Genomic DNA, 57,671 nt, shown 5'->3' on the forward strand with positions numbered 1-57,671 from the left:
GCGGGCGGCTCGCAGCCGTTCCGCGTACAGCCGTTTGCCTTGCCGCTCCAGGATTTCCACCATCCGGGCTTCCTGCCCGAACCCCTTCACCACCCGAACCCCGGTGATGGTCTCCTCCACGTGCTGCGCCAGATCCGCGCCGCGCTGCTGCGCCGACCAGGTCGCGGCGTACAAGCGCGGCCGCACCCGGTACACCACGAACGCCAGCGCCGGCACCACCAGCAATGCCGCCAGAGCCAACGGCGGCGACAGCCACAGCATGATCAACGCCGCCAGCACGAACTGCAGCGCGGCCGTCAAAGCCCACGGCCCCATGGCCAGCAGCCCCTGCACCAGCGTCAGATCACTGATCGACCGCGACACCACCTGCCCGGTCCGCAGTTCGTCCTGCCCGCGCCCGTCCAGCCGCTGCAAGGCCCCCAGCAGATCCACCCGGATCTCGTGCTGCACATCCAGCGCCAGCTGCCCCGCCAGCCACCGCCGCCCGAGCGCCGCCAGGAACCGCGCCCCGGCCAAGGCCACCATCAACCCGGCCATGGCCGCGATGATCTCGGTATCCCCGACCACCGCCCCATCGAGCGCGCGCTTGGCCAGCAGCGGCCCGACCGCCTCGACCGCCGCACCCACCAGCACGGCCAGGGCCACGCCCGCCACCAGTCGCGGATGCTTCCGGGCGCGCTCCCACAACCGCCGCAACCAGCCCCGGGTCCGGCCGTCGTTCATCGCCGCCGCCCCGATCGCCGCACCGTTTTCCGAATCCGCACCTCGCACCGCGAGCACCTCACTCACTATCGACTCCCCCCGCCGTCCGGCAGTCGCACCCCTCGACCCGCACCGCCTCGTCTTGTCCGCCCATTCGCATCATCCAGTACGACAACGACAACCCCACCCCTCCTTTGTTCCCGCACCCCACCTTCGCGCGACCCCAACGGCATGTCGCACAGTCCCGCCCTCCTCTCCAGACGGACATTCCGACCCGCCCCAGTTCGGCGCACCTGCAATTCGGCGTTCCAGTGCGTCCGCGCGAACTGCGCTTCCACTCATCGTTCCGGCGCGCTTCGGCACAGATCTCACGTCGCGGGGCGCGATCCCGGCCGAAAGAATGCTGGGAGACCGGAGATTCCAGGACATGACAGCGGGCAGTGACGGCGGGACGGGCTGCCGCGGGTCGAGACGGCTGGGCGACACTATGGGGAGCGACGGCTCGGGCGGCGGTCGCTGGGACTGCGGGTTGTGCGGGGCGGGTACCCGTGGTCGGGTGGAGATTGTTCACGACTAGTCGAAATGAGGCCGCGCACATGCCTGTCCAGCGTCTCAACCATGCCGTGCTGTTCGTCTCCGATGTGGAGCGTTCAGCGGAGTTCTACAGCACGGTGCTGGGGTTCCGGCGCTTGCCGGGTGGGTTCCCGGGGGCGGTGTTCCTACAGGCCGAGGGGTCGGCGAACGATCACGACCTGGGGTTGTTCCAGTCGCCGGACCCGCTGATCGCGCATCGGACGGGGCGGATCGGGCTGTATCACCTGGCCTGGGAAGTGGATACGCTGCGCGAATTGCAGCGGATCAAGGATGCGCTGCAGGCGGCGGGGGCGCTGGGCGGTGCGTCCGATCATGCGTCCACCAAGGCGCTGTACGCCTCGGATCCGGACGGCATCGAATTCGAGGTCTGCTGGCTGGTGCCGGACGCGGCCGTCGAAGCGGAGATGGCGGCCATGACCGCGCCGACCCGCCCCCTGGACATCGATGCCGAGATCGCCGCCTACGGCGCGGACACCCCCGGCGGACCGCGCACCGATCACGCCGTCTGGCAGCGGCTGTTCGCGGCGCGCCGCGGCGAATAGTTCGGATTCAGAGATCGCGCTGCTGCACGTACCACCACGCGGCCGCGCCGGCCCCGGCGGTCCACAGCAGCAGCACCACGATCGCCGCGGGCGTCGGCGCGATGAACGCGCTGTCGGCGTAACTGCCGTCGCTCATCGTCCCGACCGTCGCCGCCACCGGCAGGATGGTCGCGAATCCGGGAAACCCGATGCCGCGCGCGGTGATCCACACCAGCGGCTCCAGCACCAGCACCCCGATGATCACCGCTATCGCCTGCACCGGCGAACGCAACAGGAATCCCAGCGACGCCCCGATCACCGCCCAGCACACCGCCGCCAGCGTCACCCCGCCCAGCACGGCGAGCAGCTCGACGGTGAACTCCGCTTTGCCGCGCCCGAACACCAGCAGCGCGGCGGCCCCGACCACCTCCATCGCCAAGACGACGACCAGCGAAAACCAGGCCGCCACCGCGAGTTTGGACCCCAGCAGCAGATTCCGGTCCGGCGTGAACACCGCGCTCACCGGCAGCGACCCGAACCGGTACTCGTCCCCGGCCGCCAGCGCCCCGAAGATCGCCGAGGCGAGCACGGCCAGCGCCAGCGCCCCCGCCACCGCGGTTGCGGGCGCCCCCACCGCGCCCAGCACCGGATGCTTGTCGGTGGCGACGGCGGGCGTGAACCGAATTCCCAGCGCCGCGAACGCCACCACCCCGAGCAGCGCCACCCCGCCACCCAGCAGCCGATTGGTCCGCAGCGAAACCACCTTCCGCACTTCGGAATTGGCGACCCGCAGCACCGGCTCCGGCACGGCGACGAGATTCATCTCGCATCCTTTCGTCTGAACATGCGCGGGCCGGTGGTCAACGCGGCATCCCGTGGGCGGGCGCCATGGTGGGGTAGACCGGGGCAGGGTGCGCCGGGGTGGCGGGACGGGTGAGGGCGGCCAGCACCTGATCCGGGTGGATGTGTTCGGAGGCGATCTCGGTGAGCTGCACGCGCGCCGAAGCCGCGGCCGATTCCAGTTGCGCCAGTGTGGTTTCAGCGACGGCGAGGCGGCCGTCGGTGCGCATGACGGCATCGGTGTGACCGCGTGCGGCCAGGGCCGTGGCGAGGGCGATCTGGCTGGAGGACTTCACCAGGATGCGATCGGGATGGCTGCGGCGCAGGCGCGCCGGGCTGCCCTGGTAGACGATCTTGCCGTGGTCCATGACGATCAGCTCGTCGGCGACCGGAATGGCCGCGCTGAGGGTGCGCGAGGTCAGCAGGACCGTGCCGCCGCGCCGGGCGTGGCCGTGCAGATACTCATTGAGCCAGGCGGTTTCGGCGGCGTCCAGCCCGGCCGCCGGATCGTCGAGGAGCAGCAGTGGCGGATTGCCGAGCAGGGCGGCCGCCAGCGCCAAACGGGTTTGCGCGCCGGGGGATTGGGTGGCGATGCGCTCACCGGCCGCCTGATCCAGGCGCACCAGCGTCAGCAATTCGTCGACGCGGGCGTCGGAAACCCCTGCGGCAGCGGCGTATACGCGAAGCTGACCGCGCACCGTGCGCGCCGGGTGCAGGCCGCGCGGGGACAGCACGGCCCCGATCGCCTGCCGCCCCGCCCGCACGCCGGACCCGGGCCCGCCCACACTGGCCGACCCGGAAGTCGGTTTCAGCTGGCCGAGCAGCATGCGCAGCACCGTGGTCTTGCCCGCGCCCATCGGCCCCACCAGGGCGGCGACCGTGCCCGCGGGCACCACGAAACTCACATTCGCCACCGCGGTGACGGTTTCGAAACTCTTGCTCAGTCCCGCGGCGGCGAAGGCGAGCGGCCGGGCCTGGCTCACTGCTGGGTGGCCTGGGGCTTGGGCGCTTCCACGGCGGTCAGCGGGTCGGCGTCGATGACGAGGGGCTGCGGCCAGAACTTGGGCGGCGCGCCGAAAGCCTGGCGGGCGTTGTCGATCGTCCGATGGCCCAGCGCGCGGTTGCCGAAACCGCCGATGGCGGCGCCGATCCCGGCGGGCAGCACCTTGCCGAACATGAGCGCGCTGCGCTTGGCGATGAACTGCATGAGGAACTTCTTCATGAGGTTGTCGTTCATGGAGTTGATGCCCGGAATCTTGCCGGCCAGCAGCGTGCCCCAGTTCTTGGCCGAGGCGCCGACGCTCTTCTGCACGATCTCCATGCCGCTCTCGCCCATGACCACCGCCAGCACCAGGGCCCGGCGGCGCTCCTTGTCCTCGGGCGCGACCCCGTGCACGGCCGCCACGGCGAGGGTGAACACGGCGGACGCTTCCAGGAAGAACGCGGTCTCGGCGCTCATGGCGGCCACCGACGCGATGGTTCCCACGCCCGGCACCGCGGCGGTGGCGCCGACCGCGGTCCCGCTGCCGGTGACGGCGGTGAGATAGAGCTTCTCGATGCGCGCGATGATCTGCGCGGGCGACTCGCCCGGATGCGAGTCCCGCAGCTTCTTCACGTATTTCGCGACCGCGGGCGCCTGCATCTGCGACCCGTTCTCGAGCAGCGAAACGACAGTCTTCTCGAGCCCGGTCTTGAACATCGACAACACCCCATTCTCCGTGCGGTCCTCCGACCGAAACTCTATGGCACCGGCACAACGATTCGCGACGGATGCCGGTTCCTGCGCACCCCGAGCCCTCCGCGTGTCCTGTCCGCCGCGCGCAGAGCCGGTGCTCCCTCCCTGAGTAACCGCCGGGCGCACGGGTAACCATGGCTGCCGGCGTGTGGTCCGGCGGCGCGGAGATCGGAATCGGCATACCGTGGACGGGTGGCGGGTGTGTCCGAAGGCGCGAGCGGGTCACCGGATCCGCGGCTGCGGGAGTATGTCCTCGGGTACGAGGGCTATCTGCTGCGCGGGTTCGAACCGGGCACGCACGTGGGCATGCCGGGCACCGCGCTGACGGTGATCGTGACCATCGACGAGCCGGTGGACGTGCCGGTGTCCTCGCATCCGGAGCAGGCGGGCGCCAAGTGGGACATGCTGGCCAGCGGGCTGACCGTCCGTCCGGCCGTGATCGCGCACCACGGTTTCCAGCACGGCATTCAGCTGGCGCTGACCCCGAAGGGTTGCCGCGCGCTGTTCGGCATCCCGGCCGCGGCCCTGGGTTCCTGGATCGTGGATCTGCGCGAGGTGCTCGGCGCGCGGGCGGGCGAGCTGTGGGAGCGCCTGGCCACCGCCCCCGATTGGCCGGAACGCTTCGCCGTCTTCGACGAGATCCTGCTGCGGCAGGTGCGCCCGGTGCCGTGGGACCCGGAACTGGCCCGCGCCTGGGAACTGCTGACCGCACCGGACCCGGCGGTGCGGGTGGCCGCCGTCGCCGACGAGATCGGCTGGAGCCGAAGACATCTCGGCAATCGATTCGCCGCCGAGTTCGGCATCACCCCCAAGGACGCCGCCCGGATCACCCGCTTCGAGCGCTCGCACGGCCTGCTGCGCCTGCCGCAGGCCCCGAGCCTCGCCGAGGTCGCCATCGCGACCGGGTATTACGACCAGGCCCATATGGCCCGGGAATGGCGCGAACTGGCCGGTATGCCGCCCTCGGTCTGGCGGGAACGCGAGGAGTTCCCATTCGTCCAAGACCAACCGGCCCCCGCCCCGGCACCGTAGATCCCATGACAGAGACAACTTCGGTACGGACCGCGGCCATCGTCTGGCCGACTTTCGTCTATCGCGACGCCGTCGCCGCGATCGCCTTCCTGGAGCAGGCTTTCGGCTTCGTCACCACCGCCCGGCACGGCGACGACGCCGGCCATGTCCACCACGCCGAACTGGCCTGGCCGGGCGGCGGCGGCATCATGCTCGGCACCGCCAACCCTGAGGGCGCGCTGGCCTGCGCGGTCCCCGGGGCGGGCTCGGCCTACATCGTCACCGACGAGGTGGACGCCCTCTACGAACGCGCGCTGGCCGCCGGCGCGACCGTCACCCGCGAACTGCGCGACGAAACCGATTACGAGTCACGCGGTTTCACCTGCCGCGACCCCGAGGGCGTCTACTGGAGTTTCGGCACTTATCGCGGCGAGGGGCGCTGATCAGGGCTGATGCCCCGCCGGTACCCGTTCGGCGGGTACCGGCGGCGGGGGCGGCGTGCCCTTGCCGAACGGGTTGCCGCCCAGCGCTTCCCGTCCGTGCGGGGTGAGCCAGTTGCCCAGATCGGGGCCCTTCGGCACGATCCGCGTCGGGTTTATGTCGGTGTGCACGATGTAGTAGTGCTCTTTGATCTGCTGGAAGTCGATGGTGTCGCCGAACCCGGGGGTCTGGTACAGGTCGCGCACGTAATCCCACAGCACCGGCATCTCGGTCAGCTTCTGCCGATTGGTCTTGAAATGCCCGTGATACACCGGATCGAACCGCACCAGCGTGGTGAACAGTCGCACATCGGCCTCGGTGATGGTGTCGCCCACCAGGTAGCGCTGACCCGCCAGCCGTTCGCTCAACCAGTCCAGCGCCGTGAACAGCCGGTCGTAAGCGGCGTCGTAGGCCGCCTGATCACCGGCGAACCCGCACCGGTACACGCCATTGTTGACCTCGGTGTACACCCGCCGGTTCACCGAATCGATCTCGGCCCGTAGATCTTCCGGGTACAGCTGGGGCGCGCCCTCGCGATGGAACTCGCTCCACTCGGTGGAGAAGTCCAGCGTCATCTGCGCGTAGTCATTGGTGACGACCTGACCGGTCGGCACGTCGACAATGGCGGGCACGGTGATCCCGCGCGGGTAGTCCGGATACCGCTTGAAGTACGCGTCGGCCAGGAAATGAATCCCCAGCACCGGATCCACCTCGCCCGGATCCAGATCGAAAGTCCAGCTGCGCTTGTCGTGCGTCGGCCCGCACAAGCCCAGCGACAGCACCGATTCCAGCCCCAGCAGCCGCCGCACGATGAGCGTCCGGTTGGCCCACGGGCAGGCGCGCGCCGCGACCAGGCGGTAGCGTCCGGGTTCGACCGGATACCCGTCGCGCCCGTCCGCGGTGATCCGCGTGGTGATGTAGTTCGTGTCCCGCTTGAACTCGCCCGGCTCGACGTAGGTGCCCGGCTCCGACTTTGACGTGGTCACTCGCCCAGTCTTGCAGACGGCCGCCGCGGGGTCCGGTGGTGCGCGCGGTCCGCGAGGCCACCCTTCCCCTAATTTGGGACACCGCCTACATTATGTCTCATGACTGATTCGAAGCCCACTCGCCTGGAACGCATCGTCACCGCCGGTGGTGCGGAGGCCGCCGTGCTGACCGTCGACCATCAGCCGCTGAACCTCTACGACAAGGCGCTGCTGGAGTCGATCGCCTCCGATCTCGCCGAGCTGGCCGCGAATCCGCCCCGCGCGCTGCTCTACCGCACCGAGGGCAAGCTGGTCTCCGGCGGCGTCGACGTGCACGTCTTCGACGGTCTCACCCCGGACGAGGGCGCACAGCTGTGGCAGGACCTGTTCGCGCGCATCATCCACCCCATCGAGGCGCTGCCCTGCCCGGTCATCTTCGCCGCGCATGCGCTGACCCTGACCGCCGCCTTCGAGGTCGCCCTGGCCTGCGACATCATCCTGGCCGCGCCCAAGGCCAAGTTCGGTCTGGTGGAGACCGTGGTCGGCCTGACCCCGTCCATGGGCGGCCCGCAGCGCCTGGCCGAGCGCGCGGGTTCCGGGCGCGCCCGCGAATTCGTCATGACCGCCGATCTCTACGACGCCGCCACCATGGCCGAATGGGGTGTGGTGAACGCGGTGCACGAGGATGTCGACGCCGCGGCCCGCGCGCTGCTGGACAAGCTCGCCAACGGCCCGACCAAGGCGCACGCCGCGACCAAGGAGATCATCGGCGCCTGGCGTTCCGGCGGTGTGGCGCACGCGGATTCGGTGACCCCGGAGGTATCCGGGCAACTGTTCGGCACCGAAGACTTGAAGGGGGCCGTGCGCAGCTTCCTGGACGTCGGTCCCGGAAAGGCCACGTACACAGGAAAATAGCGGCTCTCCACCCGCAATTGCGCTTCCGCCCCGCGGCGGCGCAACCACCGGGCAGCCGGGGAGCGACCCCTGCGGGGCATGCGGAAACACGCCGCCGCGCGAACCTTTCGCGACACGCTGAGCATCGGGTTTCCCGGCGAACGGTGCGGGGAAGTCCGGTTTCACCGGGCGGAGGTGTGTTTCCGGGGTGTGAAAGCGTGACATCGGTTTGCCGACAATCCGCCCACGAGTGTGATGTGCATCATATAGTCACAGATGCCTGGCAGGGCTCGAGGCACTCGGAGGGACGAGGATGTCGCAGTTACTGGTGGAGTATCCGCACACGCGAAATGCCTGGTGCGACAACCCGCTTGCGCGCGGCGCGGACGGTGTCCTGCGCTACGGCAATCTGACCCCCGCGCTCACCGAGCTATTGGATATCCAGGTGCACACCTTCGCAGCGCGCGAAGCCGTGGTGGAGATCGGCGGACCCCGGCTCACCTACCGCGAACTCTGGTACTCGGCCTCGCGCATCGCGGGCGGTCTGCAGGAGCACGGCATCGGCTACGGCGATCGGGTGGCCGTGCGCATGCCGGTCGGCGCGCGATGGGTGCAGGCGTTCCTGGGCGCGCTGCTCTCGGGCGCGGTGCCGGTGCTGGTGCCCGACGGGTTGCCGGACTCGGTGGCGCGGCAGGTGATTCGCGATTCCTGCGCCGACTTCGTGCTGGACGGCGGCGGGCGCGCGGAGGGGTACACGGCGGCGCTGCCCGACGGCGCGGCGTTCATCGACGACGGCGCGTCGCTGGGTGAGCTGGCGCTGCTCTGCTACACCAGCCCCGGCATGGAACCGGGTCCGCGCGGGGTGGAACTGACCAACGAGAACCTGCTCTCGGCCATTCGCTCGGTGGTGGGCGCGCTCGATCTGCCCACCGAGGGACTGCGCAACCTGGTGCTGGCCCCGCTGGCGCACGCGAGCGGTTGCGTGGACCAGCTGCTGCCGACCTTCGCGGTGGGCGGCACCGTGGTGCTCAGCCCGGATCCGGCGGCCGTGCCGGAAACCCTTGTGGCCGAACGCATCGACATGGTGTCGGCGACGCCGCGCATCTTCGCCGGCCTGCTGCCGGGCCTGGCCGGGCTGCGGCTGGAAGGGGTGCGGCAGGTGTGCAGCGCGGGCCATCGCGCCGAACTCGCCGCCGCCGACCCGGCCGTGTCCGAGTCGGTGTCCACCACGCTGCGCGAGGTCTTCCCCGAGGCCCGTCAGTGGTCGGTCTGGGGCGCGACCGAGACCAGCGGGATCGGCCTGGCCCGTGACGACGGGGCGTGTCCGCGGGACGGGCTCGGATTCGCTTTCGGCGGTACCGAATTGGCGCTGTGGGGCCCGCGGGCCGCGACCGGGCAGGGTGAATTGCTCTGTCGTGGCCCGAATGTGGCCCCGCGCTACTGGAACGACCCGCAGACCACCGAGTCGCGTTTCACCGGCTCCTGGTTCCACACCGGCAATCAGGTGAGCATCGATGCGGACGGCTTGGTTCGGCGCGCCGCAGCGGAGTGAGGTGTCAGCCGACCAGCCGGGCCCGCAGCGCGTCCCGCAGTTCCGGCGTGATGCCGACCTCGCTCAGGTAGCCGCCCACGTCGCCGTACATGTCCAGCATCGACTTGGTGGCCGTCTCCAGGTACTCCGGCTTCACGCCGAGCAGATCGTCGGACAGCTCCTCGTCCAGCGCGGAGGTCATGAACGAGCGCAGGGTCGGCACCGCGTCATTGCTGAGCAGGTAGTCGGCGTAGACGTCCTCCTCGGTGACGTCGACCGCGCGCAGCAGGGTGGCGATGGACCAGCCGGTGCGATCCTTGCCCGCCGCGCAGTGCACCAGCGCGGTGCCGGTCAGCACCGAATCGGCCAGCTTCTTGATGGCCAGGTGCGCTTCGGGCATGGCCGGGAACTCGCGGTACACCTCGAGCATGTGCATGGACGCGGTGACGCTGCGCCGGGCCTCGTGCGGCGGGGTCTCGCCCATCCGCGAATCGAACGGCGTGACGTGCAGGTTCACGCCCTCGGGCAGGGCGTCGTGGCCGATGAAGTCGATCTCCTTGTACCCGCGCAGGTCGTGCACGTCGGTGACGCCGAGGCCGAGCAGGGTGGCCTGACCGGGTGCGTCGAGCCGGCTGAGCTGGGCGGAACGCAGGAGCACTCCCTCCCGGACCGTGTTCCCGCCGGTGGTGCGGGCTCCGCCCACATCGCGGAAGTTGAAGGTGCCGGAGATGAGGAATTGGTCGGGGCGCGCAGAAGTCACCGGCTCAGGCTAACCGTGAGCGTGTGGTCCAGGGTGAACCAAGCCCGGTAGATGGGGTGAATTGTGCGGTTCGCGAGGATCGAATTGGGCTCGGCGCGGGGCGAATCCTGTGGGTTCCGGCACAGTCGCTATCTATGTGCTTACCCACATCCGTAAAATACCGCTTGGTCCCAATGTTGGGTTTACCGGGCGATTCGAGAATTCGGGCGATTCCCATTCGATCGCGAGCCTGTTCCGATTAGGTAACGAAACAATCCTCAGGTACGAAAACGGCTATCAAAGCTGGTCGCGATGCCAGAAAACGACGTAGCATCGATACTCGTGAACGGGTACGCCGGGTCCTGCCCCAGGGGATCAGTGCCGATCTGCAACCCGTTGAGCGAGCCGCGCAGCAGAGGTGCGCGAGTTCTTTCAAAGGGAGTCGTCGTTGAACGCTAGTGGAGAAATGATCCAGGTCGGACTTCGTCCGGCCATGATCGAGGCAATCGAGAAGACCGCCGCGTCTCTCGACTTCACCGGTAACCGTGCCTTGCGAATACTGCTGCATGCCGGACTGAGCACGCTGTGGCCGATCCTGAAGTCCACCCCGGACAAGCAGATCCGCGCCTACGAGCACACCCTGGCCATGCTGCGGCGGCGCTGGGAGAACCAGGATCAGTCGGTCTGCGTACCCGATCCGGTGGCCACCGCGGCCTTCAAGGAACTCGACGCCGAGGTGTCCTCGCTGCTCGGGTTGTGCGCCCAGCGGTCCGGGACCCAGTGGCTGGAGCCGGCCGACGCGCTGGCCGCCTACCTGGTGGCGGTGATCCAGGGCATGGTGCTGCGCTGGCTGGCCGACTGCGACGACGAGACCTCGCTGGTCGTGCTGGACGATCTGGTGTCCTACCTATCCACCAAGGCGATCGACGCCTGACTTCCGCTGCCGTACCCGAGCCGACCCGGGCCTTCGGGTTCGCTCACAACTAATGCTGGACGAGTGACCAAGTTCGTGATCGAATGAACTGGTGACCGAATCGTCGCCGATCGCCGGACTGCACGCGGCCACCGCCGAGCTCGACCCGCCGCTCGCGGCCGTCGACCTGACCGCCCTGCGCGCCAATGCCACCGATCTGGTGCGCCGTGCGCGCGGAGTGCCGGTGCGGGTGGCCAGTAAATCCGTGCGCTGCCGCGCGGTGCTCGAAGAAGTGCTGGGCCCCAAGCTCACCGCGGACGGCGGGTTCGCGGGCATCATGGGTTACTCACTCGCCGAAGCGATCTGGCTGGCGGGGGAGGGGGCTCGCGACATTCTGCTGGGCTATCCCACCGCCGACCGGGCGTCGCTGGCGCGGCTCGCCGCCGATCCGGTGCTGCGGGACGCCATCACCCTCATGATCGACGATGTCGATCAGCTGGAACTCATCCGCGCCGCGCTCGGCACCGACAAGGTGTCGCCCCGGGTGTGCATCGACGTGGACGCGTCGCTGCGCATCGGGCCGCTGCACCTGGGGGTGCGGCGCTCGCCGATCCGGACGCCGGAGCAGGCCGCGCGGCTGGCCGCCGAGGCGCGGCGGCGCGGGTTCGACGTGGTCGGCGTGATGACCTACGAGGCGCAGATCGCCGGGCTGCCGGACACCAATCTCGCTGTGCGCCTGGTGAAGAAGGCGTCCGGGGCGGAGATTCTGCGGCGGCGGCGCGCGGTGCTGGACGCGGTGCGCAGTGAGGCCGGGGAGCTGGAGATCGTCAATTCCGGCGGGACCGGATCCATCGAGTTCAGTATCTCGGATCCGGACGTCACCGAGGTGACCGCCGGGTCCGGGCTCTACCTGCCCACCCTGTTCGACGGGTATCGCACCGTAACCCCGCGTCCGGCAATGTATTTCGCCATGCCGGTATTGCGCCGCCCCGCGCCCGGCATCGCCACCGTCTTCTCCGGCGGTTACATCGCCTCCGGTCCGGCCGGGGCGTCTCGGGTGCCGAAGCCGGTGTGGCCCAAGGGTTTGCGGCTCATCGGCACCGAAGGCGCGGGCGAGGTGCAGACCCCGCTCACCCATGCCGACGGCCTGCATATCGGCGACCGCGTGTGGTTCCGGCATGCCAAAGCCGGTGAGCTGTGCGAGCGTTTCACCCAGGTCCACCTGGTCGACGGCGACGGGTCTCGCACCACGGTGCCCACCTATCGCGGCGAAGGGCAGTGCTTCGGCTAGACGCCCGTCATCCCGGCACGCTTTCAGCCGGGATCCACACGGTTCGGTCAGACCCGGTCGAGCTGCAATACCGCGGCGAGATCCGACAGTTCGGTGGCCGTCGTCGGCAGATACTCGGTGAGCAGCGGCGAGCGCACGATGATCGCCGCCCACATGGCGCGTGAGATGGCGCTGGTCAGCCAATGCCGGGACAGCAGCTTCCCGACCCCGTGCGGGGCGTCCTTGGGCGCGGAGGTGGTCATGGAGACCAGCACCACCGCGGCCTCCCGCCCCTGGAAATGATCGGCCGTGCCCACCAGCACATCCTCGATCCGGGCCCGTGACAACAGGGTTCGGATTCGCGCCACCTGCGCGTGATACGGCGCGACCACCAGAATGTCGTGCGGATGCAGCCGCCGCGTCACCGCGCCGGTATGCCAGGACAGCCCCAGCAGCGTGCGCACCTGCCGCACGATTTCCCGTGCCTCCTCGGCGGATTCGGTGCTGTTGCCGTGATGCTCGACCGGCACCGTCCGCACGCCCGGGGTGATGCCTTCGAGTTCCCTTGCCAGGGTGACGGTTTCGTTCGACCGCAGCCGGTTGTCGTAGCGCAGCCGCGACACCGGTCCGCTCATGCGCGGATGCATGCGCCAGGTGCGGTCCAGGAAGTAGCCGTACGCGGCGGGCAGGGTGCGATGCGCGCCGACGACCCGGCCCAGCACGGATTCGGCGATCGGCTCGGCGTGCGCGCCCAGGCTCGCCGCCGGTGCGGGATCGCCCACCAGCAGCAGGTTCCGGGCGCTGATCCCCACCGCGACCGCATCGGCCAGCGGGAACTTGCCGGCGTCCGCGATCACCAGCAGATCGAGGTTGTCGCGCGGGATATGGCTGGCGTCGGTGAAATCGCCCGGCAGGCCGCCGACCACGCAGCCGTTCACGGCATTGTCGAGGAACCGCTCGTACCGATCGGCTTCGATGGGCAGCCATTCCGGCGCGACCGCCTGCGCGTCGGCCTTGGCGACCAGCTCGGGCAGCACGCCCACCTGCACCACGGCATCGAGGACGTGCTCGACCACCTGGTGTGAGCGGGCCACCACGCCGACCCGCCATTTGTAGCGGGTGACGAGGCGTTCCACCACGCGCGCGGTGGTGTCGGTCTTGCCGGTGCCGGGCGGACCCTGCACGGCCACATAGGAATTCGCGAGATCGAGCACGGCGGCGGTGACGGCGGCGGCGTGATCGCCGAACACCTCCGGGAGCGCGGCGCCGGTGCGCAGGCGGGGCGGGCGCCGGCTCAGCAGGTCGAAGACGGCGGTCTCCGGGACGTTCGGCAAGGTAATCAGCAGCTGGTGCGCGGTGTCCTCGAGCGCGGCCTCCAGCTGTTCGTCGCGGCCGGGCGGGCACGGGGCGATGGCGGTGGGTAGTTCGTCGTACGGTTCGCAGCCGTCCGGCAGCAGCTCCACCACGCGCACCACGTCTTCGAAGTTGGTGTCGAGGGAGCAGCCGAGGACGGTGGCGTTGGCGGTGGCGCGCCGGCCCGGTTCGGCGGTCATGCCCGGTGCGGGACGGTCGTAGAGGGTGAGCACCGGGGTTCCGGGCGGTGGCGCGTTGCCGGTGCCCAGCCGGCCGGTCAGCGTCAGATATCTGCGCATGAGCCGGGTTCCGGTGCTGTGCCATTTGGTGTCGACGGTGCCCCAGTCGGCGATGAGCACGCCCGGGGTGTCCGCCCATTCCTCGATGGGATGGTCCAGCCGGTCCTCGTGCGCCCAGCGCAGCGGCTGCCGCTCGCGCCGGTGATAGCCCAGTGCCGCCGCCGTGAACGCGGCCGCCACCTGCGCGGCATCGTGATCGCGGGCGGAGTCGGCGAATTCGCGCAGCGCGGCTTCGAGTTCGTCCGGGCCGGTCTGGGCGTAGTCGTACAGCCAGCGCCGCGCCGGGGTCACCTCGTGCTCGCGCGCCAGCTGCAGCAGCCAATCGCGCAGGCGCAGTACGGCTTCCGGTTCGTCGCCGCCGGCTTCCCGGTTCGGGGGCAGTGCCATCAAGGCGTAGGAGCGCTCACCGACGATCAGGGCCGAGCGCACGATCGGATACAGATCCACCAGTGCGGGCAGCAGTTCGGCGACCGTGTCCTCGCCGTCCGGATCCTGTTCGCCCTGTGTGCTCAGCACCGGGCGCAGTCCGCCGCGGTAGTGGTGGATCCGCATGTGCGGGAATTCCCGCTGCCAGCCCGCCAGGAAATCCAGCAATGGGATGCCGGTCCCGTCTCGCAGGTAAACCCCTTGCGCCCCTGCGGGTTCCGCCGATTCCCGGCCCGGCCCGCCCGGCAGTGCGAAGGTGAAGCGCAGGTGCATGGCGTCGTCGGGGTCGTGATCCTCCGCCGTGTCCGCGCCCGGCGCCGCCGCGTTGGTCAGCAGCGTGATCACATCGGGTGTGGCCGAACTGGCGAACAGATCCCCCGCGTTCGGCCGGGGCAGCGCCGCCAGGGCCGCCGCGTCGATCAACGTATGCGCCGGTTGCCCGGTCTCCTCGCGCAGGATCTGCAATTCGGCCTGCCGCCGCAACGGCGTGAACGCCGGACCCGGAATCCCGGTGACCGTGGCATCGGCCGCCGCCAGCCGCTCCACCGTGGTGATCCCCGCGTCCCGCAACTGCGCCCGCGTCGCCGGCCGCATCCCCGCGACCAGCAGCAGATCCCGCCGCGCCTCCAGCTCCGCGGTACAGGCGTCACAGCGCCCGCAGGCCAGGAACCGCCGATCCCCCCACTGCACCGGCAGCAGTTCCCCGAGCTTCGCCTCCACGATCGATTCCAGCCGCTGCCGCCGCGCCCGGTAGACCACCGAGATATCCGCCAGCGAGTGCACCACCGCCACCCCGTCCACCCAGATCCGCGCATGCGAAGCGGCCCGTAACCCGTTCCGCTGCAACGCATCCACACATCCGGCCGCCGCCAGCAGCGCCGCGATCTCCCCCCGCCGCCGCGTCACGCCCCCCGCCACATAGTCGTACGCCTCCGGCGCACTGTCCCGCAGCAGAAAGTCGCTGTGCGCCGCGAACGCCCCATCGAGCACCACGGCCCCCGCCACCGCCTCCACCCCCGCCGCCAGCGCGCCCAACGTCGCCGCATGCGCATCCCGCAGCGCCGCAAGCATTTTCGAAGCATCCCCGACGGCACGCACCCCCACCCGCACCACACCGTTCCCATGCCGATCCCGCAACTCCGCCAAAAGCTGTTCCGCCGCAGATAGTTCCGCCCCGCCCACCCGCTCCCGCGCGCCGGCCCCACCACCGGACCGCCGGACCGCCACCCCCACCGCCTGCTCACCGAGTAGAGACCGCGTCGCGGCACCCGAATCGCCGAGCGGCGACGGTGACATGGCGGCTGTGTCCCCGAGTGGCGATGGCGCCGCGGCCGCCGGGCCGCCGAGCGGTGCCGGTGTCACGGCAGCCGGGTCGCTGAGCGGTGACAGCGCGATGGCGTTCGACTCCGGGTGCGCGTCAGCGCCGCTCGAGCTTCGCTCGACCGGTGGCACCAGGCCCAGTTCGGCGTCGAGCGCGCGCAACAGCGCGAACTCACAACGCGCCGCCGACACCAGGTCTCCGGTGCTGCACACGACACGATCACCGAACAGAATCAATCGCGCCCCTCCTGTGTCTACTGCGCCGACACCCCGCCCCGGCCGCCGCGTCACTGCGTACCGAGTCGCGAACAGCGTAATGACTGCCACCCCCACCCCGCGCCCCCAGGTAGCCCCAACCCCACGCCCCGCCGCCCCCCCGCACAGCCGCACGTCAACACCACTTTTCCGGGCGATGTTGCGGGACAACGCGACTCACGCCCCACCTCCCGCACCCCCACCCGCTCCCCGCCCCCGCGAACCAGCAAACCCAGCCACCCAATTCGGCGTGTCGCCCTCCTCACCGCCCCGCCGACCTTGCCGAACCCGAGGCCTCTGCACCCACCGCCCTTGTCACCAAGAACACCTCCGTGCGCCCGCCGTCGGCGCCGACGCAGTCCTGGTCCGGCGTCGGGGCAGCGGGGCGTCAGGTGAGGTGGTTTTGTCACAATCGCGGGATGCCTTATTTCGAGAGTGGCCGTGGGCGGCTGCATTACCGCCGGTGGCCGGTCGCGGGGGCGGGGGCGGTGGTGGCGTTGTTGCCGGGGAGCGGGCAGCACAGTGGGCATTACCACCGGTTCGCGAAGGGGCTGGGGGAGGCGGGGGTGGAGTTGTGGGCTTTGGATACGGCTGGGCAGGGGTTGAGTGAGGGGGAGGGGGAGCGGCCGGGGACTTTGCGTGAATTGTGTGGTGATGCAGCGGGGTTCGTGGCTGAGGTGAGGGAGGGCGCACGGGGGCCGGTGGTTTTGATGGGGCATTCGCTGGGAGCGGCTACGGCGTTGGGGGCGTTGGATTCGGGGCTGGTCGGGGTGCCCGCGGGGCTGGTGGTTTGCGGGACGCCGCAGACGATCTTGCGGGGGGAGCCGCCGAAGTCGGCGCGCGGGGCGGGGGCGGGTGCGGGGTGGACGGGGGCGGCGCCGCGGCTGCCGGAGGGGTTGCCGGTGCTGGCGGTGCACGGGGTGGATGATCGGCGGACGCCGATCGATCCGGTGCGGGAGTGGGCGCGGACGGTCGGGGCGGAGTTCCGGGAGTATGCGGATGCGGGGCACGATCTGTTGCACGAGCCGGTGCAGGGGGAGGTCACGGCGGATATCGCGGGGTGGATCGGGCGGATGATCTCGAACCGTTAGGGGTGGCAAGGGGTTACGGTGGGGCGTGCCACTTTACGAGTTCGAAGGCAAGCGGCCGACCGTGGATCCGACGGCGTTCATCGCGCCCACCGCGACCCTGATCGGTGATGTGCGGGTGGAGGCGGGGGCCTCGGTCTGGTACGGGGCGGTGCTGCGCGCCGACCTTGCGCCGATCATCCTTCGCGAGCGGGCGAATGTGCAGGACAACGCGGTTATTCATGTGCCGCAGGATGTGACCGTGGAGATCGGGGCGGGGTCGACGATCGCGCATTCGGTGGTGTTCCACGGCGCCACCCTGGGCGCCGAGTCGATCGTCGGGAACGGGTCCACGGTCCTGGACATGGCGAAGATCGGCAGCGGCACCATGATCGCCGCGCACTCCCTGGTCCCGCCGGGCGCGGAGATTCCGGACGGGGTGCTGGCCGCGGGGTCGCCCGCGCAGGTGAAGAAGCCGCTCGCGGGTACGCCCGCGGAGATGTGGGTGAAAATCAACCCGAACTTCTACGCCGAGCTGGCACAGCGACATCTGAAGGGCATCACCGAGATTCGCTGACCGCGCGTCAGGCCGGATGCAGCAGCGCCACCACTTCGGCATCGCCGAGCTGATGGAAATCCCGATACGCCGCGCCCACTCCGCCGAGGAAGCGCGGCACCAGCGGGCATACCACCGTGTCGGCGAGCGCCCGAATCCGTTGCAGCGCTTCGGCGGACGACACCGGCACCCCCACGATCACCTGCCGCGGCTCGTGCAGCCGCGCGATCTCGCAGGCGACCGCCACGGTGGCCCCGGTCGCCATCCCGTCGTCCACGATCAGCACATTCCGGTCTTTCAAGGGAATCGGCGGTTCGGCCCGCAGGATCCGCCGCCGCCGCTCCAGCTCGGCCCGCTCCTGCTGCTCGACGGCCGCGATCTGCTCCTCGGTGACCCTGGTCTGCCGCACCACGTCATCGTTGAGCACCCGCACCCCGTCCTCGCCGATCGCCCCCATCGCGAGTTCCGGCTGCCACGGCACCCCGAGCTTGCGCACCAGCAGCACATCGACCTCCCCGCCGATGACCTCCCGCACCGCGACCGCCACCGGTACCCCGCCCCGGGGCAGCCCGAGCACCAGCGGGTCCGCCGCCCGCAGGTCCAGGAGTACCGCACCCAGCGCGCGCCCGGCAGCCCCCCGATCCGGATAGATCATCACCCCCGATTTTAGTTCCGCCCGGGACTCCCGGGCGGAACTCGGCGGCGGCCGCTACTCCCCGCGAATGCTGAAACGCCGCAGCGACAGGCTGGGATTGGTGGTGCGGACCTCGCCGAGGTGGGCGAGATCCAGGTGCGCGGTGGCGATGCCCGGGGCTTCGCCCAGTTCGGCCAGCACGGTCCCGGTGGGGGAGATGATCAGGGAAGCGCCCGACCCGAGCGGCGACGCCTGGTTGGCCGCCGCGACGTAAATCGTGTTCTCGATGGCCCGCGCCCGCAGCAGCGTCGTCCACTGATCGACCTTGCCGGGCCCGGGAATCCACTGCGCCGGCAGCAGCAGCACATGCGCGCCCGCCGCCGCGACCCGGCGAATGCCTTCCGGGAAGCGCAGATCGAAACAGGTCTGCATGCCGAACACCACGCCGTCCACGGTGAACAGCTGCGGCGCGTCCAGCGGCCCGGGCAGCAGGAATTCGGACTCCCGCGCCCCGAAAGCGTCGTAGAGATGCACTTTTCGATAGATCGCGGCGAATTCGGCATCGGGCGAGGCGGCGACCAGCGTGTTGTAGATGCGCCCCGCGGGCGCGTCCCCGCCGGGCGCCTCGGCGACGCCCGCCACCACGTGCACCCCGAATTCGGCTGCGATGCCGCGCAATCCGCTGACGAACGGCCCGGTGAGCGGTTCGGCGATCTCCACCACCCGCGGGTCCAGGCGTTTGGTGGCGAACATGGCGTACTCGGGGGCCACCACCACCTTCGCTCCGAGTTCGCTCGCCGCCTTCACCTCCTGGCGCAATGCGGTGAGATTGGCCACGGTGTCGTCGCCGGGCGCGAATTGCAGGACGGCGATGTCGATCGCGCCGGCGGGGGTTTCGGCGGTGGGTCCGGCGGGCGTCGCGGCGGGCTCGGGGACCAGCGTCGCCATCGCTCCCGAGCTGCCCGCTTCGGTGGCCGCGACGGCGCCTGTCACGTAGTTTCGGACGGGAACGGGTTCGCTGTGCACCTCCCCAGAAGCAGACCGAACGGCCGGTGTGGACGGGGGCGCGGGCGGGTTGTCCGGATGCACGACATCCAGCGTATTGGCCCGATGGTCGGGCCGACTACTAGCAGGCAGTAAACTCCTGGTCAATGAGTACCTCACCGGCCGACAGCGAACCCAGCCACGACGAGAGGGACGCGACCGGCCCGTCCTTCGCCGATCTCGGGATCGATGACCGCATCCTGCGGGCCATCGCCGATGTCGGCTACGAATCGCCGTCGCCTATCCAGGCCGCGACGATTCCGCCGCTGCTCGAGGGCGCGGACGTGGTGGGCCTCGCGCAGACCGGCACCGGTAAGACCGCCGCGTTCGCGATTCCGATCCTGCAGCACCTGGACACCTCCGGGAAGGCGCCCAAGGCGCTGGTGCTGGCCCCCACCCGCGAGCTCGCCATCCAGGTCGCGGAGGCGTTCGGCCGGTACGCCGTGCACATGCCCGGCCTGCACGTGCTGCCCATCTACGGCGGCCAGAACTACGCGGTCCAGCTCAATGGTCTGCGGCGTGGCGCCCAGGTGGTGGTCGGCACCCCGGGCCGCGTCATCGATCACCTCGAGCGCGGCACCCTCGACCTCACCCAGCTCCAGTTCCTGGTGCTCGACGAGGCCGACGAGATGCTCAAGATGGGCTTCCAGGACGACGTCGAACGCATTCTGCGCGACACCCCGGACGAGAAGCAGGTGGCGCTGTTCTCGGCGACCATGCCGCCCGCGATCCGCAAGATCTCCAAGCAGTACCTGAAGGATCCGGTCGAGATCACGGTCAAGACCAAGACCACCACCAACACCAACATCACGCAGCGCTGGGTGCCGGTGTCGTATCAGCGCAAGCTGGACGCGCTGACCCGTATCCTCGAGGTCGAGCCCTTCGAGGCGATGATCATCTTCGTGCGCACCAAGCAGGCCACCGAGGAGCTGGCCGAAAAGCTGCGCGCGCGTGGGTATTCCGCGGCCGCCATCAACGGCGATATCGCGCAGGCGCAGCGTGAGCGCACCATCGGGCAGCTGAAGTCGGGCGTGCTCGACATCCTGGTCGCCACCGACGTCGCGGCGCGCGGTCTGGACGTGGAGCGCATCTCGCACGTCGTGAACTACGACATCCCGCACGACACCGAGTCCTACGTGCACCGCATCGGCCGCACCGGCCGCGCGGGCCGCAATGGCGACGCGCTGTTGTTCGTGGCCCCGCGCGAGCGCCGCCTGCTCGATGCCATCGAGCGCGCGACCCGTCAGCCGCTGACCGAGATGCAGCTGCCGTCGGTCGAGGACGTGAACGCGCAGCGCGTGCAGAAGTTCGGCGACACCATCACCGAGAACCTGGCCAATGACAATCTGGCCCTGTTCCGCAAGCTGATCGAGGACTACGAGCAGGAGCACAACATCCCGCTCGTGGATATCGCGGCCGCGCTCGCGGTCGGGTCCTACGACGGCGCGAACTTCTTCATGGAGCCCGATCCGGAGCCTGCCCCGCGCGAGCGTCGCGAGCGCACCCCGCGTGCGTTCGACGAGCGTGGCCCGCGTGAGCGCCGCGAGCCGGGTCCGTCGCGGCATCGCCAGTCCGGCGCGGAGCTGGTCACCTACCGCATCTCGGTGGGCAAGCGGCACAAGGTGGCGCCCGGCGCCATCGTCGGCGCGATCGCCAACGAGGGCGGCCTGCGCCGCAGCGACTTCGGCCACATCAGCATCCGGCCCGATCACTCGCTGGTCGAGCTGCCCGCCGATCTGTCGTCGGAGACGCTGAACGCGTTGAGCCGCACCCGGATCAGCGGTCAGCTGATCCAGCTGCAGCTGGACCAGGGCCCGCCGGGAATGCGCTCCATGAGCCGCGCCCCGCGCCGCGAGGGCAAGCGCCCGGAGCCGCGCCGCAAGCCGCGCTTCTAGCAACGAGAAGGGGTGTGGGGACCGAGTCCCCACACCCCTTTTTCGTGTCCCGGGATCGGTCAGTTGGCCGATCCGGTGCTTGTGCCGCCCGATCCGGTGGAGGTGCCGCCCGAGCCGGAATCGGCCGAGCCGGAAGAGGTTTGACCCTGCGCCGGATCCTTCGGCAGTTCGGCCACGGTGAACAGGCCGACGGTGGGCAGCACCAGGCAGCGGGCGGCCGGGTAGTCGATGGACCCCCACAGCGAGGCCACGATGGTGCCCGCCCCGGAATCGACCGTCTTGGTCAGCGCCGGCAGGTTGTATTCGGTCATATCGTCGAGCGCGTTGATCCCACTGCGCCCGTTGGCCACATTGAGCCACATCACGCTCAGGCCGGAGGCCAGCGGCATACCCGAATGCACCGGGGCCGCCTGGAAGCGGAGCGTCCCGGGCGGGGTGTTCAACCCGTTGTCGGGACCGTCGGTGCCGGAGATGGCGGACGCCGCGGTCATGGTGAACGGGAGATTGCTGCCGCAGCCGATGGTCGGCGCCTGGTAACTGAACGGCGCGAACGAAACCGGAACCGCCCCCGCGACATTGGTGAGCTTGACCGCGGACAGCAGCTTGGCGGTCTTGGCGGTGGCTTCGAGCGCCGTCTTGGCGTCGGCATTGTCGCCCGCCGCGGTGGTGAGATCGGCGATGGCCCGCTCGACGGGGGTGGGCTGCGGTTCGGCGGCGGCGGTGTGCGCGCCGAGGACGATCGCGCTGGCGGCCAGGGCGACGGTGGTCGCGGCGCGCTGGGTCAAGGTCCTACGGTTCACTCGTACTGCTCCTGCGAACTCGGATACCGGTTTTCGGGCAACCTACCAGGAGGCTTGGCCGCTCGAGCGGTCGAGCCGTCCGGTCGGTGTGATCCGAGCGACATTCCGGCCATTACCGGGGGGTAAGTTTGTTGGCGTAACCACGGCGACACTGGGAGAGGCAATGAGGCTTTCGCTTTCACCAGAAGAGGTGAAATTCCGGGATGAGCTGCGTGAGTTCTACCGGACCAAGATTCCGGCGGAGATCCGCGACCGCGTGAAGTACGGCTTGGAACTGTCCAAGGACGACATCGTCACCACCCACCGAATCCTCAACGAACACGGCCTGGCGGTCCCGAAGTGGCCGGTGGCGTGGGGCGGCAAGGACTGGACCCCCATGCAGCGGCACCTCTGGGAGGACGAGATGCAGCTCGCCTCGGTCCCGGAACCGCTCACCTTCAATGCCCAGATGATCGGTCCCGTCATCGCGCAGTTCGGTTCCGAGGAGCTCAAGCAGCGCTTCCTCCCGCCGACCGCCAATCTCGACATCTGGTGGTGCCAGGGCTTTTCCGAGCCCGACGCCGGCTCCGACCTGGCCTCGCTGCGCACCACCGCGGTGCGCGACGGCGACTCCTACATCGTCAACGGCCAGAAGATCTGGACCACGCTGGCGCAGTACGCCGACTGGATCTTCTGCCTGGTGCGCACCGATCCGAACGCCAAGAAGCAGGCCGGCATCTCGATGCTGCTCTTCGACGTGAAGACCCCGGGCGTGACCATCCGGCCGATCAAGCTGATCGACGGGCATCACGAGGTCAACGAGGTCTTCTTCGAGAACGTGCGGGTCCCCGCCGATCAGCTGGTCGGCGAGGAGAACATGGGCTGGACCTACGCCAAGTTCCTGCTCGGCAACGAACGCACCGGCATCACCGGCGTCGGCCGCACCAAGGTCAAACTGGGTGTGGCGAAGGAGTATGCGGCGCAGACCAAGTCGGGTTCCGGCACGCTGCTCGAGGATCCGGTGTTCGCGGCCCGCGTCGCGGAACTGGAGAACGAACTGCTGGCGCTGGAGCTCACCCTCATGCGCGTGGTCTCCAATTCCAGTGACGGCAAACCGAATCCGGCGTCCTCGGTGCTGAAGCTGCGCGGCTCGGAACTGCAGCAGGCGGCCACCGAACTGCTGCTGGATATCGCGGGCCCGGACGCCCTGCCCGTCCAGGCCGCCGGCACCGCCTCGCCCGATTGGGCGCAGCGCACCGGCCCGGCGTACCTGAATTACCGCAAGACCACCATCTACGGAGGCTCCAGCGAGGTGCAGCGCACCATCATCGCCTCCACCATCCTCGGATTGTGAGCCGCCGCCATGGATTTCGAACTCACCGATGAACAGGTCATGCTCCGCGACACCGTCCGCGATCTGCTGGCGCGGGCCTACGACCCGGAGACCCGGCTGAAGGTCACCGACACCGAACTGGGCTGGAGCCGCGAGGTCTGGAACCAGCTCGCCGAACTCGGCGTGCTGGGACTGGCTTTCAGCGAGGAGGACGGCGGCGTCGGCGCGGGACCGGTCGAGGTCATGGTCGTGCTGGAGGAGATCGGGCGGCGCAATGCGCCCGAACCGGTGCTGGACGCCGTGCTGGTGCCGGGCGGCTTGATCGCCCAGGCGGGCACCGACGCGCAGAAGCAGCGGGTGCTGCCGGAGCTGGTGGCGGGCACGAAACTGCTGGCCTTCGCGCATTCCGAGCCCGGAACCCGCTGGCCCGCAGCCGAACTCGGCACCAAGGCGGTGGCGCAGGGCGACGGTTACGTGCTCACCGGCGTCAAGAACCCGGTCCCGCACGGTGACTGCGCCGACGAACTGGTGGTCAGCGCCACCCTCCCCGACGGCGGGCTGGGCCTGTTCCTGGTCGCCGCCGATGCCGCCGGCGTGACCCGCACGCCGTACCGCACCTTCGACGAGCGCCGCGGCGCGCAACTCGAATTCGACGGCGCGGCAGGCGAACTGCTCGGCGGACTGGCCGATGCCACGGCGGCGCTGGACGCGGTCACCGCGCAGGCCCAGGCGAGCCTGTGCGCCGAATCGCTGGGCGCGATGGAGGAGTCGCTGCGGCTCACCACCGAATACCTGAAGACCCGCAAGCAGTTCGGGGTCACGCTGTCGAAGTTCCAGACCCTCACCCAGCGGGCGGCGAACATGTACGTGTCGCTGGAACTGGCGCGCAGCATGAGCTACTACGCGACCGCCGCGCTGGCGGACGGGATCACCGATCCGGTGGTGGGTTCGCGAGCCCGGCTGCAGGTCGGCCGCGCGGCCCGGCACATCGGGCAGGAGGCCATTCAGATGCACGGCGGCATCGGTATCACCACCGAGTACCCGGTGAGCCATTACGTCGCGCGCCTCACCGCCATCGCCCGCACCCTGGGCAGCGATCTCGAGCACCTGCGCGTGCTCAGCGACAAGATCGGCGATTACGGCCTGGTCGAGTTCTGATCTGCTCTCGTGGCTGCCGCCGTGCCCGTTCCGGATTCGGAACGGGCACGGCCGTTTCCGCTCACGAGACCACGTCCGGGCCGCTCACGCCGCCAGTCGCCAGCGGTGCAGCTCGTCACCGTGGCGGGTGAGCCAGGTGCCGTCGCCGAGCGCGATCACCGATTCGCCCGCCGGCACCGGGTAGTGGACCTGCCCGAGCGGCCGCAGTTCGGCGCTGTCCAGCACCCAGTGCACATGGGTGCGCCGAGCCGGGCCGGAGGCGTGCGGCTCCGACGGTCGCAGCACGGTGAGCACCCGGTCGGCGTCCAGCACCGTGTCCTCGGGAAAGTCGTCCGCGCAGGCGTTCTCGTTCAATTCCGTGGTGTCCAGCCGCGCGATCGGCTCACCCGTGGCGATGTCGTAGAGCGCCAGTTCTTCGAAATCGTCTTCCGCATCGTCGGGGAAGTCAGGCCAGCGCCTCGTGACCAACCGGTCGGTGCCCGGTAAGAACCCCACCGGCACCAGCGATCGCGCCCCGCCGACGAACCGGAACCCGCCCTCGCGCGCCAGCCCCCACCAGGTCATCCACCCACCCCAGGGCACCCACATCGAAATGGCGAGCCGCGCCCGCTCCGGATGCCACCGCTGCACCTCCCGCTGCGAAGTCCCCTGCGCCGCAGCCCGTTCGACCACCGCACCGGTGGCGACATCCAGCACCGCGATGTCATCGGCCAGCCAAGCCCGGCCCCCGGCGTAATCCTTGGCCAGATTGGGCACGAACACACTCACCAGCGCCCCGTCCGCACTCACCGCCGGATTCCCCAGCGCCCCACCGGATCCATGCCACGCATCATGCGCCAACCGCCACCGCGCACTCCCGCCCCGCGTCATCGCCCGCACCGAATCCCCGTCGGCGACAACGAATCCGCCATCCCGCAACGGCGCCCCCCGCTCGCCTTCGCCCAGCCCCAACTCCGACATCGGCTCCGCGGCATCGCCTTCGAAGAATTCCTCCCGATCGAATACCCGCAGCAGTCCCGGCGTCCGGACCGCGATCCGCGCATCCGGCAGCGACTCCACCACGCCGTCCGTCACGGCAGCACCGAGCGCCACGACGTCGAGCGGCGGAACCTGCGTGTACTTCACCCGGCCGATGCTCACACGCCCACCCCCGCTCCCACAATCCGGCGATCGCATTCGGGGGCGGCGGCCGGTCCGCTGCCTACCGTCGTGCGTTTACTCGTCGTCCTCGGCGGTGGCGGCGGGGCGGGCGGCGGAGGAAGTGCTCGCGGCCGGTTCCGTGGGCGGGGCCTCGGTGGTGGTCGGGCGCACCGGATCCGTTGTGGGCGGGGCGGGTTCGGTGGTGGTGGGGCGCGGCCGGGTGGTGCGGGAAGTGGTGGGCCGAGAGGGGGTGGTGCGGGTGGTGGTGTCGCCGCTGGGGTCCGCGTCGGGGGAGTCCGTTTCGGAGACCGTGGTGCGCGGGCGGCGCGGGGGCTGGTCGGCGGCGACGCGCCAGGAGGGGGACGGCGGGATGATCACGGCGGGGGTGGTGGTGCCGGACGAGACGGTCTCCGCCACTTGGAGATTGGCGTTCATGGGCGGCGGCGCCACATAGATGTCCTGGCCGCCGAGGCCGCACGCGCCGATGAGAATGAGGCCCGCGGAGACCGCGCCCACGCCGATGGCGGCATAGGCCACGGGCTTGGGCAGGGGGCGCGACGGTAGGGCGTCGCGCGCGTCCGCGCCGGCGTTGCTGCCGTCCATTGTGGGCACTCCTGATTCGTGTCGAGTGGGCTCACCCTAACGGAGGTGCTAGTACGGTGCCAGGCGGGTGGTCGGTACGAATATTCGACGGGTGCCCCCGAATTAAGCGGATACGGCAACATCTCAAACAGCGATGATTCAGATATCGAATCAGTAAAGTCCGCGTGTTGTGCGCACGTGTCGCATGGACTTTTCGTTGCGGAGCCGTAATGTGTGTCCAAAGTTACACGTGAGACGCTCGAAATTTGCCGAGAGGCGCGCCGATGAATCGCGACCCCCGGGTGAGCGTCATCGAGGAGTAGATGATGGGTGCATTCTCGACATCTCCGATGCGCGCCGCCGCGCAGACCGGGGAACCCGCGGCCACCGGGCCGGCGCGGTTGTCGGCAATCCTGGCCCGCACCGTCGCGTGGTTGATCTTCCTCGGGGGAATCACGGGCGCCGTTCTCGGCATTGCCGGACTACACGTGGAAATTACCGTGGCGGGTTTGATTCTCGCCTGCACCGCCGGATTGGTGCTCTTGAAACTCCGCGCCGACGCCACTGGCTAATTTTTCGCAAATATTCCCTATCGGGAAATGACCCATTCGAAAGCAGCGGCTTTCGAACGACTTCCCTCCGCGGTGCGGGAACGATTCGGTTCGCCGAGTTCGCTCAGCAACTTTTCCGACAAATCGACCAAAGTTGCCAATACCGGCGGCGTGAACCATTCCGGCCGGGTGGCGAAGAGCAGATCCTCGCTGGAGGTATTGCCGGATGCGCCCGGCGCGAACGGGCAGCCGCCGAGCCCGCCCAGCGATCCGTCCACCACGCCCGCGCCGGCGGCGACGGCGGCCAGGGAATTGGCCACGCCCATGCCCCAGGTGTCGTGCCCGTGGAAGACGATGCGCCGCCCCGCCTCCGGTCCGAACCGTCCCTGTCCGGCGACCGCCGCCACCAGCGCCGACACCTGACCCGGATACGCCTGCCCGAGCGTATCGGCGAGCACGATGTCCGCCGCGCCCGCGGTGCGCGGATCACGCGCGATCCCGAGCACCCGCGCCGGATCCACCGGCCCCTCGAACGGGCAGGTGAAAGCCGTTGCCAGGCACAGCTGCAGCCGCCCGCCCGCCGCCTCGGCGATCCGGATGGCATCCGGCATGGCCGCCACGCTGTCCTCGGTGGTGCGCCCGATATTGGCCTTGTTGTGCGAATCCGATACCGAGAAGCAGTACTGGAAGTTCCGCACCCCGGCCGCCGCGGCCTTCTCCACGTGCCGCGGCGTCGCCACCCACAGCCAGCAGCGTTCCAGCTCCTGCGGGGTCAGCGCGGCGACCAGTTCGAGGGTATTGGCCATGGGCGGCACCAGATCCGGCCGCGCCATGGAGCCGATCTCCAGTTCCGGCACGCCCGCGCCCAGCAGCGCGCGCACGATCTCCACCTTGCGCTCGGTCGGCAGCACCTTGCCGGTGAGCTGCAAGCCGTCGCGCAGGGTCACGTCTCGCAGGATCGCGGTCATTTCGCCTCCAGCGCATCGATTTCGGCATCGGACAGGCCGAGCAGCCCGGACAGTACTTCGCGGGTGTGCTCGCCCAGGTCGGGCCCGACATTGCGGATGGGCAGCGACTGCCCGCCGATCACCGGCACGATGCCCGGGAACCCGACCTCCTTGGGTTCGGGCTCGCCCACGTCCACCCGGAAGGGCTGAATCATATTGCGCGACCGGTACTGCTCGTCGGCCACGATATCGGCGGCGGTGTAGATGGGCCCGCACGGAATGGCGGCGTCCTCCAGGACCTTCAGCGCCTCCGCGCGGGTGCGCAGCCGCGACCAGTCGGCGATGGCGGCGTCGAGCCGATCGCGATTGCGCCAGCGCCCGGCATTGTCCTGCAGTTCCGGATCGGCTGCCAGGTCCGGCCGCTCGATGACCTGCATGTACCGCTGGAAGATGGCATCGCCGTTGCCGCCGATGATGATCGAGTAGCCGTCGCTGGTCGGATACGCGTTGCTGGGCGCGATGCCCTCCATGCGCCCGCCCACCCGCTCGCGCACGATCCCGTACGCGAGATAGTCGGGCACCAGGGATTCCATCACCGACAGGATCGATTCATTGAGCGCCACATCGATGACGCGCCGATCCAACGGCACTCGCCCTTCGGTGCGCTCACGCTGGAACAACGCCATGACCGTGCCGAACGCCGCGTAGATCCCCGCGATCGAATCGCCGATGGACACCCCCACCCGCACGGGCGGCCGGTCCGGATCCCCGACCAGTTCCCGCAAGCCGCCCACGGCCTCGGCGACCGCCGCGAATCCCGGCCGCTGTGACAGCGGCCCGGTCTGCCCGTACGCCGAGATCCGGGTGATCACCAGATCCGGATTGGCCGCGTTCAAGACCTCCGGCCCCAGCCCCCACTTCTCCAGCATCCCCGGCCGGAAGTTCTCCAGCAGCACATCGCACTGCTTGATCAGCTCGAGGACGATCGCCCGCCCCGCCTCGGTGCGCAAATCCAGCGTGATCGACTTCTTGTTCCGGTTCACGGTCCGGTACAGCATCGAGGTGTCACCACCGTAGAGCCGCCAATTCCGCAGCTCGTCACCGGTTTTCGGCCGCTCGACCTTGATCACCTCGGCCCCGAAGTCCCCGAGCATCCGGCCCGCCGTGGGTGCGGCGACGTAGTTACCCAACTCCAGCACACGCACGCCATCGAGCGGCCGAATCTCCATGGTCACAAACCTTAGAGAAAGCGCGCGAACACGAACAGGCCGGTGCGGCGGGCTTATCGATGAGGATGCCCGTCGCACCGGCCTGGAGCCCGGTTCGTGGTGCACGCAAGAAACCGCGAACCGGGCCGTGTGAGGTGAATGCCGTTGTCCGGCCGCGGCGTCAGGCCGCCTTCGGGGTCACTTCCTCGATGATCGAGTAGTGCTCGGCATTGCCGGTGATGATGGTGGATTCGTCGCCGTGCACGCCGACCGGCACATCGCCGGCCAACGTGATGCGGGTCAGGCGGCGCGGCTGGCCGTCGTAGTCGTCGATGGCGTAGTGCTGGGTGGCGCGGTTGTCCCAGATCGCCACGTCGCCGAGCTGCCAGTTCCAGCGGGTGGTGTTCTCCAGGCGGGTGACCCGGTGCTGCAGCAGCTGGAACAGCGCCTGCGATTCGGCGGCGGACAGGCCCACGAAGTTCTTCACGAAATGGCCGAGCAGCAGGGCGCGTTCGCCGGTGACCGGGTGCACGCGCACCACCGGGTGCTCGGTCTCGTAGTAGGTGGACTGGAATTCCTCGCGGTACGCCTTGATATTGGCGGTCACCTGATCGTTCTCGCCGCGCTCGATCTCGGTGCGGTCGGCGGCATAGTCGTAGGCGTTGGTGTGCCGCGCGCGCAGGTTCTCGACCAGCGCCTTGAGCGGAGCCGGCAGCGCTTCGTAGGCGGCCACGGTGGAGGCCCAGGTGGTGGAACCGCCATAGGGCGGCAGGTGCACCGCGCGCAGGATGGACGCCTTCGGAATCCGGTCCACGAAGGTGACGTCGGTGTGCCAGCTGTTGGCGCGGCCGTACTCCGAATCGATGGGCAGCGACTTGACGCCCTTGGAGGTGACGGTCGGATGCGGGGTGGTGGGGGCGCCGAGCAGCTGCGCGAATTCGTGCTGCCCGTCCTCGGTCAGATGCTCCTGGCCGCGGAAGAAGATCACCTTGTGCTGGTGCAGCGCGTCCTGGATGGCCTGGACGGTCACCGAGTCCAGATCCCCGCCCAGCTTCACGCCGTCGATGCGCGCGCCGATCTTGCTGCCCAGCTTCACGACGGTGACGGTGGAGGTGTCGGATGCGTAATCGACGGACATGCAATGCCTTTCGCCCGGAGGAGTCCGGCTCGGTTGAGCCGTACCCAGAACACCACCGGGCGCACCGCCGAAACAGGTTCAGGATCAGCGGGATCGAAAGGCGTTACCCGACGTGTTCGCGTAGGTAGGCCAGGTCGTCGGCCACGCCGTCGCCCGGCGTCTCCAGCACGATGGGCGCGTCACCCACCGCCTTGCACACCTCGACCAGCAGTTGCGGATCGATGGTCCCGTCGGCGAGGTTGGCGTGCCGGTCCGCCCCGGAGTCGAACTCGTCGCGCGAGGAGTTCAGGTGCACCAGATCGATGCGCCCGGTGATGGCCTTGATCCGGTCCACCACCCCGAGCAGCTCCTCACCGCCCGCCCAGGCGTGACAGGTGTCCAGGCAGAATCCGGCCCCGAACTCGCCGACGGCCTCCCACAGCCGGGCGATATCGTCGAAGTGCCGGGCCATGGCGTGATTGCCGCCGGCGGTGTTCTCGATCAGGATCGGCACCGCGAACCCGCCCTTGTCCTCCTGGCGCTGGAACAGCTTGCGCCAGTTGAGGATCCCCTCCACGATCTCGTCGTCCTTGCGCACGTGCCCGCCGTGCACCACCAGCCCGAACGCCCCGAGGTCGGCGGCGGCCTGCGCCTGCAAGGCCACCGCATTGCGCGAGGGCATGCGCAGCCGGTTGTTCAGGCTGGCCACATTGATCTGATACGAGGAGTGCACCACCACCTCGATGGGGCTGGCCTTGATCTCCTCGGTGAGCGGGTGCGGCTTCGGTTTCTCCCAGCTCTGCGGGTCCACCACGAACATCTGGATGACGTCGGCCCCCAGCTTCTCACCGAAGCCGATGGGGTCGCTGTCCATACGAACGTGAGCTCCAAGGCGCATGGATGCCAGCGTATCGCCGAGCACCGACAGGGACGCGGGATCACGCGGCGGTACAAGCGAATCTTCAGTGTTGCGTAAGCGCGATGCGCGGAGATAGATCGGTAGGAATCTGTCCGTCCGACCCGATTCAGGGGGGTGAATGCGCTTGTCAGCCAATGGCAACGGCCGAAGTATCGACGAAACTACGGCCGACCTGCGCGCCTGCTATGGTTTCGGTGTTTTCTCGGGTCGGTCCGAGCTCGATCATGCCGATCGGTTGCGGTACAGCGCGCGCTGGTGGGTCCCGGCGTGCGACGTGGGAAGTGGGAAGTAGTCATGCTGTCCAACGGTGACGTTTTCGCCGAGTATGTCATCGAGCGGCAGCTCGGGCGCGGTGGCATGGGCTCGGTGTATCTGGCCAAGCATCCGCGCCTGCCGCGCATGACGGCGCTCAAGCTGCTGAACCGGGAAATGGTGTTCGACAAGGAGGTTCGGGCGCGCTTCGAGCGCGAGGCCGACCTGGTCGCCCAGCTGGACCACCACAATATCGTCACCGTCTACGACCGCGGGCTCGAAGACGGCCAGATGTGGATCTCCATGCAGTACATCGACGGCGTCGATGCCGCGAGCGTGAATCCGCTGGTGCTGCCGCCGGAGCGGGCCGTGCAGATCATCGCCGAGGTCGGCGACGCGCTGGACTACGCGCACCGCAACGAGGTGCTGCACCGCGATGTGAAGCCGGCCAATATCCTGCTCGCGCGGTCCACCGGCGGTAAGGGCGAACGCGTCTACCTCACCGACTTCGGCATCGCGCGCCTGCGCGACGATCAGGGCCAGAACCTCACGCAGACCGGCACTTTCACCGCGACCCTGGCCTACGCCTCGCCGGAGCAGCTGACCGGTTCGGCGCTGGACGGGCGTTCGGATCAGTACTCCCTGGCCTGCACGCTGTTCTGGTTGCTCACCGGTGCGGGCCCGTTCTCGGCCACCAATCCGGCCGCGGTCATCCAGGGGCATCTGCAGAATCCGCCGCCGCCGCTCAGTTCGGCCCGGCCCGGCCTGCCGCCGTCGCTGGATCTGGTGCTGGCCAAGGCCATGGCCAAGCGGCCCGACGAGCGTTTCCCCAGCTGTAGCGAATTCGCGGCCGCCGCCCGCCGCGCGCTGGCCTCCCCGAGCGCCCCGGCCATGCCGCTGGTGGGCCGGACCGCACCGCCCATGCCGATCATGGGGCAGGGGCCGACCGCCGGTCCGATGACGGCGGGCCAGCTGCCGACCGGTATGCCCATGCCGACCGGCGGGCACATGCACACGGGCGGACAGCCCATGCCGACCGCCGGTTCCATGCACACCGCGCCGCCCAACCCGACCGCCAACGCCATGCCGTATCAGTCCGGCCCGCAGGTCAATACGGCCACGCCGCCCCCGCAGCCGGTGGCCGGCACCTACACCGGCCGCGCCACCAACCCGCAGTTCACGCCGCCCGGCAATGCCTACACCCGCCCGTCCGGTCCGGTGCCGCCCGGCGCCCGCCCGCCCGGCATCAACCCGATGGCCGGCGGCCGTCCGCCCATGCCGCCCAAGAAGTCCAATGCCGGGCTGATCATCGCGATCGTGGTGGGCGTGCTGGTGCTGGCCGTGGTCGCGCTCATCGGCCTGGCCGCCATCGGCAGCGACAGCGGTTCGGGCAGCTCCGGCTCGTCCGCGCCCAGCGGTTCGGGCACCGCCAAGAATGTGGACTGGTCCTCGCTGAGCAAGGAATTCCCGCGCATGGTGCCGACCACCAAGACCGGTGAACTCGGCTACAACAGCGCCAACTGCTATCTCTACGAATCGTCGAGCCCGCCGGAGAAGTCCGACGGCGAACCCGATTTCGGCGACTGGTCGGTGCAGTGGATCTGCTCGGGCGGCGGCGACTACAAGGACCCGTTCTACCGGCTCATCGCCTACCCGTCCTCGGCCAAGGCGCAGGCGGTGGTCGACGGCCTGGTCGCCGACAAGAAGTCGCAGGACACCAATGGCGGCAAGACCTACACCAACTACCAGTTCACCGACAATAACCAGCCGCGCCTGGTGACCGCCTTCACCGGCGACGCCAACCGCAGCCAGTACCTCATGTACACCGACGGCGTGTACGACTCCATGGACGACGTACTGCGCTGGTGGCGTTCGGCACCTCTGAACTGAACCGGTTGTCCGCGCCGCCGCCCCCGCGCTAGGGTCCGGTCCGGACAGGCGGATGAAAGGTGCCTTTGTGCTGCGGAGCGGTGAGACGTTCGCGGGGTATGAGATCGAACGCGAACTCGGCCGCGGCGGGATGGGGTCGGTGTATCTGGCCCGGCATCCGCGTTTGCCCCGGCTGGTGGCGCTCAAGCTGCTGAATCGGGAATTGTTCGGGGACGGCGAGGTTCGAGCGCGCTTCGAACGTGAGGGTGATCTCGTAGCGCGCTTGGACCATCCGAATATCGTGCCGGTGTTCGACCGGGGGTTCGACGACGGGCGGTCGTGGATCGCCATGCGGTTCATCGACGGGGTGGACGCGGCCTCGCTGCAGGCGGGGGAGCTGTCTCCGGCGCAGGCGATCCGGATCATCGCCGAGACGGCCAAGGCCCTCGACTACGCGCACCGCAAGGGCGTCCTGCACCGGGACGTGAAGCCCGCCAACATCCTGCTGGAGCAGGCCGACGGGGAAGAGCGAATCTTCCTGGCGGACTTCGGGATCGCGCGACTACGCGACGAATCGACCAAGCTCACCCAGACCGGATCCTTCACCGCCACGCTGGCTTACGCTGCGCCCGAACAGCTTTCGGGACATCCGCTGGACGGCCGCTGCGATCAGTATTCGCTGGCCTGCTCGCTGTTCCGGCTGCTCACCGGCACCGTGCCGTTCACCGCGGAGCATCCGGTGGCGGTCATGCAGGGGCATCTGAACCAGCCGCCGCCCCCGGTGAGCGGATTGCGTGCGGGTCTGCCGCCCGCCCTGGACGCGGTGATGGCGCGGGCGCTGGCCAAGCATCCGCGCGATCGATTCGAATCCTGTACCGCCTTCGCCACCGCCGCCCAGCAGGCGCTGTACGCCACCGGACCGAGTACGCGGCACAGCGTTCCGCAGGCGAGTTACAGCCCGGCGCAGGCCTTCACCCCGCCGCGCCCGCAACCGGCGCACACGCCGCCCCGGCCGCAGTCGGCCTACACCGCACCGCAGCCGGCCTTCACCGCTTCGCAGCCGAGCCCGACCCGGACCGGCTACCGGTCCACCGGCAACCGGCCGGCCAATTCCCCCGGCTGGCGGCCGGAGAAGCGCAAGCCGAAGCCGAAGAAGCGGCTGCGCGGCTGCCTGCTCACCCTGCTGGCGCTGATCGTGGTGCCGCTGGTGGCCATCGGCGCCCTGCTGGTGTGGATCGACCGGGTCGCGAATTCCGGCTCCACCGCCCCGACCACGCCCGCCCCGGCGCCGATCACCACCACCGAGGAAGAGCCGGAGCCGACCACCGAGGCGCCCACCACCACCGAGACTCCGGCCGATCTCGTCCCCTCCGGGGAGATCGGCGCGAACGCCCAGCTGCTGAGCAAGCTGTTCCCGAGCATGCTGCCGGAGGCCAATCCGTCGCTGTCGTTCAATGCCGGCACCGGCTACCAGGGCGCGGCCTGCATGACCTACGCCTCCAATGCCGCGGTGCCTTCGCTGGCCGCCGACGAGCCCGCCTTCGGCAACACCCTCCCGGTCTGGAACTGCTTCGGCGGCAATAGCCGCGCCACCTACCGGTTCATCCTGTACCCGGCCTCCACCGACGCGCAGGCCGTCCTGGCCGGGCTGCCCGCCAACACCAAGTCCAGCACCACCCTGAACGGGCACAGCTACACCAACTACGTGCTGAAGGGCAGCGACCCCTACCGCCCGCGCATGGTCACGGCCTTCGGCGACGGCGCGTCCGGCCGCGGCCAGGTGCTGATGTACAGCGTCGGCTTCATCGCGAACGAACAGGACCTGCTCACCTGGTGGAATTCGGCTCCCCTGGGCTGACCCCCATCTTCTGGGGGCAGATACGTCCGGGACCAGGTGGTTCTTTGTGAAGTCTATGAGGGTGCATGTATCCGGGTCATCCCGGATGGCGTCGCTCCCGGAACATCTACACACTGGACAGCATGACTTCGAACGTCTCGGAATCCGTCACTCTCGACAAGGGGGCAGCCGGGGTAGCCGCCCGGGCCACCGACCTCGTCAAGCTCTACGGGTCCGGCGATACGCAGGTCCGCGCGTTGGCCGGGGTGTCGGCCGACTTCGCGAGGGGGGAGTTCACCGCGATCATGGGCCCGTCGGGGTCCGGCAAATCGACCCTCATGCACTGCCTCGCCGGTCTCGACTCGGCCACCGCGGGGGCGGTGCACATCGGCGACACCGATCTGACCAAGCTCTCCGACAAGCAGATGACCGCGCTGCGGCGCGATCGCATCGGCTTCGTCTTCCAGGCCTTCAATCTGGTGCCCACGCTGACCGCGCTGGAGAACATCACGCTGCCGCTGGATATCGCGGGACGCAAGGCGGACGAGGAATGGTTGTCCACGGTGCTCAAGCGGCTCGGGCTGACCGATCGGCTCAGCCACCGGCCCAGCGAGCTGTCGGGCGGGCAGCAGCAGCGCGTGGCGTGTGCTCGCGCGCTGGCCGGTAAGCCGGAGATCATCTTCGGGGACGAGCCGACCGGCAATCTCGATTCCCGGTCCTCGGGCGAGGTGCTGTCGATCCTGCGCGCGGCCGTGGACGAATTCCATCAGACCGTGGTGATCGTGACGCACGATCCGCGCGCCGCGTCCTACGCCGACCGGGTGGTGTTCCTCGCCGACGGGCAGATCGTGGACGAATTGCGTTCGCCCACCGCTGATTCCGTGCTCGACAAGATGAAGTCGCTGGAGACCGTCTGATGGCCAGCCCGATGCGCAAGGTGGCCTTGCGTAACCTCGCCGCGCACAAGGTCCGGCTGGCGCTCACCCTGCTCTCGGTGGTGCTCGGAACCGCTTTCATCGCAGGGTCTTTCGTATTCACCGATACCCTGCAGCGCAGTTTCGACGATATCTTCGCCAACCAGGCCGTCGGCGTGGATGTGCGGGTGGAGCCCAAAGAGCGCCAGTCCCTGGGCATTCCGAACGAGGTCGTCGACAAGATCGCCGCCATGGATCAGGTGCGCACCGTCGCGCCGTCGGTGAGCGGGGCCGTGGTGCTGCTCAAGCCGGACGGCAAGGCCGTGCAGACCGGCGGCGCGCCGACCATCGGCACCTCGTATCTGCCGCCGGACAAGGCGGTCGCGAAACCGGATGTCTATCTGGCGGGCGGGCCGCCGACGGCGACCGACGAGATCTCCATCAACGAGGGCGGCGCGAACCGGGCCGGACTGCACGTGGGCGACAAGACCAAGGTGCTGATCCCGCGCGTGGGCAACAAGGACGTCACCGTCACCGGCATCTACGACTTCGCCGCCAACTCCGGCGGATTCATCAATATCCAGTTCACCGACGCCCAGGCGCGCGAGCTGTTCACCGACAAGACGCACGTGGCGTTCGTGGACATCGCCGTCAAACCCGGTGTGGCGGCGAACGATCTGCGCGACACGCTCGCGAAGGCGTACCCGGACTACAAGGTGCAGAACGGCGATCAGGTTCGCGAGGACCTGAAGAAGCAGCTCGCCGATCAGCTGAAGTTCCTCAATTACTTCCTGCTCGCCTTCGGCGGCATCGCGGTCATCGTCGGCTCGTCCATCATCTACAACACCTTCTCGATGCTGATCGCCCAGCGCTTGCGGGAACTGGCGCTGCTGCGCGCGGTCGGCGCCAGCCGCGGTCAGATCGGGCGCTCGGTGGTAGGGGAGGCGCTGCTCATCGGCCTGGCCGGCAGCGTGCTCGGACTGTTCGTCGGCGTCGGCCTGGCGTACGGCATTTCGGCGGTGATGAACGCGCAGGGCGCGGGGCTGCCCATGGGATCGATGTCGGTGGAGCCGCGAACCGTCGTGGTGGCGCTGCTGCTCGGCGTCACGGTCACGGTGGTGAGCGCGTACGTTCCGGCGTTGCGGGCCGCCACCATTCCGCCCATCGAGGCCATGCGCGAGGTGTTCGGCGCGTCCACCGAGGTCAAGCGGCTGGGGTCGGTCACCGGCGGGCTGGTGACGCTGTTCGAGAAGCTGCGGCTGCCGGGTGTGGCGCGGGCGTTGCGGGCGGTGCTCACCTCGAAGTACCTGCGTCCCGGATTCGGCGCACTGCTGGCAGTGGTCGGTCTGGTGCTGGTGGTGGCCGGAGCCCGCTCGACCGGCGGCGACGCCGCGGCCACCGTCGGAATCGGCGCGCTGGCACTGATTTTCGCGGTGCTGCTGGTCGGTCCCGCGCTGTCCGGGCCGATGGTCGGCGCGCTCGGCGTGCTGACCAAACCGTTCGGGCCGGTCGGCCGGATGGCGCTCAACAATGCCAAGCGCAATCCCACCCGCACCGCCGCGACCGCGTTCGCGCTGACGCTCGGCGTCATGCTGGTCTCGGCCATCGGCATGCTCGGCTCCTCCGCCAAGGCCAGCATCACCGAGCTGGTCGACAAGGGCGTGAAGGCCGACTACATCCTGGCCGGGCCGCAGAACAGCTTCATCGGGGTGCCGCTCGGCGCGGGCCCGGCGGTGGCCAAGGTGCCGGGCGTCGAGGATGTGGTGCCCTTCCACGCGGTCGTGGTGAAGGTCGGCAGCGACCAGCTCATCGGCACGGTCCCGGAGGGCGACGTCCGCAAGGTGCTGAAATACGACATGGCGCAGGGCACCGATCAGCTCGGTGACAACGGCATCATGGTGTCGGAAACCGAAGCCGCCGACCGGAACTGGAAGATCGGCGACACCGTCGAGCTGACCAGCGTCGACAAGGCGAAGAAGATCCCGGTCGTGGTGGACGGCATCTACAAGGACACCCAGCTGTTCGGGCCGCTGGTCGCGCCCATGGCGCTCTACGACCAGGTGAAATCGGTTGCCTTCGAGACCAATACGCTGGTGCTGCTCACCACCGAGAAGGGCGCCGATCAGACGGCCGTGCGCGCCGGGCTCGAGCAGGCGGTGGACTCCTACGCCATCGTCCAGGTGATGGACCGCGAGGACTTCAAGGGCGCGCAGGGCAAGCAGATCAACACCATGCTGGTGATCCTGTACGCGCTGCTGGCGCTGGCGGTGGTGATCGCCATCCTCGGCATCGTGAACACCCTGGCGCTGTCGGTGGTGGAACGCCGCCGCGAGATCGGCATGCTGCGCGCGGTCGGCATGCAGCGGCCGCAGGTGCGGCGCACCATCTATCTGGAATCCATGCTGATCGCGGTGTTCGGCGCGCTCATCGGCGTGGTGCTGGGCCTGTTCCTGGGAACCGGATTCCTGCGCACGCTACGGGATCTGGGGCTGACGCAGATCGCGGTGCCGTGGGTGCAGATCGTGTTCATGGTGCTGGCTTCCGCGGTGGTCGGCGTGCTCGCGGCGCTGTGGCCGGGGATCCGGGCGGCCCGCACGCCGCCGCTCGCCGCCATCGCCGAGGTGTAAGCGCTCGGAAACACCGGGGCCCCGCCATTCCGGCGGGGCCCCGCTTTCGTTTCAGACCGGGTTCGGCCCCTCGGCAGGAAGGGACAGTGTCGCGATCGTGGGTGTCGCGGGCCCCAGCGAAGACGACTTGTTGCTGTTCACGATGATCGCGATCACGATGATGGCGGTCACGATCACCGCGACGATGCCGAAGATGATCCAGCCGACCGGGCTCGAACTACGTTGCGGGGCGCGATAGTTCGCGACCGGGGGACGATGCTGGAAGTTCTGCGGCGGCTGGTACACCGGGCCGGGATTCACCCGCGGACCCTGACCGACCTGCGGGGCGCGACCCGAGGAAACACCCTGGGCGGCACCCATGGCCGGATTCGGGTTCAGCGGCAGGCCCTGGCTCACTTGGGGATTGGGGCCCAACTGCGGTCCCGGGCCGATGGGGGTATTCGGGCCGAGCGGCTGGCCTTGTCCGACCGGGGAACTCGGGCCGAGCGGCTGGCCCTGCCCCACCGGGACATTCGGGCCGGGCTGCGGGATCGGGCGAGGCTGCTGGGCCGGACCCGACTGCCCGACCGGCCCGACCGGCGGGCGGGGCTGCTGCACGATCGGCTGCGGGCGGATCGGCGTCGGCGGGCGGGGGACGATCGGCTGCGGGTGCGCGGGGGTCGGCGGGCGCGGGGCGGCCAGCGCCCGTTCCACGGCGGCGGCGAATTCGACGCAGGAGCGGAAGCGGTCCTGCGGGCGTTTGGCGAGGGCGCGGCCCAGCACGCCGTCGATGGGCCTGGGTAGTTCGGGGCGCAGCGGGGTGGCCGGGGGCGGCGGCTGCTGCAGGTGGCCGCGAATCACGGCGGCGGGACTGGTGCCCTCGAACGGGACCGCGCCGGTGAGCAATTGGAACAGCGTGCAGGCCAGCGCGTACTGGTCGGAGCGGCCGTCCATGGTGGCGCCGGTCAGCTGTTCGGGGGAGGCGTAGGCCAGGGTCGCGGTCACCGTGCCGGTCTGGGTGAGATGGCCGGTGTCGTCGCGCAGGCGGGCGATGCCGAAATCGGTGAGGTAGACCCGTTCACCGCCGGCGCCCGCGCGATTGGAGGAGCGGGCCAGCAGGATGTTCGCGGGCTTCACGTCCCGGTGCAGGACGCCGCGGCCGTGCGCGTAGTCCAGGGCCTTGGCGGTCTCGGTGATGATCTGCGCGGCCCGCAGGGGCGGCAGTGAACCCGGGTTGACGGCCGAGGCGTTCACCCCGTCGATGTACTGCATGGAGATCCACAGCTGCTCGCCCTCGGTGCCGCGGTCGTACACCGTGACGATATTCGGGTGATCGAGCTGCGCGACCAGATCGGCCTCGCGCACGAAACGCGCCCGAATCTCGTTATCGGAGAACATCTCCTGATTCAGTAGCTTGAGCGCCGTCATGCGCGGCAACCGCGGATGCTTGGCCAGATACACCGACCCCATACCGCCGCGACCGAGCTCGCGTTCGATGACGTAACCGGCGAACACATCACCACGCTGCAAAGCCGAGCCCCCGTTTCCACGAGACAGATCCGCTGGCAGCGTACCGCGTCGGGTGCGGCCGCCTGTGCCGCCTGAACCGACGGGTATCCGGATCAGCCGCTCTGACCTGCGTTCGCGTGAGCCCATGCCGGTATATCGCCGCGATCCAGGGCGACCGCCAGCAACTCCGGGAATCGATCCGGGGTGCAGGCGAAAGCGGGAATGCCGAGGGCGGCGAGCGCGGCGGCATTGTCGTGGTCGTAGGCGGGGGCGCCCTCGTCGGACAGGGCCAGCAGGACGATCACCTGTACGCCCGATTCCTTCATCGAGCGCATCCGTTTCAGCATCTCCGCGCGCACGCCGCCCTCGTACAGGTCGGAGATGAGCACGAACAGGGTGTTGGCGGGCCGGGTGATCAGCGATTGCGAATACGCGAGGGCGCGATTGATATCCGTGCCGCCGCCCAGCTGGGTGCCGAACAGCACCTCGACCGGATCCGAGAGCTTGTCGGTGAGATCCACGACGGCGGTGTCGAACACGACCAGGGAGGTCTTCAGCGAGCGCATGGACGCCAGCACCGCGCCGAACACCGACGCGAACACCACGCTCGACGCCATCGACCCGGATTGGTCGATGGCCAGCACCACGTCCCGTTTGACGGCCTGCGCCTTGCGCCCGTACCCCACCAGCCGCTCCGGCACCACGGTGCGATGCTCAGGCAGGTAATTCGCGAGGTTCTTCCGAATAGTCCGATCCCAGTCGATATCCCGCAGCTTGGGCCGCGTCACCCGGGCCGCTCGGTTCAACGCCCCGCCGACCGCCGCCACCGTCTGCGCCGCGATCCGCCGCTCGATCTCCCGCACCACCTGCTCCACCACGGTGCGCGCCGTCGCCTTGGTGGTCTCGGGCATCACCCGGTTCAAGCTCAGCAGCGTCCCCACCAGATGCACATCCGGCTCGACGGCCTCCAATAGTTCCGGCTCCAGCAGCAGCTCGGTCAGGTTCAACCGCTCCACCGCGTCCCGCTGCATCACCTCCACCACGGTCGACGGAAAGTACCGCCGGATATCCCCGAGCCACCGCGAAACCTGCGGCGCGGACCCACCCAGCCCACCCGCCTTCTTCCCCGCGTTCCCGCCGCGAGCCTCCGAGTCGTACAGCGCCCCCAGCGCGCGATCCATGGCGGCGTCATCGGCATTCCCCAATCCGCGCACCCCGGACTCGGATTCACCGGCGGCTCCCAGCACCATCCGCCACCGCCGCTCCCGCCCCTCATCCATCTCGCTCACGCCATCCCCTCCGACTCGTATGCCCCACGCGGCATTTCGTTCTCGCCGTCCCCCATGTCGTCATTCCGGCGTGCTTCCGGCCGGAATCTCACCGATAGCCCCAAGATCTCCGTTGCTGCCCCGAGCGCCAATTCACCGCGTGCGATGTCGTATTCGGCGGTCTTCGCGCTGACGGTGGCCGTCCCGTGCCGGACCGCCTGCCCGATCGCCTGTCGTTCCCCGGTGTCGAACGCGCCGAAAGTGCGGCGCAGCAAGGGAAGTGTGGCCAGGAACTGCTGTTCGTCCAGGCCGCTGAGCCAATTATCGATGAGCGACAGCAGGTTTCGGTCGTGCACGAGCAGCAGGCCCCGGCCGCCCAGGAAACCGTCGACCCAGGCGGCTTTGTCGATCGGGGTGCGGCCCACGGAGAGCGCCGCGGATAGTCGGCGCGCGGATTCGTCGGCGTCGATCAGTTCGGCATCGCTGAGCAGGCGGACGGCGCGTCCGGCCAGGCCGCCGTGGATATCGTCGCGGTCGGCGAGATCGCGCAGGGCGGTGTACCAGGTGGCGTCGGCCCATTGGTCGGCTCGGGTCGAAAGTGCCTGGTGGACCGCGTCGATCAGGGCGCGCAGGGCGTTCGCGGCATCGGTGTCCAGGCCGGTGGCGGCGCCGGCCAGGCCGGTGCAGGAGCGCAGCAGCAGGCTGTCGGCGACCCGGGTCAGGGCGACCGTGTCGGTTTTCCGGACGTCGCCGTAGCGCAGGGTGCGGAGCACTCCGGGCAGCGCCGCGAGCAGGTGGGTGACGTCGTGATCCAGTGCCGCAACGGATTCCAGACGCGTGACCAAGGGTGCGGTCGCGCCGGTGAGGTCCGCCGTCAGCGCCGCTTCCAGCGCGGTAGCGACCACGCCCACGGTGGCATCGGGGTAGGCGACTTTGTCGAGCACCTTCGCCTCGGCGGCGGTGCGCAAGGTCGTGCCCCAGCGCGCCGCCTCCACGATGGCGATGGCCAGCTCCGGCCGCCATTGCAGGGTCCAGGTCTCCCGGAAGGTTCCGGTGGCCCGCACCTGACTGTCGGTGAGCTGCCCCCATTCGATGCCGAGCAGCCGGAGCCGGTGCAGCAGGCGCGATTTCGCCAGCCCGCTGTCGGTGCGCAGATCCAGATCCACGGTGCGCGCCTGCGGCTGCTGCTTCAGGCGCAGCGACCGGGCCTGGGCGCGCAGGTCGGCTTCCAGCGGCACGGTGGGCGTGTCGGCGGGCACGGAACCCAGCGCCTCGCCCACCACCAGCTCGGTGCTGACCAGCCGCAGCATGGTCTCGTCCCCGTCGCAGAGCACCGCGCGGGTGGCCTCGGTGACCTCCGACAGTCCGGCCAGCGGCCGTTCGCGCAGGGTGGCCAGGGTGTCGGCGAGCCGGACCGCTTCGATGACGTGCGCACTCGACACCGGAAGATCGTGTGCGCGCAGCATTCCCGCGACCTTGGTGAGCCAGCGGACGATGGGCTGCTCGGTCTGCGTGAACAGGTGGTGATACCAGCCGGGCGAGGTGATGCCGGCCCCGTACCCGGACGAGCTGGACAGCCGGGCGTGCGTCCACGGCACCCAGGTCAAGGTGGCTTTGCCTTTGGGCAGGCCCTTCAGCAGCCGGGCGTCGGGTGCGGCCGGTCCGAGCTTGCCCGTCAGCGCCGGACCGTGCCAGGCCCCGCACACGATGGCGAGCCGTCGCGCGCCGTCCTTCAACGTCTTCCGCATGACCTGCCGCATGTACGCCTCGCGGCGCAGCGTGTGCTCGTCGATGTCGGCGGTCTCCCGCAAGGCGGTCATGGCCTCGTTGACGGCATCGAAAATATCGGCGTCCGAGGCGGATTCGACGAAGGCGTCCCACCAGCGCTCGGCATCGTCGTAGCCGCCCGCCGCGGCGAGTTCGGCGAGCGGGTCGGTGCGGTCGCCGGGTTCGCTCGCCAGGGCCAGCGTCATGGCCGCCGGGAGATCGAAAAACCGCGCGGTGACCGCGTTCTCGGCCGCGTACGAGAGCGCCTGCCATTCGGGGGAGAACACCGCGAACGGCCACAGGGCGGCCCGCGCCGGTTCGTCCGGGTGATAGCCGAGCAAGGCCACCGGCGGTTCCATGCCCTCGGCGGTGACATAGCCGATGAGCGGGTCGGCGTCGGCCGGGCCTTCGATGAGAATCGCGTCCGGGCCGAACTTCTCTAGCGCCAGCCGCAGCGAACGCGCCGAACCCGGCCCGTGATGGCGGATGCCGAAGATCCGGGTCTCCGCCGCCACGGCGCTTGTCGCGGCCGTCATCAGCTCACCTCGCGGCAGGCCCGGTAGAAGTCGGCCCAGTCGGCGCGCCGGCGCACCACGGCCTCCAGGTATTCGGTCCACACCACCGCGTCCGCCACCGGATCCTTGACCACCGCGCCCAGCACCGCGCCCGCGATATCGGCGGACCGCAGCACCCCGTCCCCGAAATGCGCGGCCAGCGCCAGGCCATTGGTGATGACCGAGATGGCCTCGGCCGTGGACAGCGTGCCCGACGGCGATTTCAGTTTGGTGCGCCCGTCCGCCGTACTGCCCGAACGCAGTTCGCGGAACACCCGCACCACCCGGCGCACCTCCTCGGCGGCGGCCGGTACGGCGGGCAATTCCAGTGCGGCGCCGAGCTGTTCGACCCGCCGGGTGACGATGGCGACCTCTTCGTCCTCGTCGGCGGGCAGCGGCAGCACCACGGTATTGAAGCGGCGGCGCAGCGCGGAGGACAGTTCGTTGACGCCGCGGTCGCGGTCGTTGGCGGTGGCGATCAGGTTGAAGCCCTTGGCCGCCTGAACTTCCGTGCCGAGTTCGGGCACCGGCAGCGTCTTCTCCGACAGCACGGTGATGAGCGCGTCCTGCACATCCGAGGGGATGCGGGTCAGCTCCTCCAGCCGCGCGATGCCGCCGGAGCGCATGGCGGTCATGATCGGCGAGGGCACCAGCGCCGCGTCGCTCGGCCCTTCGGCCAGCAGCCGGGCATAGTTCCAGCCGTAGCGGATGGACTCCTCGGCCGTGCCCGAAGTGCCCTGCACCAGCAGTGTGGAGCGTCCCGACACGGCCGCCGCGAGATGTTCCGACACCCAGGTTTTGGCGGTGCCCGGCACGCCGATGAGCAGCAGCGCCCGATCGGTGGCGAGGGTGGCGACCGCGACCTCCATGAGCCGGCGCGGGCCCACGTACTTGGGGCTGATCACGGTGCCGTCGGCGAGCGTGCCGCCCAGCAGATAGGTGACCACCGCCCACGGCGAGAGCCGCCACGACGGCGGGCGCGGGCGATCATCGTTCGCGGCCAGCGCGGCGAGTTCGGCGGCGAAGGCCTGTTCGGCGTGCGGGCGCAGCAGCGCGCCGGGCTCCTCGATGATGGTCACTGCAGCTCCTCGAGCATCGTCTGGCGTTGAATGAGGTCGTGGGCGAGCTGGTCGAAAGCCTGCTCCCAGTAGGGATCTCCGCATTTGCGGGCGATGGCGGTGACCAGGGGCGCCGCGGTCACCGGGAAGTGCGCGGACGCGGCGCGGAACAGGGTGCGATAGGACCCGGGCACCAGGCTCGGCCCGCCCGGCCGGTCGGCGGACAGCTGGGCGCGCTCCAGCAGCAGCCGTAATACGTGTTCGGCCATGGCGTCCGGCCACGGATGCGGCACCGCCCGCAACAGCGATTCGATCTCGGCCAGCCAGCTGCTGTCCAGCCGGCGCAGATGCCGGACCTGATCGGGCAAGGGCTGCAACGCGAACAACTCGCGCAGCTTGTCGCTGTCGGCGGCCCCGGCCGGAGTGGCGGCGTAGCTCGCGAACAGCACCCGCGCCCATTCCGGATTCCGTTGCGCCAGCGCCGCATCCGCCCAGCCCGCGAACAAGGCTCCGCGTATCTCCTCGGCGACCGCGACCTCCATCGCCTGCTCCGCCGATCCGAGCACTCGCTCCCAGTGCCGCAACGGCGTCCCCGCCACCACCCGCTGCAACCATTCCCCCGACAGGTCCGGCGCGCCGTCCGCCCGATAACTGGTGTACCCGTACGAATCCCCGACGCCGTCCCGCCGCGCCGAATCGTCCAGTACGCCCGGCCCCGTGGTGGTGAGCCGAGGCCGCAGGGGTCCCGCGCCGAAGTTCAGCCACGCCTGCGCCCGGCCCGCCATCCGGCCCGCGAACGCCGAGTCCGGCAGCCGCGCGAGCAGGTCCGCCGCCAGCCGCCGCACCTCCGCCCGCCGATCATCGAGCGCGCGTTCCAGCAAGTCCTCGTCCGCGAGCGAAAGCCCGGGCCCCAGTATGGCCAGCAGCTCGGCCTTCCCGGCCCCGGACTCCGTATCCCACGATGCCGCCAGCGCCTCCCGCGCCGCCCCCGCATCCTCCCGCCGCACCTGCGCCAGCCACTGCCGCCGCTCGGCGGGCCGCCCGTGCGACCACACCGCCGGATCGCCGAAATCGGCCCGCACCAGCGTCCGCCACCCTGGATGCAGCCCGGCCAGCCACCGCCCCCGCGCTCCCGCCATCCGCAACAGCGGTTCCCGATGCGCCGCAAGCCCTTTCGCTCGCTCCAGCACCACACTGACCAGCCCGTCCGGCACCCGATAGTCGTACGGCCCAGCCGCGGCGAACCACTCCGCCAGGAACGGCGAATTGGTTGTCAGCAGCTTCGCCAGCCGCCCCGCCGCCGCCCGCGGCAGCACGCTCCGCCCGTCGTCGTCGGACACCGCGCCCAACTCGGCCGTCTCGGGGAGCACGCCGCCACGGGCGAAACAGTCCTGCAGCCCAACGGTTTCGAGCAGTGCAACTGCCGGATCGCCGGCCGCGCCCGCCTCTTCACCGGCGGTAGTCGTGAGGTCGAGTCGCGCTACCCCGGCGGGGTTTTCGTCAGCGGCAGTCGGCACTTCCGAGCTGCTCGCGGTGGGCCGGGATGTCAGGCTCGCCGCCAATGCCGCTACGGGAGCGGGCAATTCGGCGGTGTGCGTGGCGCGGCGGGCGGTGCCGACCAAGGCGGTCGAAACCAGTTCCGCGAGGGTCTCATCCGGGGCGGGCGGGGTCATGGGGAGGCCGGTCGGGTTTCCCTCGCCGGCGCCGGCGTCCACGATCTCGCCCGCCGTGAAGGCGGAGAGGGGCAGGAGGCCGGCGGCCGTCCATTCGCCGATCACCGTGACCGGGTGGCCGCCGGAGAGGCCGAGCAGGCGCCACGGTTCGCCGTCGCCGATCGCGACCGGGAGGGCGGTGCCGTCGGATTCGACCAGATGCCAGTCGTTTTCGTGGCAGACGGGCACCACGTCGGTGAGGATGACCGGCCAGGCGCGCAGGAAGGGGTCCGCGCCGACTGCCCGGGCGTAGGTGTTCAGGGCTGCCGCGATGGTGCCCGGATCCTGGTCTCCTGGAAGTGCGGTGCGGGGGAGGGAAGTGAAGGGGTCGGGGAGGGTGTGGCGGGTGCCCCAGAGAGCGCGCAAGGGGGCGGCGGCGGGGTAGAAGTGCAGGTCGGCTTCGATCAGGTGGCCGGGGGGTGGGGTGTCCGGCGGGAAGGTGGGGGAGCCGTGGTGGTGGTCGATGAGCAGGGCCCAGCGGGTGGTGGTGCGGCCCAGCAGGAGGGTGCGGCGGGTGTAGAGGGCCTCGTCGGAGGTGATGCGGGTGGAGAGCACCATCCATTGGTCCCGGACGGGCGGCTGGGCGCGGACCGAGTCGACCGGGGTGGAGTAGCCGATGTGGCTGCGGATGCTGGCGCGCAGGGCGGGGGAGAGGCCGTCGAGACGGCGGTGGGCGACGGCCAGCAAATGCAGGCGGGCGTACTCGCGCAGGAGTTGCTGTGGCCAGTCGGGGCCGGCGGTGAGGAGGGGGAGGCGGCGCAGGGCACCGGCCACGCCGGGGGCTTGAGCGTCGACCATGCGGCGGGCCATGGTGTCGAAAGCCAGGTAGGAGCGGTCGGTCTGGGCGAGGCCGGTGCGGACCTGGTCGGTGAGCCAGATGTCCAGGTCGGCGAGCCCGGCGGTGACGCGGGCGTGGCGTTTCTCGGCGCTGGTGGCGGCGCGCGGCGACGCCGCGGCGGCCGGTGCCGGGGTCGATTCGGGTGTGCCGGCAATCGCCATCGGGCCTCCCCCTTCCGTGTCGACTCAAGTTCTATCGGAGGGCACCGACAAGTATCGGCGGCGAGCGGACAAGGTGAAAAGGCGTGCGCGTAAGCCTGATTCGGCAAACTCGCAGCGACTGCGGCGCTTCGCCCGCCGCGCGCTCCCGCGACCCGCTGACCGCCGCCCGGTAGGGTGCCCGATATGCCGCGTGTCGCGATCGAATACTGCACCCAGTGCCGCTGGCTGCTCCGGGCCGGCTGGATGGCCCAGGAATTGCTCACCACCTTCGCCACCGACCTGTCCGAGGTGGCGCTGGTTCCCGGCGAGGGCGGCGTCTTCCGCATCACGGTGGACGGCGAGCAGATCTGGGAACGCAAGGCGGACGGCGGTTTTCCCGATATCGCCGTCCTCAAACAGCGCGTCCGCGACCGGGTCGCCCCCGATCGCTCGCTCGGTCACGCCGACAAGCGCGCGGACTAGCAGCAGCCCCCGCCGCCGCAGCAGCCGCCGCCGGACGCCATGGGCGGGACCGCCGCCGCGCTGGGCGCACTGCCGCGCGTCACGGTCCCGAAGGTGGTCAGCAGTTTGACGGTGTCGTCGTGCCCCTGCGGGCAGCTCGCCGGATCCGAGGATTCGGCCATCGGGCGGTTCATTTCGAAGGTGTCGCCGCAGCTGCGGCAGCGATAGGCATAACTCGGCACGCGCCCGAGGGTAGACCACGCCGCGCCGCTCGCCATCGCCATCCGCGCTCCCGATCACCCAGTACCCTCGAATTTACGGAGTACAGAGGAGGTTGGTGTGGGCACGCAGCTCTTCGACACGCTGACAAACGAGGACACCGACCCGGTCGCCCGGACCGCGTACGGCGAGGTGCGCGGGCGACGCGAGGGGCAGACCGCGGTCTGGCGCGGCATCCCCTACGGCGCCCCGACCGGTCCCCGGCGCTTCCGCCTCCCGCAGCCGCCGCAGCCCTGGACCGGAGTGCGCGATTGCGACACGGTGGGCGAGATGTCCCCGCAGGCTCCCGGCTTCGTCCCGGTCGACGGTTCACTGCGCGTCGGCGAGGACTGTCTCTGGCTCAATGTGTGGGCCCCCACCGCCCCGACCGACGAACCCCGCCCGGTCATGGTGTGGCTGCACGGCGGCGCGTACTGCCTGGGCACCGCCGCGCAGGCCATCTACGACGGGCGGCGGCTGGCCGAGACCGGCGGCGTGCTCGTGGTGACGGTCAACTACCGGCTGGGCGCGCTCGGCTTCCTGGACCTGTCCTCGCTGGGCGGCGACTTCACCCCCAATCTCGGCCTGCACGACCAGATCGCCGCGCTGGAATGGGTGCGCGACAATATCGCGAGCTTCGGCGGCGATCCCGGCAATGTCACCCTCTTCGGCGAATCCTCCGGCGCGGGCTGCGTCACCGCCCTGCTCACCTCCCCGCGCGCCGCCGGCCTGTTCCATCGCGCCATCGCCCAATCCCCGCCCGCCACCACGGTTTTCGGCGCGGACCGGGCGGCCGTGGTGGCCAAACGCTTCCTGCACCTGCTGGAGCTGCCGCCGGATCGCGCGGCCGAACTCTTCGATATGCCGCTGGACCGCTTCATGGCCGCGGCCGTCGTCCTGCTCGACGAGGTGCCGGTGCGCGAACCCGGCCGCCTGGCCGCCGCCCCGGTGGTGGACGGCGACCTGCTGCCCGCCTACCCGAGCGAACGCTTCCAGGAAGGCCGTTCGCACCGGGTGCCGCTGCTCATCGGCACCAACAAGGACGAGGCGTCGCTGTTCCGGCTCTTCCGTTCGCCCATCATGCCGGTCACCCCGGACGCGGTGAACGAGATGCTGCGCGGGGTGGCCGCCGAACATCCGGGCCTGTCGGCCGAGCGCATCGCCGAAATCGCCTCCGCCTACGAGGATCTGAGCACCCCGCGCGGCGCGCTCACCATGTCCGGCGACGCCGCCTTCCGGATGCCCGCGCACTGGGTCGCCGACGCGCACTCCCGGCATTCCCCGACCTGGATGTACCGCTTCGACCACGCCACCCCGATGCTCAAGGCCGCCCGGGTCGGCGCGGGCCACGCCACCGAATTGCCGTATGTGTTCGGCAATTTCGGTTCCTTCGACCGCGACCCGACCTTCTGGCTGGGCGGACGCAAAGCGGCACAGGAGGTTTCGGGCCGCATGATGCGCCGCTGGCTGGCCTTCGCCGAATTCGGCGTGCCCGCCGCCCTGGACGGCTCCAAGCATTGGCCGCCCTACAACGAAACCACCCGCACCACACTGCTCATCGACGCCGTCGACCGGATCGTGGACGATCCGGACGGCGATCGCAATTCGGTCTGGGGCGACGAGGTCGTCGGCTTCTACTGAACCCTGGACGTGGCGCGCTCGCCCAGCTGGGCGGGGATGCGCGCGAAACCGTGCAGGTTGTGCAGCGGACGGCGTTGCGGCGCACCGGCCAGGCTCAGATCGGGGAACCGCTCGAACAGCGACCGCAGCGCGTACACGCCCTCCATGCGCGCCAGGCTCGCGCCCAGGCAGGTGTGGACGCCGCTGGAGAAGGTCAGGTGCTCACGGGCATTCGCGCGGGTGATATCGAATCGATCCGGGAATTCGAACTTGCCCGGATCCCGGTTCGCGCCCGCCAGCGACATCACCACCACGCTGCCCTGCCGCAGTGCCGTGCCCGCGATCTCCACATCGCACAGCGCGGCGCGGGCGGTGGTCTGCACCGGGGCGTCGAAGCGCAGGATCTCCTCCACCGCGTTCGGCCACAGGTCCTCGTCCTCGCGCAGCAGCGCCAATTGCTCACGGTGCGAGAGCAATTGCACGATGCCGTTGCCGATCAGGTTGACGGTGGTCTCGAACCCCGCGCCCATGAGCAGGCTGGCGGTGGCCTTCAATTCCCGGTCGTCCAGGTCCCCGGCGGCGACCAGGCTGCTCAGAATGTCCTCGCCCGGCTCAACCCGCAGCCGCGCGATGTGATCGTCGAGGTAGGCGTCCATCTCCAGCATGGAGCTGATGGCGGTGCGCCAGGTCCGCCACGGAATGCCGAAGTCCAGCAGCGGGCTCATGACATCGCCCCAGGCCAGGAATTGTTCCCGGCGCGAATCCGGGAAGCCGAGCATCTCGGAGATGATGGCGATCGGCACCTGCGCCGCGAAATCCCCGACCAGATCCGCGGATCCGCCGGCGGGCAGCGCGTCGAGGAGTTCGGTGGTCACCGATTCCACCCGATCCCGCAGCCGCCCGATGGCGCGCGGGGTGAAGGCCGCCGACACCGACTTGCGCAGCCGGGTGTGCTCGGGCGGATCGGTGATCAGCATGGACGGCGGTTCCACCGGATTGGGCGGGATCTGCGCGGACTTGACCGTGCGGTGCAGCCACTCCGGAATCTCGAACCCGTCGATGCCGAATACCCCGAACCGATTGTCGCGCAGCAGGTTCCGGGCGAGCTCGTAATCCACGGTGGACCAGCTGATCGGACTGTGCGCCAGCCGCCCCTGTTCGCGCAGCTGCTCGATGTAGGGGTACGGATCGGCCAGCCCGGCGGCCGTGCCCATCAGCTTCGCGAAGGGATTGCCGCGCCGCGCCTGCACCCGCATGAGCATCCGGGCCGAACCGTGTTCCACCAGCCAGCGCGCCATATACCGCGGGTTCATCATCACGGGACTCCCTCGTCGTCGGATGATTCCACGGTACGGAAACCGACTGGGCGGGGGAACATCCCACGGCGGGAACGGCGGCTCCTACCCGGGTAGGAGCTGTCAGCCCCGCTGGGCGGTCACCCGCTCGCTGGCCACCCGCCGCTGCAGCGCGGCCGGATCCGGATGCGCCACCTGCACCAGCGACGCGCCCGCCGCGAACACCGCCAGCAGCCCGTCGATCAATTCGGTCGGGGTCTCCCAGGGCGTCGTGGACAGCACCCGGTCCTCGGCCGTGAAACCCTGCCGCGCAGCCGATTTCCGCGCCTCGGCCAGCACCGCCGACACCGACATCCCGTCCAGCGCGCAACCCACGCCGCCCGGCCGGAACTGATCCCCGTGCACCCGCACCGAAGTCGCGTAATCGGTGATCCCGACCGGCAGATCCTTGACCGGCATTCCCATCGGATCCAGCGACAGCGCCGCGATCTCCGGAATATCGCCCGCCTCGTCGATCCGGTCCGCGGTCACCAGCGCCAGCTCGGCGTCCGGATCAGCGTGCAACACCACCTCCGCGCCGGCCCACCAGCAGCCCAGCAGCACCGCCGCGGTCTGCCAGTGCGCGGGCAGCAGCACCGCCACCCGCGCCCCCGCGGACAGCCCGAACTCGTCGCGAATCATATTGGCGGTCTTGGCCGCCCAGTTGGCCAGCGTGAGCGCGGACAATTCGATCCGCGCCCCGGTGGCATCGTCGTAGAAGGTGATGCGCGGGCCCGCGGCATCACGGGCCAGGATGGGTTCGAGTACGGCGTCGGTGAGGGTTTCGGCTAATTCACGCATTTCGGTCCGTTCTGCCCGGCATCGATGGGTGGCGCCGGCGGCACCGGCGTCGCCGTGGTCGAACTGCCGGAGAAATCCATGACGGAGGTGCTGGTGCTCGCCGCCGAACCGGGACCAGCGTAGTCACTCGCCAGCACCACGCGCACCGAACCCTCGGGAAGACCCGCCTCCGACAGCACCGGCAGGCCGCCGAGCGCCTTGGCCACCGCGCGCGCCTTGGGGTCGCCCGCACTGGCCGCGAGCACCCGGCTCGACTGCACCGGGCCGCCGATCCAGTTGTCCACCGTCCCGGTGCGGAAACCCTTGCCGGTCAGCGCCTGCGCGGCCTGCGCGGCCAGGCCGCCGGTGCCGCTGGCGTTGTAGACATCCGCGGTCACCGTGGCCGGATCGACGCCGCCGGTCTCGTCATGGGTGGACTCGTCCTCGCCGACCATCTTGGCGACGTACTTGCGCACCGCCTCGGGATCGACCTTCACCACCGATTCGCCGTCGTCGGTCCAGCCGTTGAGATCCTTGACCGGAATGGTCTCGAACTTGACCTGGCCGCCGGACAGATCCTGCAGCTGGTTCAGGAACTTCAGGACGTCCCAATCGTCGTCCAGCACCACGGTGCGGCCGACGGCATCGCTGAGTTCCTTCAACCGGCCCGGACTGGTGAGCGTCTTGGCGCTGAGCACCTGATGCACCAGCTGCGCCATGTACACCTGCTGGCGCACGATCCGGTCCAGATCCCCGCGCGGCAGCTCATGGCGCTGGCGCACGAAACTCAAAGCCTGTGCGCCGTTGAGCTTCTGCCGCCCGGCGGGGAAGTCCGCGCCCGAGAGCGGTTCGTAGACGGCATTGTTCAGGCACACCTCGACGCCGCCGACGGCATCGGTGAGCAGCACGAATCCGAGCAATCCGACTTCGGCGTAATGGTCGACGGTGATGCCGGTCAGATTGCCGACGGTCTTGATCAGCGCCTGCCGCCCGGCCGTGGTGGAACGCTTGTCGGCCTCGGATTCGGAGACGCCCTTGTCGAGGAGCTTCTGCTGTTCGTTCAGCTTGGTCACGCCGTACGCCGAATTGATCTTGCCTTTGCCGAGTCCCGGAATGTCCACGTACGCATCGCGCGGAATCGAGATGGCGGTGGCCGAACTACCGTCGTTGGGCACCCGGATCAGCACGATGGTGTCGGTATTGAGCCCGACCTCGTCGCCCGCGTGCAGCATGGCGCGCTCGTCCTCGGAGAGCGGATTGCCGTGCGCGTCGGTGCGCGAGTCGATGCCCACCATGAGAATGTCCACCGCGCCGTCGCGGCCCCCGCCCAGTCCCAGATTGCCGATCCGCTCGATGGACGACACCAGCCGGTCCACCTGATACCAGCCGAGCCCGGTCACCACCAGCACCAGCGCCGCCGCGACCATGGCCAGCGCCCGCATCGGATTCGAGCGCCGCGGCCCCGTCGCCCGGACCGGGCGCGACGGTAGCGGTGCGGATGCCCTAGTGCTCTCCGGCAACCCTCATGTCCTTTCCGGTGGTCGGCCGACATCCCCCCGCCGATCGAGGTGATACCGCTGGAATGCCCCCGGTATGCAGGCTAGACGCGCGGGGGTGCCGGACCGCGTAGCCGGCGCTCCGTGAGTCGTGCGAGATCGCCCACCCGGCCGCCGGATGCGCGGGCATTTGCGCAGGTGATGGCATATGTGCGAAACACCCGGCCGCCGTGTCAGACTGGCCGCCGTGACTGCCGCCGCCGTGACCAAGACCACCGCCGCCCCGCTCGTCGTCACCGGCGCCGGGGGTCAGCTGGGGCGGGCGCTGCTCGAACTGGCCCCGGGGGCGCGGGGATTCGGGCGCGCGGAGCTCGACATCACCGACGCGGCGGCGGTGCGGGCGGTGCTGAAAGCGGGTGACGTGGTGCTCAACTGTGCCGCGTATACCGCGGTGGATCAGGCCGAATCCGAGGTGGACGCGGCCTTCGAAATCAATGCCAGGGGGCCGGAAGTGCTGGCCCGGGCCTGTGCCGCGGCCGGGGCGCGGCTCATTCACCTCTCCACCGATTACGTGTTCACCGGCAAGTCCGATCACCCCTACGAAACCGATGATCCGACCGGACCGGCCACCGTCTACGGGCGATCGAAATTGGCTGGGGAACAAGCGGTTCTGGAATTCGCGCCGGACGCGAACATCGTCCGCACCGCCTGGGTCTACACCGGCCGCGGCGCCGATTTCGTGGCCACCATGCGCCGCCTGGAAGCCGAGCGCGAAACGGTGAACGTGGTGGCCGACCAGATCGGTTCGCCCACCTACGCACCCGACCTCGCTGCGGGTTTGCTGGAGCTTGCCGCGCGGCCCGGCGCACCGCGAATCCTGCACGCCACCAACGCCGGACAGGCCAGTTGGTATGAACTTGCCCGGGCGGTTTTCGCGGGTCTCGGCGCCGATCCCGGACGCGTCCGCCCCTGCGGCACATCCGATTTCCCCAGACCCGCTCCGCGCCCGGCGTATTCGGTCCTTTCGGGCAAATCGTGGGCCGCGGCCGGACTCGCCCCACTGCGGGACTGGAACGCGGCGCTGGGCGACGCACTGCGCGCCATCTCCGACTAGGCTGAGCGTCCGTGAGCCCCTCGGATTCTGCCGGCCGCCCGACCCTGGCCGTCGTCACGGTGACCTACTCGCCCGGCGAGCACCTGGAACACTTCATCAGCACGCTGGCTACCGCCACGAGTGAGAAGCCCCAGGTCATCCTCGCCGACAACGGTTCCACCGACGGTTCGCCGGAACTCGCGGCCGAAGCCAACGAGCACGTCCGCCTACTGCGCACCGGCGGCAATATCGGCTACGGCGGGGCCATCAACCGCGCGGTCGCCGAAATCGACCCGGACATCGAATTCATCGTCATCTCCAACCCGGACATCCGGTGGGGCACCGACGCCATCGACAAGCTGCTCGAGGCCGCCCGCCGCTGGCCGCGCGCCGGCGCCCTGGGCCCGATGGTGCTGGAGCCGGACGGCTCGGTCTACCCGTCCGCGCGCGCCGTGCCCGGCATCGCCGACGGCGCCGGCCACGCCATCCTGGGCAGCATCTGGCCGGGCAATCCCTGGACGCTGCGCTACCGCCAGGACAACGAGCAGATCTCCGAACGCACCGTCGGCTGGCTCTCCGGCTCCTGCCTGCTGGTGCGCCGCGCCGCCTTCGACTCCATCGACGGCTTCGACTCGCGCTACTTCATGTACATGGAGGACGTGGACTTCGGTGACCGCATGGGCAAGGCGGGCTGGCACAATGTGTTCGTGCCCTTCGCCGAGGTCACCCACGCCAAGGGGCACGCGGCGGGCAAGCACCCGGAGACCATGCTCCCGGCGCACCACGCCAGCGCCTACCGCTTCCAGGCGGACCGGCATCCACACTGGTGGCAGGCTCCACTGCGGGTCGCTCTGAAGGCCGGACTTGCGATCCGCTGCAAGCTTGCGGTTCGATCCGCACTGCGTGAACGCGACCGCGCCGCGCAATCCTGAACAGACCACTCGAACCCAGGGGAGATGATGGCCAACAGCGGCAATGGCGCCGGGAACACCGATGCGGTGATCCTGGTCGGGGGACAGGGCACCCGTCTGCGCCCGTTGACCCTCTCCGCTCCCAAGCCGATGCTGCCCACCGCGGGTCTGCCCTTCCTGCAGCACCTGCTGGCCCGCATCGCCGACGCCGGCATCACCCACGTGGTCCTCGGCACCTCCTACAAGGCGGAGGTCTTCGAGGAGCACTTCGGTGACGGCTCCGAGCTCGGCCTGGAACTCGAGTACGTCACCGAGACCGAGCCGCTGGGCACCGGCGGCGGCATCCGCAATGTGGTGCCCAAGCTGCGCAACGACACGGTGATGGTGTTCAACGGCGACGTGCTGGGCGGCACCGATCTGGGCGCGATCCTGGACACCCATCACTCCTCGAACGCCGATGTGACGCTGCACCTGGTCCGGGTCAGCGATCCGCGCGCCTTCGGCTGCGTCCCGACCGACGCGAACGGGCGGGTCACCGCGTTCCTGGAGAAGACCCAGGATCCGCCGACCGACCAGATCAATGCCGGCTGCTACGTCTTCCGCCGCGAGTACATCGAGAAGATCCCGGCCGGGCGTCCGGTCTCGGTCGAGCGCGAGACCTTCCCGTCCCTGCTCGCCGAGGGCGCGCACATCCAGGGCCACGTGGACACCTCGTACTGGCGGGACATGGGCACCCCCGAGGACTTCGTGCGCGGCTCGGCCGATCTGGTCCGCGGCATCGCGCCCTCCCCGGCGCTGCCGGGGCAGCGCGGTGAATCCCTGGTGCATCCCGGTGCGGGCGTCGCGCCCGGCGCGCTGCTCATCGGCGGCACGGTCGTCGGCCGCGGCGCGGAAGTCGGCGCCGGGGCCCGGCTCGACGGCGCGGTCCTGTTCGACGGCGCATGCGTGGAAGCCGGTGCCACCGTGGAACGTTCGATCATCGGCTTCGGCGCCAAGATCGGCCCGCGGGCCCTGGTCCGCGATGCCGTGATCGGCGACGGCGCGATCGTGGGCGCGCGTTGCGAACTACTACGGGGTGCACGCGTCTGGCCGGGCGTGGACATCCCGGACGGCGGTATCCGCTTCTCCACCGACGTCTGATCGGTTTTCAGCGAATCGGCCGCTCACCTGGTGAGCGGCCGATTTCGTTTGCGCTGGAAGGGGTTCAGCGTTCCCACTTGCCGGGGTTCAGGTGGAACTGCACCAGCGCGGTGGCGTGGCCGTGCCCCATCTCGTGCTCGCTCTTGAGCCAGTTCACCAGCTCCTTGTGCGAGGTGATGCCGGTGCCGGCGAGCGTGGCGAACCAATCGTCCACCGAGCGGCCGTATTTGGTTTCGATGGCCGGGAAGTACGAGGCCGGGCCGTGCGGCTTGGTGGTCGCCATGGTGTCGCTCCTTCGTTCTGCGTCGTCGTCAGTGTGGACGACGCGTGCTCCGGAAATTCATCGTAGGGTGTCGCGCGTCACACCCGGGATCGATACCGTGCGTGGGTAGCTTGTCTAGCGGTGCTAGAGTTTTCCCATGAGCGCAATCCAGACTCGAAAAGAGCGTGAGCGCGCCGGCCGGCACCAGCTCATCATCGATACCGCGCGGCAGATCGCCGAGACCGATGGCTGGGACGCCGTGACCGTGCGCAAGCTCGCCGATCGCATCGAATACAGCCAGCCGGTGCTGTACTCGCACTTCGCCGGCAAGGACGCCATCGTCTCCGCGGTCGCACTGGAGGGTTTCGCCGAACTGGCCGCCGCCACCCGCCGCGCCCGCGAGACCGCATCCGATCCGGCGGCCGCGGTCACCGCCGTCGCCCAGGGCTACCTCGATTTCTCTCGTGACAAGCCCGCCCTCTACGACGCCATGTTCTCGCTGCGCACCGAACTGAAATTCGGCCCCGGCGCGCCGCAGCCGCTCCAGGACGCCTTCGTGGAACTGCTGCAGACCTTCGCGCCGTTCGCCACCCCGCACGACGCCGAGACCTTCACCGAGGTGGCCTGGAGCGCATTGCACGGGCTCGCCACGCTCGACCGGGGAGGTCGGCTGCGGCCCGACTTTCGCACTGCACGACTGGAAATCCTGGTGTCCCAATGGATCGGCCCCGCCTGACGCTCCCCGCCCCGAGCCGTGCTGACCAGCCCGGAGCGCGTGGTTCGTCACGGTCGCGGCCGTAACGCCCGGGGCGCGCCTACGCTGAGATCATGGCGGACGCGGTGGTGGTCGGATCGGGACCCAACGGCCTGGCGGCGGCGGTGATCCTGGCCCGCGCCGGACTCGAAGTCGAAGTGTTCGAAGCGGCCGAGGATTTCGGCGGCGGCTGCCGCACCGCGCAGGTGACGCTGCCGGGGTTCGAGCACGATCTGTGCGCGGGCGCGCACCCCATGGCGGTGGCGTCCCAGTTCTTCCGGGCCTTCGATCTGGCGAAGCACGGCGTGGAAATGCTTGCGCCGCAGGTCTCCTACGCGCATCCATTGGACGACGGGCACGCCGGGCTGGCCTGGCGCGATCTCGACCACACGGTGGACGGGCTGGGCCGCGACGGCGGCGCGTGGCGGCGATTGTTCGCGCCGCTGGTGCGCGACTGGG

General features: G+C 69.7%; 50 protein-coding genes (2 of these 50 cut by a window edge). 24 read left to right on the plus strand and 26 right to left on the minus strand.

Annotated elements, in window-relative coordinates; translation table 11 throughout:
• Positions 1–723, minus strand: partial view of an ABC transporter ATP-binding protein gene (locus tag NY1_RS29030; RefSeq protein ID WP_067720392.1) — the 5' portion only. The gene continues 3,147 nt to the left of window position 1, outside the view; the window shows 723 of its 3,870 coding nt (coding positions 1–723); the start codon lies at positions 721–723; the stop codon falls past the left edge of the window.
• A gap of 575 nt (positions 724–1,298) precedes the next feature.
• Here NY1_RS29030 and NY1_RS29035 point away from each other — a divergent pair.
• Positions 1,299–1,838 (plus strand): VOC family protein, encoded by a 540-nt coding sequence (locus tag NY1_RS29035; protein ID WP_067720190.1) that lies wholly within the window; start codon positions 1,299–1,301, stop codon positions 1,836–1,838.
• Between the two features lie 7 nt (positions 1,839–1,845).
• Here the strand turns inward: NY1_RS29035 and NY1_RS29040 are convergent, their stop codons facing one another.
• From NY1_RS29040 to NY1_RS29050, 3 genes are read right to left on the minus strand one after another with little or no spacing between them, the layout of a single operon-like run.
• Entirely contained in the window at positions 1,846–2,640 is a 795-nt protein-coding gene (locus NY1_RS29040) for an ABC transporter permease (protein WP_067720192.1), read from the minus strand.
• Between the two features lie 37 nt (positions 2,641–2,677).
• Positions 2,678–3,640, minus strand: a complete 963-nt coding sequence (locus NY1_RS29045) for an ATP-binding cassette domain-containing protein (protein ID WP_067720194.1) — start codon at positions 3,638–3,640, stop codon at positions 2,678–2,680.
• A complete protein-coding gene (locus tag NY1_RS29050) occupies positions 3,637–4,356 on the minus strand; it encodes a hypothetical protein (RefSeq protein WP_067720196.1) in 720 nt (239 codons plus the stop codon). The genes NY1_RS29045 and NY1_RS29050 overlap by 4 nt, the downstream gene beginning before the upstream one ends.
• Before the next feature lie 228 nt (positions 4,357–4,584).
• Here NY1_RS29050 and NY1_RS29055 point away from each other — a divergent pair, with 228 nt between their 5' ends.
• On the plus strand, positions 4,585–5,424 hold the full coding sequence (locus NY1_RS29055) for a helix-turn-helix domain-containing protein (protein WP_067720198.1): 840 nt from the start codon (positions 4,585–4,587) through the stop codon (positions 5,422–5,424).
• Positions 5,425–5,429: 5 nt separating this feature from the next.
• A complete protein-coding gene (locus NY1_RS29060; RefSeq protein WP_067720200.1) occupies positions 5,430–5,846 on the plus strand; it encodes a VOC family protein in 417 nt (138 codons plus the stop codon).
• Here the strand turns inward: NY1_RS29060 and NY1_RS29065 are convergent, their stop codons facing one another.
• On the minus strand, positions 5,847–6,869 hold the full coding sequence (locus tag NY1_RS29065; RefSeq protein WP_067720202.1) for a glutathione S-transferase family protein: 1,023 nt from the start codon (positions 6,867–6,869) through the stop codon (positions 5,847–5,849).
• Between the two features lie 99 nt (positions 6,870–6,968).
• Here NY1_RS29065 and NY1_RS29070 point away from each other — a divergent pair, with 99 nt between their 5' ends.
• Positions 6,969–7,763: an enoyl-CoA hydratase/isomerase family protein gene (locus NY1_RS29070; protein WP_067720204.1), complete on the plus strand. Its 795-nt coding sequence runs from the start codon at positions 6,969–6,971 to the stop codon at positions 7,761–7,763.
• 292 nt (positions 7,764–8,055) lie between these two features.
• The gene (locus tag NY1_RS29075; protein ID WP_067720206.1) at positions 8,056–9,294 is read left to right on the plus strand and encodes a class I adenylate-forming enzyme family protein; all 1,239 of its coding nucleotides are present in this window, start codon (positions 8,056–8,058) and stop codon (positions 9,292–9,294) included.
• A 4-nt stretch (positions 9,295–9,298) separates the two neighbouring features.
• On the opposite strand, the gene NY1_RS29080 is transcribed toward NY1_RS29075, so the two are convergent.
• Positions 9,299–10,033, minus strand: a complete 735-nt coding sequence (locus tag NY1_RS29080) for a tyrosine-protein phosphatase (protein WP_067720209.1) — start codon at positions 10,031–10,033, stop codon at positions 9,299–9,301.
• A gap of 427 nt (positions 10,034–10,460) precedes the next feature.
• Between NY1_RS29080 and NY1_RS29085 the strand changes: the two genes are divergently transcribed.
• Entirely contained in the window at positions 10,461–10,946 is a 486-nt protein-coding gene (locus NY1_RS29085) for a TetR family transcriptional regulator (RefSeq protein ID WP_233033098.1), read from the plus strand.
• A gap of 91 nt (positions 10,947–11,037) precedes the next feature.
• Positions 11,038–12,216: an amino acid deaminase/aldolase gene (locus tag NY1_RS29090; RefSeq protein ID WP_067720213.1), complete on the plus strand. Its 1,179-nt coding sequence runs from the start codon at positions 11,038–11,040 to the stop codon at positions 12,214–12,216.
• A gap of 47 nt (positions 12,217–12,263) precedes the next feature.
• On the opposite strand, the gene NY1_RS29095 is transcribed toward NY1_RS29090, so the two are convergent.
• Entirely contained in the window at positions 12,264–15,806 is a 3,543-nt protein-coding gene (locus NY1_RS29095; protein WP_233434542.1) for a bifunctional RecB family nuclease/DEAD/DEAH box helicase, read from the minus strand.
• A 461-nt stretch (positions 15,807–16,267) separates the two neighbouring features.
• Between NY1_RS29095 and NY1_RS29100 the strand changes: the two genes are divergently transcribed.
• Together NY1_RS29100 and NY1_RS29105 are read left to right on the plus strand one after the other, a co-directional pair.
• On the plus strand, positions 16,268–16,939 hold the full coding sequence (locus NY1_RS29100) for an alpha/beta hydrolase (protein WP_067720217.1): 672 nt from the start codon (positions 16,268–16,270) through the stop codon (positions 16,937–16,939).
• Positions 16,940–16,964: 25 nt separating this feature from the next.
• Positions 16,965–17,492, plus strand: coding sequence for a gamma carbonic anhydrase family protein (locus NY1_RS29105; protein ID WP_067720219.1), 528 nt, complete (start codon positions 16,965–16,967; stop codon positions 17,490–17,492).
• A 7-nt stretch (positions 17,493–17,499) separates the two neighbouring features.
• Here NY1_RS29105 and NY1_RS29110 read toward each other — a convergent pair whose 3' ends face one another.
• Entirely contained in the window at positions 17,500–18,126 is a 627-nt protein-coding gene (locus NY1_RS29110) for a phosphoribosyltransferase (RefSeq protein ID WP_067720221.1), read from the minus strand.
• A gap of 54 nt (positions 18,127–18,180) precedes the next feature.
• The gene (locus NY1_RS29115) at positions 18,181–19,098 is read right to left on the minus strand and encodes a carbon-nitrogen hydrolase family protein (RefSeq protein WP_233434543.1); all 918 of its coding nucleotides are present in this window, start codon (positions 19,096–19,098) and stop codon (positions 18,181–18,183) included.
• A gap of 158 nt (positions 19,099–19,256) precedes the next feature.
• Between NY1_RS29115 and NY1_RS29120 the strand changes: the two genes are divergently transcribed.
• Complete coding sequence (locus NY1_RS29120) at positions 19,257–21,044, plus strand: DEAD/DEAH box helicase (protein WP_067720223.1); 1,788 nt, start codon at positions 19,257–19,259, stop codon at positions 21,042–21,044.
• Positions 21,045–21,103: 59 nt separating this feature from the next.
• Here the strand turns inward: NY1_RS29120 and NY1_RS29125 are convergent, their stop codons facing one another.
• A complete protein-coding gene (locus NY1_RS29125; RefSeq protein WP_157762533.1) occupies positions 21,104–21,844 on the minus strand; it encodes a hypothetical protein in 741 nt (246 codons plus the stop codon).
• Between the two features lie 163 nt (positions 21,845–22,007).
• On the opposite strand from NY1_RS29125, the gene NY1_RS29130 reads away from it, so the two are divergent.
• A complete protein-coding gene (locus tag NY1_RS29130; RefSeq protein WP_067720227.1) occupies positions 22,008–23,177 on the plus strand; it encodes an acyl-CoA dehydrogenase family protein in 1,170 nt (389 codons plus the stop codon).
• A 9-nt stretch (positions 23,178–23,186) separates the two neighbouring features.
• Positions 23,187–24,314, plus strand: coding sequence for an acyl-CoA dehydrogenase family protein (locus NY1_RS29135; protein ID WP_067720229.1), 1,128 nt, complete (start codon positions 23,187–23,189; stop codon positions 24,312–24,314).
• Between the two features lie 84 nt (positions 24,315–24,398).
• Here NY1_RS29135 and NY1_RS29140 read toward each other — a convergent pair whose 3' ends face one another.
• Together NY1_RS29140 and NY1_RS43815 are read right to left on the minus strand one after the other, a co-directional pair.
• Positions 24,399–25,454, minus strand: coding sequence for a hypothetical protein (locus tag NY1_RS29140; RefSeq protein WP_067720231.1), 1,056 nt, complete (start codon positions 25,452–25,454; stop codon positions 24,399–24,401).
• A 75-nt stretch (positions 25,455–25,529) separates the two neighbouring features.
• Positions 25,530–26,057 (minus strand): hypothetical protein, encoded by a 528-nt coding sequence (locus NY1_RS43815; protein ID WP_067720233.1) that lies wholly within the window; start codon positions 26,055–26,057, stop codon positions 25,530–25,532.
• Between the two features lie 305 nt (positions 26,058–26,362).
• Here NY1_RS43815 and NY1_RS29150 point away from each other — a divergent pair, with 305 nt between their 5' ends.
• Positions 26,363–26,608, plus strand: a complete 246-nt coding sequence (locus NY1_RS29150; protein WP_157762535.1) for a hypothetical protein — start codon at positions 26,363–26,365, stop codon at positions 26,606–26,608.
• A 17-nt stretch (positions 26,609–26,625) separates the two neighbouring features.
• On the opposite strand, the gene NY1_RS29155 is transcribed toward NY1_RS29150, so the two are convergent.
• The 4 genes from NY1_RS29155 to NY1_RS29170 all read right to left on the minus strand — a co-directional run bounded on the left by NY1_RS29155 (position 26,626) and on the right by NY1_RS29170 (position 30,757).
• The gene (locus tag NY1_RS29155; RefSeq protein WP_067720238.1) at positions 26,626–27,555 is read right to left on the minus strand and encodes a hydroxymethylglutaryl-CoA lyase-like TIM-barrel protein; all 930 of its coding nucleotides are present in this window, start codon (positions 27,553–27,555) and stop codon (positions 26,626–26,628) included.
• Positions 27,552–28,763 (minus strand): CaiB/BaiF CoA transferase family protein, encoded by a 1,212-nt coding sequence (locus NY1_RS29160; protein ID WP_067720241.1) that lies wholly within the window; start codon positions 28,761–28,763, stop codon positions 27,552–27,554. Before NY1_RS29160 ends, NY1_RS29155 begins: the two co-directional genes overlap by 4 nt.
• Before the next feature lie 160 nt (positions 28,764–28,923).
• Entirely contained in the window at positions 28,924–29,880 is a 957-nt protein-coding gene (locus NY1_RS29165; protein WP_067720243.1) for a TauD/TfdA dioxygenase family protein, read from the minus strand.
• A 103-nt stretch (positions 29,881–29,983) separates the two neighbouring features.
• Positions 29,984–30,757 (minus strand): deoxyribonuclease IV, encoded by a 774-nt coding sequence (locus NY1_RS29170; RefSeq protein WP_067720245.1) that lies wholly within the window; start codon positions 30,755–30,757, stop codon positions 29,984–29,986.
• 315 nt (positions 30,758–31,072) lie between these two features.
• On the opposite strand from NY1_RS29170, the gene NY1_RS29175 reads away from it, so the two are divergent.
• The 4 genes from NY1_RS29175 (at position 31,073) to NY1_RS29190 (ending at position 38,277) form a co-directional block, all read left to right on the plus strand.
• The gene (locus NY1_RS29175) at positions 31,073–32,920 is read left to right on the plus strand and encodes a serine/threonine protein kinase (RefSeq protein WP_067720247.1); all 1,848 of its coding nucleotides are present in this window, start codon (positions 31,073–31,075) and stop codon (positions 32,918–32,920) included.
• 67 nt (positions 32,921–32,987) lie between these two features.
• Positions 32,988–34,757 (plus strand): serine/threonine-protein kinase, encoded by a 1,770-nt coding sequence (locus NY1_RS29180; RefSeq protein ID WP_067720249.1) that lies wholly within the window; start codon positions 32,988–32,990, stop codon positions 34,755–34,757.
• Positions 34,758–34,879: 122 nt separating this feature from the next.
• A complete protein-coding gene (locus tag NY1_RS29185; protein WP_067720395.1) occupies positions 34,880–35,653 on the plus strand; it encodes an ABC transporter ATP-binding protein in 774 nt (257 codons plus the stop codon).
• Complete coding sequence (locus tag NY1_RS29190) at positions 35,653–38,277, plus strand: ABC transporter permease (RefSeq protein WP_067720251.1); 2,625 nt, start codon at positions 35,653–35,655, stop codon at positions 38,275–38,277. The genes NY1_RS29185 and NY1_RS29190 overlap by 1 nt, the downstream gene beginning before the upstream one ends.
• 51 nt (positions 38,278–38,328) lie before the next feature.
• Here NY1_RS29190 and NY1_RS42240 read toward each other — a convergent pair whose 3' ends face one another.
• The 5 genes from NY1_RS42240 to NY1_RS29215 form a co-directional block, all read right to left on the minus strand.
• Positions 38,329–39,771 (minus strand): serine/threonine-protein kinase, encoded by a 1,443-nt coding sequence (locus tag NY1_RS42240; RefSeq protein WP_233434544.1) that lies wholly within the window; start codon positions 39,769–39,771, stop codon positions 38,329–38,331.
• Positions 39,772–39,878: 107 nt separating this feature from the next.
• Positions 39,879–41,045 (minus strand): VWA domain-containing protein, encoded by a 1,167-nt coding sequence (locus NY1_RS29200; protein WP_067720397.1) that lies wholly within the window; start codon positions 41,043–41,045, stop codon positions 39,879–39,881.
• Positions 41,046–41,050: 5 nt separating this feature from the next.
• Complete coding sequence (locus NY1_RS29205) at positions 41,051–43,336, minus strand: DUF5682 family protein (protein WP_233434545.1); 2,286 nt, start codon at positions 43,334–43,336, stop codon at positions 41,051–41,053.
• Entirely contained in the window at positions 43,336–44,433 is a 1,098-nt protein-coding gene (locus NY1_RS29210; protein WP_067720253.1) for an ATP-binding protein, read from the minus strand. The genes NY1_RS29205 and NY1_RS29210 overlap by 1 nt, the downstream gene beginning before the upstream one ends.
• On the minus strand, positions 44,430–47,123 hold the full coding sequence (locus tag NY1_RS29215; protein WP_233434546.1) for a DUF5691 domain-containing protein: 2,694 nt from the start codon (positions 47,121–47,123) through the stop codon (positions 44,430–44,432). Before NY1_RS29215 ends, NY1_RS29210 begins: the two co-directional genes overlap by 4 nt.
• Positions 47,124–47,306: 183 nt before the next feature.
• On the opposite strand from NY1_RS29215, the gene NY1_RS29220 reads away from it, so the two are divergent.
• Positions 47,307–47,585 carry an Rdx family protein gene (locus NY1_RS29220; protein WP_067720255.1) on the plus strand — a complete coding sequence of 93 codons (279 nt, stop codon included), beginning with the start codon at positions 47,307–47,309 and terminating at the stop codon, positions 47,583–47,585.
• Here the strand turns inward: NY1_RS29220 and NY1_RS29225 are convergent.
• On the minus strand, positions 47,582–47,806 hold the full coding sequence (locus NY1_RS29225; RefSeq protein WP_067720401.1) for an FmdB family zinc ribbon protein: 225 nt from the start codon (positions 47,804–47,806) through the stop codon (positions 47,582–47,584). The two genes, NY1_RS29220 and NY1_RS29225, sit on opposite strands and share 4 nt — an antisense overlap.
• A 97-nt stretch (positions 47,807–47,903) precedes the next feature.
• Here NY1_RS29225 and NY1_RS29230 point away from each other — a divergent pair, with 97 nt between their 5' ends.
• On the plus strand, positions 47,904–49,463 hold the full coding sequence (locus tag NY1_RS29230) for a carboxylesterase/lipase family protein (protein WP_067720257.1): 1,560 nt from the start codon (positions 47,904–47,906) through the stop codon (positions 49,461–49,463).
• On the opposite strand, the gene NY1_RS29235 is transcribed toward NY1_RS29230, so the two are convergent.
• From NY1_RS29235 to NY1_RS29245, 3 genes are all read right to left on the minus strand, one after another.
• Positions 49,457–50,755 (minus strand): cytochrome P450, encoded by a 1,299-nt coding sequence (locus tag NY1_RS29235; protein ID WP_067720403.1) that lies wholly within the window; start codon positions 50,753–50,755, stop codon positions 49,457–49,459. The two genes, NY1_RS29230 and NY1_RS29235, sit on opposite strands and share 7 nt — an antisense overlap.
• Positions 50,756–50,860: 105 nt before the next feature.
• The gene (locus NY1_RS29240) at positions 50,861–51,577 is read right to left on the minus strand and encodes a TIGR03089 family protein (protein WP_067720260.1); all 717 of its coding nucleotides are present in this window, start codon (positions 51,575–51,577) and stop codon (positions 50,861–50,863) included.
• Entirely contained in the window at positions 51,565–52,998 is a 1,434-nt protein-coding gene (locus NY1_RS29245) for an LCP family protein (RefSeq protein ID WP_067720262.1), read from the minus strand. Before NY1_RS29245 ends, NY1_RS29240 begins: the two co-directional genes overlap by 13 nt.
• Positions 52,999–53,299: 301 nt before the next feature.
• Between NY1_RS29245 and rfbD the strand changes: the two genes are divergently transcribed.
• The 3 genes from rfbD to manB are packed head-to-tail and all read left to right on the plus strand — an operon-like array spanning position 53,300 to position 56,196.
• Positions 53,300–54,166 carry a dTDP-4-dehydrorhamnose reductase gene (gene rfbD, locus NY1_RS29250; protein WP_067720264.1) on the plus strand — a complete coding sequence of 289 codons (867 nt, stop codon included), beginning with the start codon at positions 53,300–53,302 and terminating at the stop codon, positions 54,164–54,166.
• A gap of 11 nt (positions 54,167–54,177) precedes the next feature.
• Positions 54,178–55,077, plus strand: coding sequence for a glycosyltransferase family 2 protein (locus tag NY1_RS29255; RefSeq protein WP_067720267.1), 900 nt, complete (start codon positions 54,178–54,180; stop codon positions 55,075–55,077).
• 27 nt (positions 55,078–55,104) lie between these two features.
• Positions 55,105–56,196, plus strand: coding sequence for a mannose-1-phosphate guanylyltransferase (gene manB, locus NY1_RS29260; protein ID WP_157762546.1), 1,092 nt, complete (start codon positions 55,105–55,107; stop codon positions 56,194–56,196).
• A gap of 64 nt (positions 56,197–56,260) precedes the next feature.
• Here manB and NY1_RS29265 read toward each other — a convergent pair whose 3' ends face one another.
• The gene (locus NY1_RS29265) at positions 56,261–56,479 is read right to left on the minus strand and encodes a DUF4287 domain-containing protein (protein ID WP_067720271.1); all 219 of its coding nucleotides are present in this window, start codon (positions 56,477–56,479) and stop codon (positions 56,261–56,263) included.
• A gap of 136 nt (positions 56,480–56,615) precedes the next feature.
• Between NY1_RS29265 and NY1_RS29270 the strand changes: the two genes are divergently transcribed.
• Together NY1_RS29270 and NY1_RS29275 are read left to right on the plus strand one after the other, a co-directional pair.
• Positions 56,616–57,194 (plus strand): TetR/AcrR family transcriptional regulator, encoded by a 579-nt coding sequence (locus tag NY1_RS29270; protein ID WP_067720272.1) that lies wholly within the window; start codon positions 56,616–56,618, stop codon positions 57,192–57,194.
• Positions 57,195–57,286: 92 nt separating this feature from the next.
• On the plus strand, positions 57,287–57,671 hold the beginning of the coding sequence (locus NY1_RS29275) for a phytoene desaturase family protein (protein ID WP_067720274.1). The gene runs 1,061 nt beyond the window's last position; the window shows 385 of its 1,446 coding nt (coding positions 1–385); its start codon is at positions 57,287–57,289; its stop codon lies beyond the right edge, outside the window.

This window comes from Nocardia yamanashiensis NBRC 100130, assembly GCF_001613325.1.
Lineage (GTDB): Bacteria > Actinomycetota > Actinomycetes > Mycobacteriales > Mycobacteriaceae > Nocardia > Nocardia yamanashiensis.

Excerpts from the sequence above, each read along its gene's own strand:
- NY1_RS29185 (WP_067720395.1), top strand. The coding sequence starts at position 34,880 with ATGACTTCGAACGTCTCGGAATCCGTCACTCTCGACAAGGGGGCAGCC.
- NY1_RS29075 (WP_067720206.1), top strand. The coding sequence starts at position 8,056 with ATGTCGCAGTTACTGGTGGAGTATCCGCACACGCGAAATGCCTGGTGC.
- NY1_RS29240 (WP_067720260.1), bottom strand. The coding sequence starts at position 51,577 with ATGCGTGAATTAGCCGAAACCCTCACCGACGCCGTACTCGAACCCATC.
- NY1_RS29215 (WP_233434546.1), bottom strand. The coding sequence starts at position 47,123 with ATGGCGATTGCCGGCACACCCGAATCGACCCCGGCACCGGCCGCCGCG.
- NY1_RS29205 (WP_233434545.1), bottom strand. The coding sequence starts at position 43,336 with ATGACGGCCGCGACAAGCGCCGTGGCGGCGGAGACCCGGATCTTCGGC.
- NY1_RS29120 (WP_067720223.1), top strand. The coding sequence starts at position 19,257 with ATGAGTACCTCACCGGCCGACAGCGAACCCAGCCACGACGAGAGGGAC.
- NY1_RS29050 (WP_067720196.1), bottom strand. The coding sequence starts at position 4,356 with ATGTTCAAGACCGGGCTCGAGAAGACTGTCGTTTCGCTGCTCGAGAAC.
- NY1_RS29175 (WP_067720247.1), top strand. The coding sequence starts at position 31,073 with ATGCTGTCCAACGGTGACGTTTTCGCCGAGTATGTCATCGAGCGGCAG.
- NY1_RS29110 (WP_067720221.1), bottom strand. The coding sequence starts at position 18,126 with ATGATCTATCCGGATCGGGGGGCTGCCGGGCGCGCGCTGGGTGCGGTA.
- manB (WP_157762546.1), top strand. The coding sequence starts at position 55,105 with ATGGCCAACAGCGGCAATGGCGCCGGGAACACCGATGCGGTGATCCTG.
- NY1_RS29190 (WP_067720251.1), top strand. The coding sequence starts at position 35,653 with ATGGCCAGCCCGATGCGCAAGGTGGCCTTGCGTAACCTCGCCGCGCAC.
- NY1_RS29270 (WP_067720272.1), top strand. The coding sequence starts at position 56,616 with ATGAGCGCAATCCAGACTCGAAAAGAGCGTGAGCGCGCCGGCCGGCAC.
- NY1_RS29200 (WP_067720397.1), bottom strand. The coding sequence starts at position 41,045 with ATGGATGAGGGGCGGGAGCGGCGGTGGCGGATGGTGCTGGGAGCCGCC.
- NY1_RS29060 (WP_067720200.1), top strand. The coding sequence starts at position 5,430 with ATGACAGAGACAACTTCGGTACGGACCGCGGCCATCGTCTGGCCGACT.
- NY1_RS29160 (WP_067720241.1), bottom strand. The coding sequence starts at position 28,763 with ATGGAGATTCGGCCGCTCGATGGCGTGCGTGTGCTGGAGTTGGGTAAC.
- NY1_RS29245 (WP_067720262.1), bottom strand. The coding sequence starts at position 52,998 with ATGCGGGCGCTGGCCATGGTCGCGGCGGCGCTGGTGCTGGTGGTGACC.
- NY1_RS29155 (WP_067720238.1), bottom strand. The coding sequence starts at position 27,555 with ATGACCGCGATCCTGCGAGACGTGACCCTGCGCGACGGCTTGCAGCTC.
- NY1_RS29130 (WP_067720227.1), top strand. The coding sequence starts at position 22,008 with ATGAGGCTTTCGCTTTCACCAGAAGAGGTGAAATTCCGGGATGAGCTG.
- NY1_RS29220 (WP_067720255.1), top strand. The coding sequence starts at position 47,307 with ATGCCGCGTGTCGCGATCGAATACTGCACCCAGTGCCGCTGGCTGCTC.
- NY1_RS29165 (WP_067720243.1), bottom strand. The coding sequence starts at position 29,880 with ATGTCCGTCGATTACGCATCCGACACCTCCACCGTCACCGTCGTGAAG.
- NY1_RS29135 (WP_067720229.1), top strand. The coding sequence starts at position 23,187 with ATGGATTTCGAACTCACCGATGAACAGGTCATGCTCCGCGACACCGTC.
- NY1_RS29100 (WP_067720217.1), top strand. The coding sequence starts at position 16,268 with ATGCCTTATTTCGAGAGTGGCCGTGGGCGGCTGCATTACCGCCGGTGG.
- NY1_RS29035 (WP_067720190.1), top strand. The coding sequence starts at position 1,299 with ATGCCTGTCCAGCGTCTCAACCATGCCGTGCTGTTCGTCTCCGATGTG.
- NY1_RS29070 (WP_067720204.1), top strand. The coding sequence starts at position 6,969 with ATGACTGATTCGAAGCCCACTCGCCTGGAACGCATCGTCACCGCCGGT.
- NY1_RS29265 (WP_067720271.1), bottom strand. The coding sequence starts at position 56,479 with ATGGCGACCACCAAGCCGCACGGCCCGGCCTCGTACTTCCCGGCCATC.
- NY1_RS29170 (WP_067720245.1), bottom strand. The coding sequence starts at position 30,757 with ATGCGCCTTGGAGCTCACGTTCGTATGGACAGCGACCCCATCGGCTTC.
- NY1_RS29040 (WP_067720192.1), bottom strand. The coding sequence starts at position 2,640 with ATGAATCTCGTCGCCGTGCCGGAGCCGGTGCTGCGGGTCGCCAATTCC.
- NY1_RS29150 (WP_157762535.1), top strand. The coding sequence starts at position 26,363 with ATGGGTGCATTCTCGACATCTCCGATGCGCGCCGCCGCGCAGACCGGG.
- NY1_RS29235 (WP_067720403.1), bottom strand. The coding sequence starts at position 50,755 with ATGAACCCGCGGTATATGGCGCGCTGGCTGGTGGAACACGGTTCGGCC.
- NY1_RS43815 (WP_067720233.1), bottom strand. The coding sequence starts at position 26,057 with ATGGACGGCAGCAACGCCGGCGCGGACGCGCGCGACGCCCTACCGTCG.